Source organism: Pseudophaeobacter sp. A-200-2 (assembly GCF_041008815.1).
GTDB classification, from domain to species: Bacteria; Pseudomonadota; Alphaproteobacteria; order Rhodobacterales; family Rhodobacteraceae; genus Phycobacter; species Phycobacter gallaeciensis_A.
The window spans coordinates 1-56370 of sequence record NZ_JAXGFU010000004.1 but is presented as its reverse complement, the minus strand read 5'-3'; the positions used below and the strand labels follow the sequence as shown (position 1 = coordinate 56370).

Below are 56370 nucleotides of genomic sequence, written 5' to 3'. Positions count from 1 at the left end.
AAAAGTTTCGCCGTGCCTGGGTTGGCCTGCGCATAGGCCAGCGTCAGGCCAACGGGCCAGCTGCGATAGCCGCGTTCGGTTTGCTTTGCCTGATCGGCCGCAAACAGCCAGTGGGTCGGATCCACCGGCATGTTCTGCCGCGTCAGGCGCAGGGATTGAGATTCACCGTGTCTCAGCCGGTTGCGCCATTTCTGATGAAGTGCGGCGCGGCGGGCATCGGGGCAGGGCGCCAGATTCAGCCGGGCGACGCTGGCGGGGCCCATCAGAGGCACCGCGCCGTGGCGGGCCAGTTCGGGTGTGGGGGTTTCCGGTGACAGGATCACCGGCGTGCGGCGCAGGCCTTCTTCTTGCAGCATTTCCAGCAGGCGCAGGGGTTTGTGCACCGTGGCCCGGTTGACCATGGCGACGTCGATGCGGCCCCAGAACCGTTGCCGCAGGACGGTGGTATTGTTCATCCGCTCCAGGACCAACGGATCCTGCCCGGTCGCCCGCAGCGCGCGCAGAAATTCTTCGGATTGGGGCAAGGTGTTGTGCCGTCCGGGCTGGATCGAGGTCTGGGCCGTTTCGGCAGGAATGAAATCAAACATGCCTATATGTTTACCGAGTGGAAACCTAATTCAGGGTTAATGGGGCGCATGAAAAAACAGTCCCAAGTTCTGGGCCTATGCGCCCCCAGCCCCCGGATCACCAAGACCGCAGCCCTTCTTGTGGCGACGGGCCTGTCGGTTCCGGTCTTCATCCTGCTGACGCTGGCGGAGTTTCTGTTCTTCTAGCCCTGCCGCCGGGTGCGGTGTGCTCTGCGCTCAATAACGGGGCACTCCCACTCCCGTGGGAGGAGAAGGGCCGACACGGCAGGCAAAGCAGCGCAGGCAGCAACAAAAAAGAGGCAGGAAGCCCTGCCTCTTTAACGTTCTTCATCACATAGCCAGTGGCGCTTAGTCCGCCAACTGCACCAGCGCGTGGCGTTTCTTGCCCGCGCTCAGCTTGATCGGAGAGGCCAGTGCGCCCGCGTCGATCATCAGGCCTGCATCGCTCAGCGGGGCATCGTCGATGCGCGCGCCATTCTCGGAGATCAGCCGCTTGGCCTCCTTGCCGGATTTCGCCAGGCCCGATTTCACGATCAACTGCACGATCGAAATTCCGTCGCCTAGATCGGCAGGGGTTAGGGTCAGCGTCGGCAGATCGTCCCCGACGCCGCCTTTCTCGAACACCTCGCGTGCGGTGGCCTCGGCAGCGGCGGCCGCGTCGGCGCCGTGCAGCAGGGTGGTCACCTCATTGGCGAGGATCACCTTGGCCTCGTTGATCTCGGACCCGGCCAGCGCGCCCAGACGCTCGCATTCGTCCAGCGGCATCTCGGTATAAAGTTTCAGGAACCGGCCCACGTCGGCGTCCGTGGTGTTGCGCCAGAACTGCCAGAACTCATACGGGGAGAGCATATCCGGGTTCAGCCAGACCGCGCCGTTCTGCGACTTGCCCATCTTCTTGCCGTCCGAGGTGGTCAGCAGCGGCGAGGTCAGACCGTAGATCTCGTGATCCAGCACCCGGCGGGTCAGGTCGATCCCGTTGACGATATTGCCCCACTGGTCCGAGCCGCCCATCTGCAGGATGCAGCCATAGCGGCGGTTCAGCTCCAGGAAGTCATAGGCCTGCAGGATCATGTAGTTGAATTCGAGGAAGCTGAGCGATTGTTCCCGGTCCAGCCGCGATTTCACGCTTTCAAAGGACAGCATCCGGTTGACCGAGAAATGCCGCCCGATGTCGCGCAGGAACTCAAGGTAGTTGAGATCGCTCAGCCATTCGTCGTTGTTGATCATCATGGCGCCATTCGGGCCGTCGCCATAATCGACATAGGCCGAAAACACCTTTTTGATTCCGGCGATATTGTCGTCGATCTGTTCGGGCGTCAGCAACGGGCGTTCATCGGCACGGAACGACGGGTCGCCCACCTTGGTGGTGCCGCCGCCCATCAGGGTGATCGGCTTGTGGCCGGTCTTTTGCAGCCAGCGCAGCATCATGATCTGGATCAGGGATCCCACGTGCAGCGATTTCGCGGTGGCGTCAAAGCCGATATAGCCGGACTGGCCAGGGGTCATCAGCGCCTCGTCCAGACCTTGATAGTCCGTACAGTCGGCGAGAAACCCGCGCTCCATCATCACGGTGATGAAATCCGATTTGGGATGATAGGTCATGGCATGCCTCGGCTTGTCTATTGCGACGTGGTGTATAAAACGCAAAAGGGGCACATGGAACCTGCTTTTGCGCAGAAAATCCATGCGCGTTGGGCAGTCTGCAGGCAGGCGGGCCCGGTTGATCTGGCTGAAGGGCAGGGAAATGACACGAGCGATTGCAAAAACCGGTAGGGTGATCGCGCTTGGCGCCATGAGTGGCACCTCGCTGGATGGCGTTGATGCGGCGCTGGTCGAGACCGACGGAGAGCGGATCTTTGCTTTTGGCGACAGTGGTTACCGCCCCTATAGCGAGGCGGAGCGCGCAGTGCTGCGTGCGGGGCTCGGCCATTGGTCAGGGCCAGAGGTTGAGGCCGCAGGCGTTCTGACCGATCAGGTCCATGCCGAGCTTTTGTCCGGGTTTCCCGCCGCGCAGATCATCGGCTTTCACGGTCAGACCCTGGCCCATGCGCCGCGCAGACAGGGCACGCTGCAGGTGGGCGATGGCGCGGCCCTGGCCGAGGCGTTGGGACGGCCCGTGGTCTGGGATTTCCGTTCTGATGACGTGGCCCTTGGCGGTGAGGGCGCGCCGCTGGCGCCATTCTTCCACTTTGCCTGCGCCAAATACATCGGCGCGACGCGCCCGCTATGCTTTCTGAACCTCGGCGGGGTTGGCAACCTTACCTATGTGGACCCGCGGTTCGAGCGGCCCGAAGATCCCGGCGCGCTCTTGGCCTTTGACACCGGGCCAGCCAATGCACCGCTCAACGATCTGCTGCAGGCGCGGCTGGGGTTGCCGTTTGACAAGGATGGCGCGATTGCCCGCAAGGGGCAGGTCGAAGAGGGTGCGCTGGAGTTGTTCCTGGCTGAGGGGTTCTTTGCAAAGATGCCGCCGAAGTCACTGGATCGGAACGATTTCTCCGAAATGGTAGAGCTGGTCGGGGAGCTGAGCGATGCGGATGCCGCAGCGACGCTGACCGCCATGTGTGCCGCCGCCGTGGCGCAGGGGATGGAGCATTGCCCTGAGCCGCCCGAGATGGTGCTGGTCACTGGTGGCGGGCGGCAGAACCCGGTGCTGATGGAGATGCTGCGGGTCTCGCTCGATTGCCCGGTCAAACCGGTCGAGGACGTTGGCCTTGATGGCGATATGCTGGAGGCCCAGGCCTTTGCCCATCTGGCGGTGCGGGTGGCGCGGGGCATGCCGACCTCCTGTCCCGGCACCACTGGCGTGCGCGCCTGTGTCGGCGGTGGTGTGGTGAGCGTGCCGGGCGAGGGGTAAATGCCTGCCGATTGCAAAGGGGCAGGGACCGTCCGCAGCTCAGCGTGGCGAAGGACTGGCCAGATTGAGATGTCTCGCCCGGACGTGTGCGGCCGGGCAGCGCCCGACCCTCCCCGCGGGAGGGCGCATGCGCTCCCTCCCAGGCTCGGGCGCTGCCCTTGGGTTACTCGCGCGGAATATCAAACTCTGGCGCGGCCAGCTCGAACCCTTCGAACTGGAACCCAGGCGACACGGTGCAGCTGACCAGCGTATAGTCTCCGGTCGTGCGGGCAGCCTGCCAGTGACCTGTGGGCACGATCAGCTGCGGCGCGCCCTTCGTCAGATCCGGGGTCAAAAGGTGATCTGTGGCGGGGCCTTCATCTGTTTCGGACAGCGACAGGACCAGCGGCGCGCCTGCGTGATACAGCCAGATCTCGGCTGCATCGACGCGGTGCCAGTGACTGGCCTCCCCCGCTTTGAGCAGGAAATAGATGCAAGTGCCGGTGGGGCGACCCTCGTTCTCGGCAACCCAGGTCTGCCGGTACCAGCCGCCCTCGGGGTGGGGTTCCAGTTTCAGCTGTTCGATGATCTGATCCGCCGTCATCCGTGCCTCTTTCCTGCTGTCTTATGCCTGTTTGATCTGGCAATCCGTGCCTTGCCGCATATGTTTGGGCCATGACATTGCACATCCCCTTTGACAACACATACGCGCAGCTTGCGCCTCAGTTCTACAGCAAACAGACGCCGGAACCGGTGTCCGCGCCCCGCCTGCTTGCCTTCAACAACGATCTGGCACAGCTCATGGGTATCACCACGGGCGATCTGCCGGAGATGGCCGAGGTGTTCGGCGGCAACCGCATCCCCGAGGGGGCCGATCCGCTGGCGCAGCTTTATGCCGGGCATCAGTTCGGCAATTTCAATCCGCAGCTGGGGGATGGGCGCGCGATCCTTTTGGGCGAAACCATTGGCAGCGACGGCAAGCGCCGGGATATCCAGCTCAAAGGCTCAGGCCGTACCCCCTATTCGCGTCAAGGCGACGGGCGCGCGTGGCTGGGGCCAGTGTTGCGGGAATATGTGGTGTCCGAGGCGATGCATGCGCTTGGCATCCCCACCACCCGGGCGCTGGCTGCTGTGGAAACCGGCGATCCCGTCTGGCGCGAAGGTGCCAAGCCCGGCGCGGTGCTGACACGGGTGGCGGCAAGCCATCTGCGGGTGGGAACCTTCCAGATCTTTGCTGCGCGCGGTGATGTCGCGGCGCTGCAGCGGCTGACGCAATACGCCATCGATCGGCACTACCCGGATGCCCAGGGTCCCATGGGCCTGTTGCGCGCGGTGCGCGATGCGCAGGCGCGGCTGGTGGCGCAATGGATGTCGGTCGGCTTTATCCACGGCGTGATGAATACAGACAATTGCGCCATTTCGGGCGAGACGATCGATTACGGCCCCTGCGCCTTCATGGATACGTACAACCCTTCGCAGGTCTTCAGTTCGATCGACCGGATGGGGCGCTATGCCTACGACAACCAGCCGGGGATCATCGTCTGGAACCTGGCGCAGCTGGCCACGGCGCTGATCCAGCAGCTGGACGATCCGCAGGCGGGTGTGGAGGAAGCCACCGAGATCGTGCATGCCATGCCGGGGGTGATCGAGCGCGAATGGCTCAGTCGCTTTGCCGCCAAGATCGGTATCGCCACGCCGCAAGAGGGCGACATGGCGCTGATCGAGGATCTGCTGGAGCGTATGGCGGCGGGTCAGGCAGATTTCACCAACGCCTTCCGGGCGCTAGCCGGTGAGAATGCCCGTGACCAGTTCCTTGACCCTGCGGTCTTTGACAGCTGGGCGGTGGGCTGGCGGCAGCGGTTGGAGACAGAGGAAAACCCCGAGGCGCTGATGCGGCAGGTCAACCCGGCCTTCATCCCGCGCAACCACCGTATCGAAGAGATGATCGCGGCCGCGGTCGATGGCGACATGGCGCCGTTTGAACGGCTCAATCTGGTGCTGGCGCGCCCCTATGAGGATCAGCCAGAACACGCAGAGCTGCAAAACCCGCCGAGGCCCGAAGAGGTTGTCGCAGCAACTTTCTGCGGCACCTGAGGCAGAGAAGCAGGGGCAGCGCTCCTGCGCGGGCTCGGCCTCCTTGCGGAGGCGCTCTCCCCCTTGGGCCAGGCGCCGTGCTGCGCACGGCGCGCGCGCCATGGCGCGCCAGACCCAACGGGAGCGGATGCATCCGTGATGCACCCGCGACCGGCGGGAGAGCTTGCTTATCCGATTGTGGTGCGTTTGTCAGGGCGGTTGATCAGGAAGACGCCTGCCGCCACCAGGGCCAGCGCCAGCCAGACCTCATAAGATAGTCTCTCGCCAAGGATCAGCCAGCCCATCAGCACGGCAAGCACCGGCGACAGGAAGCTGAAGGAGGCGACCGACCCGGCCTTGTAGATGGTGAACAGCCAGAACCACAGCAGGTATCCGAGGCTGGCAATCGCAATCGCCTGGAACAGGACGCCTGCGATATGGATCGGCTCGGGTGCGCGCAGCAGCGGCCCGAAAAGCGGCGACAGCGCCAGCAACAGCACGGCCGAGACCGCCAGTTGGTAGACCAGCTGCGTCACCGCGGGCACCCGCGACAAGGGCGTTGCCCGCACGCAGAAGGCAAGCCCGGCCCAGCACAGCGTCGAGATCAGCGCCAGCACATCGCCCAGAACCGAGGCGCCGCTGGCATCCCGGTCCAGCACCGCCAGAACCACACCGCCCATCGCCAGCACCAGGCCAACAACGCGCAACCCGCTCAGTCGCTCTCCCGGCAGCCACAGATGCGCGGCCAGCGCCAGCCACACGGGCATCGAGTTGAAAATGATCGTCACCCGCGACACGGATGAGACATCAAGCGCCCAGAACAGGCAGATGAATTCACCAGTGAACAAGAGGCCCACCACGATGCCCCAGCCGTGGACCCCCGCTGGCATGCCGCCTTCGGGGCGCAGCCTGGAGCGGCGCAGCCAGACCCAAATGAGGATCACCGCCAGCGCGATAAGCGAGCGCAGCCCGGCCTGGAACACCGGGCCAAAGCCACCGTTGGCGATCTTGATAACAACCTGATTGAAGCCAAGAAGGGCGGCAAAGCCGGTCAGGGCAAGGGCGCCCGCGGCGTCCATGGATCTTTTTTCTGTCATGGGCGCATCAGCACCGGGAGGTAACGGACTGTCAAGCAAGACGTTTCGCCAAAATCGGCTGCAATCGTGCGCGCTTTGGCGCAGGTAAGGCGATCTTGGCTTGCACCGGCTTTGCGGGCGATGAACACTGGCAGGGAAAGGAGCCCTCATGCCCGTGACCACCTTGCGTCTGGCCAGTTACAACATTCAGAAATGCGTTGGTCTGGACCTGCGCCGCCAGCCACGCCGTATCCTGAACGTGCTGGAGGACATGGGCGCGCGGATCGTGCTGTTGCAGGAGGCGGACAAGCGTCTGCCGCCCCGGCCCGCGGCGCTGCCGCATTTCGTTCTGAACGAGGCGGGTTGGCAGGATGTGGATCTGGGCGGTGCCGGATCGCTGGGCTGGCATGGCAATGCGGTGATCTGGAAGGGCCAGGGCATTTCCCTGTGCGACAAGGGGCATATCGACCTGCCGGGCCTGGAGCCGCGCGGCGCGGTTTGGGCGGCCTTTGAAACACCCATCGGCCCGTTGCGGGTGGTTGGCGCGCACCTGGGGCTCACCGGGCGGGCGCGGCGGGCGCAGGTGCGGCATCTGGCGCAGCACAGCGCGAAATGGACCGATATGCCGACGGTCTGGGGTGGTGACTTCAACGACTGGTCGCGCAGCTCGGTTCTGGACCGGCTGGCGCCGATGATGCGGTTCCTGCCGCCTGCACCTAGCTTTCCGGCGCTGCGACCGCTTGGCGCGCTGGACCGAATTGCCCATAGCACAGGTCTGGAGGTGGTGCGGGCTGGGGTGCATCAGGCGCAGCCAGCGCACATTGCCTCGGACCACCTGCCGGTCTGGGCGGATCTGCGGCGCGCCGGTTAGGCATCCGCCGCACAAAGAAAACCGCCACGCAATGGCGCGGCGGTTTCCGATTCTTCTGATCTGTTAGCAGCTTTGGCTTAGCTGGAGCGACGGCGCTGGCCGCCTTGTCCGTTGCCCTGGCCGCTGCCACCTTGACCGCCGCTTTGACCCTGGCCACCGCGGCCTCCGCCGCCGCCACGACGCCGACGGTTGCCACCGGGGCGTCCGCCGCCGCCGGGTTTGCCGCCGCCACCCGGGCCGCCACGACGTCCCTTGGGCGCTGCCGGATCGGGCAGCACTTCCCACGGGCGGCCCGAGGCCACTGGGATGGTGATCTTCATGGTCTTCTGGATCGCTTTCAGCTCATCCATCTCGTCCGGTGCGCAGAATGCGACGGCCTGACCGTCCTTGCCCGCGCGTGCGGTGCGGCCGATGCGGTGCACATAGGCATCCGGCACATTCGGCAGTTCGTAGTTGTAGACGTATTTCACGTCTGGGATATCCAGACCCCGCGCTGCCACATCGGTGGCCACCAGCACCTTGATCTCACCGGACTTGAAGGCGGCAAGGGCACGTTCGCGCTGGCCCTGGCTTTTGTTGCCGTGGATCGCCGCAGCGGCAAAACCCGCCTTGTCCAGCACCCGCATCAGCTTTTCCATGCCGTGTTTGGTGCGGCCAAAGACCAGCGTGCGCTCGTCCTTGTGCTCGGTCAGCAACTCTTTCAGCAGGCTCAGTTTTTCTGCCTTGGCGATGAAATGCACCGATTGGGTGACCTTGGCCGCCGGTTTGCCCGGAGGGGTCACTTCGATGCGCACCGGGCGCTGCAGGTAGGAATTGGCGATCTCGTTCATCTGTTTCGGCATGGTGGCAGAGAACAGCATGGTCTGGCGCTCTTCCGGCAGAAGGGCCGAGATCTTGCGCAGGGCGTGTATGAAGCCGAGGTCCAGCATCTGGTCGGCCTCGTCCAGCACCAGGAAGTCGCAGGAGCCAAGATCCAGCGCGTTACGGTCCAGAATGTCCAGCAGGCGGCCGGGGGTGGCCACCAGAATGTCGGTGCCGCGGGCAATACGCTGGATCTGCGGGTTGATCGAAACACCGCCGACCACCAGGCCGATCTTCATCGGGGAGCCTTCGGTCAGCCCTTTGAGGGTCGCGGCGATCTGGTTGGCCAGTTCACGGGTCGGCGCCAGAACCAGACCGCGCACGGTCTTGGCCGCTGGTTTGCGGCCGTAGTCCTGCATGCGGGTGATCAGCGGAATGCCAAAGGCGGCGGTCTTGCCGGTACCGGTCTGGGCCAAACCCAGTACGTCCTCGCCGTTCAGGGCATGGGGAATGGCGCGCGCCTGAATCGGGGTCGGATCCTTCATACCCATGTCATCAAGGCGGGCGAGAAGCTGCTGCGGCAGCCCCATAGTCGAAAATTCAGTCACTTGTCGTCCTTTCGCGGCCTTTGCATCATGCAAAAGACCGGTGCCGCAGCTCCGGGACCGCGTCCCGGATTGCGGAGATGGGTGGGGCAGGGACCTCGGGCGGGGGCTGGCCGGATGCCAGGCCGCTGGCCTCTGCAAACGCCCCACGCGTGATTTTGGGAACACGGGCATATCACTAAGACGCCGGGAAATGCCTGCACCTCAGGTGCAACCGGGCCGTCTCTGCTCACGCGGCAGGGATGGATGCCTGACGCCCAGATGGAGGCCCCGGCCCGGAATGTCAATGGGCACGACAAGTGATTTGACGGTTTGCGCCCCGAGCTTGGTTCGTTACACAGGGAGCCCAGAAACGGAGAGGACTGCGATGGCAGAATCGATTATCGCCCGCTGCGAGGCCAAGGGCCTGCGTATGACCGGCCAGCGCCGTGTGATTGCGCGCGCCCTGCAGGACAGCGATGATCATCCGGATGTGGAGGAACTCTACGCCCGGGCCAGCGCGCTGGATGCCGGGATTTCGCTGGCCACGGTGTATCGCACGGTAAAGCTGTTCGAAGAGGCCGGTATTCTGGACCGGCTGGAATTTGGCGACGGCCGCGCCCGTTACGAGGACGCAGACCGTGAGCATCACGACCACCTGATCGACATCAACACTGGCGAAGTAATCGAATTCTGCGACCCCGAGATCGAGGCGCTGCAGGAAAAGATCGCGGCCAAGCTTGGATACCAGCTGAAGGGGCACAAGCTGGAACTCTACGGCGTGCCGACAAAAAAGAGCTGACAAGCTACATTCATCACGATGCGTGATGATTAACATCACAACATGTTGCGTCATCCTGTCGCGAAACCGCTTGCCGGTGGCGGCAATGCTGGGCATGCCCGGATTTGCAGGGCGCCTATCGCGGGGGCCGGGCACAGGAAGGGCGCGCGCATGAACAACATTAACGGTATTCTTCTGGTCATCGGAGCGATGGCAGCCTTCACCCTGGAGGATATGTTCATCAAGACCCTCTCCGAGGGGCTTCCGGTGGGGCAGATCCTGATCCTTCTGGGGCTCGGCAGCGGCAGCGTCTTTGCAGTTCTGGCGAAATTGCAGGGGCACCGGATCTTTGCCCCGCGCGCCTGGCGCCGGATGCCGGTGCTGCGCGCCCTGACCGAGGCGCTGGCTGCGGTCAGCTTTGCCACATCGCTGGCGCTGGTGGATATTTCCGTTGTGGCCGCCGTGTTTCAGGCAACGCCGCTTGTCATCACCATGGGCGCGGCGCTGTTTCTGGGTGAGCAGGTCGGCTGGCGCCGCTGGAGCGCGATTCTGGTCGGGTTCGCCGGGGTGCTGATGATCATCCGGCCGGGGCTCAGCGGATTTGAGCCTGCAGCCCTGCTGGTGCTGGTTTCGGTTGGGGCGGTTGCCGCGCGGGATCTGCTGACCCGGGTGATGGACAGTGCGGTGCCTTCCACCGTGGTCAGCTTTCAGGCCTTTGCAGCCGTCATTCCGGCTGCGGCGCTGCTCTTGGTGCTGACGCCCGGAGAGGCGCGGGCGCTGGAAGGGGGCGAAACGCTGATGTTGCTGGGCGGCGTTCTGTTCGGTGTGTTGGGTTACTACGGTATCGTTTCGGCGATGCGGGTCGGAGATGCCTCGGCTGTGACGCCCTTCCGCTATACGCGGCTTGTCTTTTCGCTGCTGGCGGGCGTCATCATGTTCAACGAACGCCCCGATGCCATGACCCTGGCCGGGGCCGGGCTGATCATCGCCTCTGGCCTTTATACCTTCCTGCGCGAACGTCGACTGGCCCGCGCCGTTCCGGCGGCGGCCTGATCAGGCACATCGCCGCAGCTGCAAAACTGTTGGCGCAAACAGCGAATTGTTAGCCCTAACCGGTGAAATAAAGGCGCGTTAGCGATAACGGAGACGGTTTACAATCTGCCCTCGGCTGCTATGACGCTGGCAACCAATTGCCACAGTCAGGAACCGACCGATGAGCACCATTATCGACATTCACGCCCGCGAAATCCTTGACAGCCGGGGCAACCCGACCGTCGAGGTTGATGTGATCCTCGAAGACGGCACCATGGGCCGCGCCGCTGTCCCCTCGGGCGCGTCGACCGGCGCCCATGAAGCGGTGGAAAAGCGCGACGGCGACAAGAGCCGTTACATGGGCAAGGGCGTTCTGGAGGCCGTGGCCGCCGTCAACGGTGAGATCGCCGAGGAGCTGGTCGGCTTTGACGCGACCGAGCAGGTTGCCATCGACAGCGCGATGATCGAACTGGACGGCACCGCCAACAAGGGCCGTCTGGGCGCCAATGCCATTCTGGGCGTATCGCTGGCCGTGGCCAAGGCGGCAGCCGATTTCACCACCCAGCCGCTGTTCCGCTATGTGGGCGGCACCTCGGCGCGGGTTCTGCCGGTGCCGATGATGAATATCATCAACGGCGGCGAACATGCCGACAACCCGATCGACATTCAGGAATTCATGATCATGCCGGTGGCCGCGGAGAATATCCGTGACGCCGTGCGCATGGGCGCCGAAGTGTTCCACACCCTGAAGAAAGAGCTGACCGCAGCGGGCCTCAGCACGGGGATCGGAGACGAGGGCGGCTTTGCCCCCAATATCGCATCGACTCGTGAAGCGCTGGATTTTGTTCTGAAGTCCATCGAGAAGGCAGGCTACCGCCCGGGTGAGGACATCTATCTGGCGCTCGATTGTGCTGCGACCGAATACTACAAGGATGGCAAATACGTCCTTTCGGGCGAAGGCAAGACCCTGTCGAGCGATGAAAACGTCGCTTACCTGTCGGCGCTGGTGAACGATTACCCGATCATCTCGATCGAAGACGGCATGGGCGAAGATGACTGGGACGGCTGGAAAGCCCTGACCGACGCCATCGGCGACAAGGTTCAGCTGGTGGGTGACGATCTGTTTGTGACCAACCCGGCGCGTCTGGCCGAAGGCATCCAGCGCGGCTCGGCCAACTCGATGCTGGTGAAGGTGAACCAGATCGGCTCGCTCACCGAAACCCTGCGGGCCGTCGACATGGCGCACCGCGCGGGCTTTACCAACGTGATGTCGCACCGTTCGGGCGAGACTGAGGATGCCACCATTGCTGATCTCGCGGTTGCTACCAACTGCGGCCAGATCAAGACCGGCTCGCTGGCGCGTTCCGACCGGCTTGCGAAATACAACCAGCTGATCCGCATCGAAGAAGTGCTGGGCGAAGTGGCCGAATACGCGGGCCGTTCGATCCTGAAGTAAGGATCAGGCGACAGATCTGATGAAAGGCCCCGTCGGTATTGGCGGGGCCTTTTGCGTGTCCTGCGGGCGGTTCACCCGGCGCTGCGTGACAGCGTCAGGAGGCGGATCAGGCGGCTGGCCGGGAAAAAGGCGAGTGGGCCGACGCCCAGCGACAGGACAAAGGCGATGGGCATCGCGATCACGAACCGTCCTAGCCAGAGGCCAACCCATCCGGGCGCAAAGCCTGTGGGAAAGGCGGTGAAGATACCGGTCATCAGAAAGGCCATCATCAGCGCGATGAAGAACTGGGCGAGGATGACTGTCGTTTTGGGGGGAGGCATGAACGCACTCCGTTTTCTATCTGTGTAAACGGGATGCGACGGGTCATTTCACGATATACCGCAGCACCCCGGTGACGGGGACTGCTGCGGGTTCAGGCAGGGATGTCCAGCCTGACTAACTCTTGCAGGCGCCGCTTTAGGGCGGCGTCCCGCAAGGGCCGGGATAACCGGACCGGCCCTGCGTTTTTCAGCGTAAGCCTCGCTAGCACCCGGTCAGGGCACCGGTCAAGGCGCGCGGTGTCAGATTGCGATCAGGGGCAGGGCGCTTCGTAATAGGTGCCGTCGCCGCGGGCATAGGCGCAGGTGTTTGTGGCCTGGTTCTGGGCCACCACGGTGCCAGCTGCCGCACCGGCAAGGGCAGCGATGATGCGCCAGTTCTTGTTGGCATCCAGCGCCTCGGCGGCGATCAGACCGGCAGCGGCGCCGCCGGTGACACCAACGACGGTGCGTTGTTCGGTGGTCAGGTTCTCGCAACCGGCCAGGGCCAGAACTGCAGCTGCGGTGAGTGCGGTGAGCTTTGCTTTCATCGGACATCTCCTGTCAGTGGTCTGAGGGGGAGTATTGCGCCGATTTCAGCGCCCCGATCTGTTCTGGATCAACTTTTGGGAAAAATCCGAAGGACACGCCCAAAGTGGCGAAAACCTGCCTGATGCGCTGTTTAGGGCCTCAGGGGATGAGTCTCTTGCTCATCAGCATCTCGCCTTCGCGCGGCTGAAAACGGGCGCGGGCGTAAAGGCGCTGTGCCTGCTCATTGGCCTGATCTACGGTGAGATGCAGCGCCGTGATCCCGGCTTCGGCCAGGGTCTTGGGCAATTCTGTCAGCACTTCGGTGGCAATGCCGCGGCCGCGTACGGCGGGGCGGATGTAGATCTCATCCACCATGCCGTCCATGCCGCCAAAGGCGACCGACCAACTGAAGGTGACCACGATATAGCCAATGGGCGCACGGGTGGGGCCGATGATATAGACTGCGCCATAAGGCATGCCCTCCAGCAGCGGCGCGATTGCCGCTTCGCGCTGCTCGGCGCTGCTGTCGAGGCCGATCTCCTCGTGGCAGGCCGCAACCAAAGGCAGCAACTTGCCCAGATGCTCGGGCTTGGCGAGATGCAGCGCGGCGCTCATAGCCGGGCCAGACGGTCGGTGATCAGGGCGAAAAAGCCGTCCGCGTCCACATCCCCCATGAACATGGCATTGGGCGCGTGGTCGGTGACGCCCCACCAGTCGGCGACGGTCATGCCAAGGGTCAGCTCCGATCCGGTTTCGACCTGAACGTTCACGTGACGACCTGAAAAGAGATCCGGTTGCAGCAGATGTGCGATGACGCAGGGATCGTGCAGCGGTCCGCCTTCAGAGCCGTATTTGGCCACATCAAACCGTTCAAAGAAATCCAGCATATCGGCGGTGAAATGACCGGCGCGAGTATCCAAAGCGCGGATCGCAGCGACCCGGGGCCGGGTTGCAAGCGCCTTGTGGGTGACATCCAGCGGCATTACAACCAGCGGCACACCGGAGGTAAAGACGGTCTCGGCCGCCTCGGGATCGACGTAGATGTTGAATTCGGCGGCGGGGGTGACATTGCCTACTTCGAAATAGGCGCCGCCCATCAGCACGATTTCCTGCACCCGGTCGATGATGTCGGGTGCCTTTTTGAAGGCCGTGGCGATATTGGTCAGCGGACCCAGCGGGCAGAGGGTGACCGAGCCGGGCGCGTGGCGACGCAGGTTGTGAATGATGAAATCCACTGCGTGGCCGTCGGTCAGCGGCAGTTGGGGCTCCCACAGCTCGGGGCCATCAAGACCGGTCTTGCCGTGCACATGTTCCGCCGTCACCAGCGGCCGGGCCAGCGGCGCATCGCAGCCTGCCAGCACCGGCACATCGCTGCGCCCGGCGACTTCGCAGATCATGCGGGCGTTCTTCTGCGTGAGCGCCAGTGGCACGTTGCCGGCCACACAGGTGATGCCCAGCACCTCCAGCTCGTCCGGGCTGGCCAGCGCCAGCAGCAGGGCAACGGCATCGTCCTGGCCGGGATCCGTGTCGATGATGATCTTGCGTGCGGTCATGAAAGGTCTTTCTGTATCTCTTTTGGTCACGATCAGGTGGCTTTGGCGCGCTGGGCTTCCTTTTCGGCATCCCACAGGGCGTCCATCTCTTCAAGCGTGCTGTCCTCGGGGCGTTTGCCCAGATCGGCCAGACGCGCTTCGACGCCTTCGAACCGGCGGATGAATTTTGCGTTGGCGCGGCGCAGGGCGGCCTCGGGCTCCACCCCCAGATGGCGGCCGAGATTGGCCATCACGAACATCAGATCGCCGAATTCCTCTTCCACCGCGTCCTGTGTCAGCTCGTCCCGCGCCTCCACCAGTTCGGCGGCCTCTTCCTGGATCTTGTCGATCACGTGGCTGGCATCGGGCCAGTCGAAACCCACCCGGGCGGCGCGTTTTTGCAGCTTATGCGCCCGCAGCAGTGCGGGTAGACCGACGGCGACGCCATCCAGCGTGCCCTGTTGTGCCTTGCCCGCGCGTTCTGCGGCCTTGATCGCCTCCCAGTCGCGGGTCTGCTGCTCGGGGGATTTATCACGCGATTCGTCACCAAAGACATGCGGATGGCGGCTGACCATCTTGTTGGACATGGTGGTGACCACGTCCTGAAAGGTGAAATGCCCGGCTTCCTCGGCCATCTGGGCGTGAAAGACCGATTGGAACAGCAGATCGCCCAGCTCTCCCTTCAGCTCATCCCAGGCTTCGCGCTCGATCGCATCGGCGACCTCATAGGCCTCTTCGATGGTATAGGGCGCGATGGTGGCGAAATCCTGCGCCACATCCCAGGGGCAGCCCGTTTTGGGATTCCGCAGGGCGCGCATGATTTCCAAAAGTCGTTCGATTCCGGCGGTTTCGTCGTGGATGAGCTCTGTATCGGCCATTGCAGCTGCCTATTGATCGGTGTCAGATGCATCATCCCGAGTCTGACCAAGGAGTCCACCCCATGCCGGTCGTCAACCGCATCGCCGATTTTGCCACTGATATGACCGCATGGCGGCGCCATCTGCACCAGATCCCGGAGCTGGCGCTGGATCTGCCCAAGACCGCCGCATTCGTGGCCGAGCGCCTGCGGGAATTCGGTGTGGATGAGCTGCACGAGGGCATCGCTCAGACCGGCATGGTGGCGATCATCAACGGTCAGGGGCATGACGCGCCGGATGCGCCGACTATTGGCCTGCGTGCCGATATGGATGCACTGCCCATCCCCGAGGAAACCGGCGTCGAATATGTCTCGGGCCACGCGGGCAACATGCACGCCTGCGGCCATGACGGACACACCACCATGCTGCTGGGCGCAGCGAAATACCTCGCCGAGACGCGTAATTTCAGTGGCCGCGTCGCGCTGATCTTCCAACCCGCCGAAGAGGCCATCGGCGGTGCCCGTATCATGGTAGAAGAAGGCGTGATGGAGCAATTCAACATCGGCGAGGTCTACGCGCTGCACAATCTGCCGGGGCTGGCCGAGGGCAGTTTCCTGACCACGCCGGGGCCGATCATGGCGGCGGTGGATACCTTCCATGTGCGTATTCAGGGGGTTGGCGGGCACGGTGCCATGCCGCACGAGACCCGCGATCCGGTGATGGCGGCCTGCGGCATCGCCCAGGCGATACAGACCATCGTCAGCCGCAACCACTATGCGTTGCAGGATCTTGTTGTTTCGGTCACACAGATCCATACCGGCACCGTCGACAACGTCATTCCCGACACGGCCTATATCAACGGCACCGTCCGTACCTTTGATCCCGAAGTGCAGGACATGGTGATGCGCCGCATGGAGGAGATCGTGGCGGGGCAGGCGGTCTCTTACGGCGTCGAAGCGACGCTGGATTACGAGGTCGGCTACCCCGCGACCATCAACGATGCGGATAAGGCGGATTTTGCTGTCGGCGTCGCGCGCGAAATCGTCGGCGAGGACCGGGTTGTCCCCGATGCCACCCGCGACATGGGGGCCGAGGATTTCTCTTACATGCTGAACGCGCGCCCCGGCGCCTATCTGTATATCGGCCAAGGCGATACCGCCGGGCTGCACCACCCCAAGTATGACTTTAATGATGCCATCGCACCCGTCGGGGCGTCCTTTTTCGTCCGTCTGGTGGAGCGCGCACAACCCGCAGCGTGACTGGCTTGCAAGGGCGGGTATTCATACCACCCTCCGCAGGTGACAACATAGTTTCAGTCGGGTATTCCCGGCTGAAACGGGGTTAACAACTTGTAACGGGGCAGGCCGATGGCATTGGAAGACGCAAAGACCCAGGTGGATCAGGCTTTCACCCGCGAAGACCTGAAGGGGCTCAGCTATGAGAACACCTTTGGTGGGGCTCCGTCCTTTGCGCGCCGCCGCTACACCAAGGATCTAAGCGCCGCGGATATCGCCATCACCGGTGTACCCTTTGATCAGGCGGTGACCAACCGCCCCGGCACCCGGCTGGGCCCGCGCGCGATCCGCGAGGCGAGCCTCTTGCAAAGCCCCGATGCCCCCTATGGCTGGGGCTTTGATCCCCTCAGCGAGCTGGCGATTGCGGATTACGGCGATCTGGCCTTTGACTATGCCAACGTCCCGGCCTTTCCCGGCACCCTGCAGGCCCATATCAAGGGCATTCTCGACAGCGACACCGCTTCGGTCACGCTGGGCGGCGATCACTACATCAGCTTTCCCATCCTGAAAGCCTATGCCGAGAAATACGGTCCGATCTCGCTGTTGCAGTTTGATGCCCATACCGACACCTGGGCCGATGATGATTTCTCGCGCGTGGATCACGGCACCATGTTCTATAAGGCGGTGAAATCGGGGATCGTGGACCCTGCGACCTCGGTTCAGGTGGGCATCCGCACCACCAACGAGGACACGCTGGGCGTCAATATCATCGACGCCCCCACCGTGCATGAGATCGGCCCGGCTGAGACTGCCCGCCGCATCAAGGACATCCTCGGCGACCGGCCCACCTATCTGACCTTTGACATCGACGGGCTGGACCCGGCTTATGCACCCGGTACCGGCACTCCGGTCTGGGGCGGGCTGACCTCGGCGCAGGTGGCGCGGATCCTGCGTGATATCGCCGGGATCAACATCAAAGGCGGCGATGTGGTGGAGGTTTCGCCTCCGTTCGATACTACCGGCGCGACGGCGATTGCGGGGGCTCATGTGGCGATGGAAATCATCTGCCTTCTGGGCTGGAATATGACAAAGAAGAATGGCTGAGCAGAGAATGGCAGAGTTCAATCAACCCATCAGTGGCAACGATCTGGCGCGGTTCTCCGGGCCCAATACCTTTATGCGGCTGCCGCAAGCGACCTCGCTGACCGGGCTGGACGTGGCGGTGCTGGGTATTCCGATGGACATCGGCACCTCCTGGCGCTCGGGCACCCGGTTTGGCCCGAAACAGATCCGCTCCGAAAGCGCGATGCTGCGGCCCTATAACATGGCCACCGGCGCGGCGCCCTTTGACAGCCTGAACATCGCCGATATCGGCGATCTGGCGATCAATACCTTTTCGCTGAAGGATTCGCTGCGCATCATTCAGGACAGCTATGCGGCGATCCTGTCGGGCTCGGCCATTCCGGTGGCCATGGGCGGCGATCATTCGATCACCCTGCCGATCCTGCGCGCCATCGCCGCGAAATATGGCCCCGTGGCGCTTGTTCATGTGGATGCCCACGCCGACGTCAACGACGAGATGTTCGGCGAAAAGGAAACCCATGGCACCGTCTTCCGCCGCGCCTATGAAGAAGGGCTGGTCGTTCCCGACAAGACCTATCAGATCGGCATTCGCGGCACTGGCTATTCGGCACAGGATTTTGCCGAGGCGCAGTCCTGGGGATTCCAGCATTTTCCGGCGCAGGAGCTGTGGGGGCGGCAGCTGCACAACATGGGTGCGGAAATTCGTCGCGATATCGGCAATAGGCCGGTCTACGTGACCTATGATATTGATAGTCTTGATCCGGCCTATGCGCCGGGCACCGGCACGCCTGAAATCGGCGGGCTGACGACACCGCAGGCGCTGGAGCTGATCCGATCCCTGAAGGGGCTCAATATCGTGGGCTGCGATCTGGTCGAGGTGTCGCCGCCCTATGATGCATCGGGCAACACGGCGCTGACGGCGGCGAACCTGCTGTACGAATTGATGTGCGTGCTGCCGGGCGTGAAGACGAAATAGGCAACCTCAGCCGCGGCGCAGGGCACCGCGGTCTGCGGTGACAGCAGACGGGGCGGGGGGAGACCAGATGGGACGTGTTATGCTGCTTGGGTGGATCGTTCTTGCTGCTGTCGTTGTGGTGCTTGGCTTCATCCGGCTGGCGCCCTCTGATCCCCTGGACTGGAACACCCAGCCGGAATTGTCCGAGGACAAGGAATTTCGCGGTGGTATCTTCCGGGTGGTGAACACAGGCCCGGACGGGCTGCGCCGGTTCGACCGTATCGCCGGGCAGGCGCCGCGCACGCAATTGCTCGCTGGCTCGGTCGAGGACCAGATGGTGACCTATGTGACCCGGACCAAGCTGTTCGGATTTCCCGATTACACCACGGCCCGGCAGGATGGGGAGTTGCTGAAGGTCTACGCTCGGCTGCGCTTTGGCCGCTCCGATCTGGGCAGCAACAAGGCCCGGATCGACAACTGGTTGTCGCAGATGGAGATGGCGGGCGACACTGCTGCGGTGGACTAGGAAACCCGCCGCTTTTTCAACCGGCAGCGATGCTCAACAAGGAGGGGGAGGCGCTCCCGCCCGTCGCAGGCGCATTGCGGAATGCGTCGCTCCCGTTGGGCCGGGCGCCGCACCAAGGTGCGGCGTGCGCGCGGTTTGGCTGGTCTTGCGCCTAAAGCCTTGGCAGCGGGTGCGCTGTTTCGGTTTGCGGCAACTGCGCGCCGTTCAGCGCGGCCGAAGGGCAGGCCGACTGGACCTCGCGCCACATGGGTACGTTCAGGGACATCTGGCATTGCGCCATGAAGCTGCGTCCATCGACCGAGAGGCAGCGAAACTCGCCAAGCTCGACTCGGCTGCCGGATTTGTCGGTGCAATAGCAATCGAGCACCTTGCCGCCCGGACCGGTGACATCCGCCTGCAGGGGCAGGGCGGTGCCGATCAGCGCTGTTGCGATAAGGAGACTGGTATAATGCATGCCCCTAGCATATCACAGGGCGCGGCCCGCGCCAAAGCGCCCCGGCGGCCCATGGCCCGTATGACAAGAACAAAATAGGCGTTCCCGATGGTACCCGAAGATCGGCTGGAGCAGATCCTGCAACGGTTTCAATACCTTGAAGCGGCGATGGCAGATGGTGCCAGCGGCGGCGATATTGCGACCCTGGCCAAGGAATATTCCGATCTGAAGCCGGTGGTTGAGCAGGTGCAGGCCTATCGCAAGCTGGTGGCGGATCTGGCCGAGGCCGAAGTCATGCTGGCCGATCCCGATATGAAGGAACTGGCCGAAGAGGAAATCCCGGCGCTGAAGGCGGCGCTGCCCGAAGCGGAACATCAGCTGCAGCTGTCGCTGCTGCCCAAGGACAAGGCTGACGCGCGGCCCGCGATCCTGGAAATCCGCCCCGGCACCGGCGGCGACGAGGCGGCGCTTTTTGCGGGGGATCTGCTCCGCATGTATCAGCGCTATGCCGAGGCGCGCGGCTGGAAGTTCGAGATCCTGGAAGAACAGGCCACCGAACTAGGGGGCATCAAGGAAGTCGTGGCCCATATTAAGGGTGAGAATGTCTTTGCCCGGCTGAAGTATGAATCCGGCGTGCACCGGGTGCAGCGGGTTCCCGTCACCGAATCCGGAGGTCGTATTCACACTTCGGCGGCCACCGTCGCGGTCCTGCCCGAAGCCGAGGACGTCGACATCAAAATTGATGCGAACGATCTGCGTATCGACACCATGCGGTCCTCTGGCGCGGGGGGGCAGCACGTCAACACCACGGATTCTGCGGTGCGGATCACCCACTTGCCGACCGGCACGGTTGTCACCAGCTCGGAAAAATCCCAGCACCGCAACCGCGAGATTGCCATGCAGGTGCTGCGCACGCGGCTTTATGATCTGGAGCGTCAGCGCATCGACAGCGAGCGTTCGGAAAGCCGCGCCAGCCAGGTCGGCTCGGGCGATCGCTCGGAGCGGATCAGGACCTATAATTTCCCGCAGGGGCGGATGTCGGATCACCGGATCAACCTGACGCTCTATAAGCTGGATCAGATCATGCAGGGCGATCTGGATGAGATCATCGACGCGCTGACGGCCGATGATCAGGCGCGTCTTCTGGCCGAACTGGGGCAGTGACGTGACGCATTCGGGAAATACCGCAGCGCAGGCCATGGCTGCCGCAGCATCGCGGCTGCGGGCGGCCGGGGTGCCTGATCCTGCACGCGATGCACGGGTTCTTTTGGCGCATGCCGCGCGAATCGAAGCGAGTCGTGTTACACTGATAGCACCGGAAGAGCTGTCTTCTGAGATCGCCGACCGGTATGAGCAACTTGTGGCCCTGCGCGCCGTGCGCGTTCCTGTGTCGCATCTAATCGGCGAGCGGGAGTTCTACGGTCGCCGTTTCAAGGTCTCGGGCGAGGTTCTGGACCCGCGCCCGGAAACCGAAACCCTGATCGAAGCCGCGCTGTCGCGCCCCTTCAAGCGGGTGCTGGATCTGGGCACCGGGTCGGGCTGCATTCTGGTGACGCTGCTCGCCGAACAGCCGGATGCCTCTGGGCTGGGCGTCGATCTCAGCGAGGCCGCCTGCCTGCAGGCCAGCGCCAACGCGGTGCTGCACCGGGTGGCGGAGCGCGCCGATATCCGCCAGTCGGATTGGTTGCAAAACGTGAGCGGGACATTCGATCTGATCGTTTCCAACCCGCCCTATATCGCCCGGTCTGAAATGGAGGCGTTGGACCCCGAGGTTCTGGACCATGAACCGCAGATGGCCCTGACCGATGGCGGCGATGGTCTGGGCGCCTATCGCAGTATTCTGGCCGGTGTCATGCAGCATCTTGTGCCAGGGGGGCGGCTGCTTGTCGAAATCGGCCCAAGTCAGGGCGCGGATGTCGCGGATCTGTTCCACTCGGCAGGGCTGGAGGCGGTGCAGGTTCTTCCCGATCTTGATGGACGGGACCGGGTTGTTTGCGGGAATGCGCCTGCCTAGGCCGGATCGAATGGGAAAATTCGCACTTTAGAAAGAAAAAAGGTCGAAAAAGAAGCTGTGCCTCTTGTGTGGGGGCGCTTAAAGTGGTTACTCAAACTGTCGCACAAAGGTGAGGGCGTTTTTCCTCCCGGCGACACCAAGCCCAAAAATGTCGATGACCCGGCGCTGAGGCGCGCTCGATTGGGTCTACGACGCTTACAATCAAGGCTGACGTTAGGCATATGAGATCGTCAAAATCACGTTCGCGTTCCAAGTCGAACCGAAATCGCCCTGCAAATGGCGCCAATGTTGTCAATCGTGTCTTTGACAGCTCTGGTCCCGAGGGCAAGGTGCGCGGAACTCCGCAGCAGATCATAGACAAGTACAACCAGCTGGCTCGCGATGCGCAGCTGAGCAATGACCGCGTTGCGGCTGAAAACTTTCAGCAGCATGCCGAGCATTACCTGCGCCTTCTGAACGAAGCGCAGCGGGAAATCGACGCGCGCCGTGAAGAGCAGGAGCGGCAGAACCGCGAACGCCAGGCCGAACGTGATCGCGAACGCGCCGAGCGGATGGAGCGTCAGGAACGCGAAGCGGCTCAGGCCAAACCCGCAGCTGATCCCGCCGATGCGCCGCAGCCCGAAGTGATCGACCCGCGCGAAGCTGGCGGTCAGGATCAGGACAGCGGTCTGGTTGAGACACCGGAAAGCGCGAGTTCCGAGGCTGCGCCGAAGAAATCTGCGCCGCGCAAACCCCGCGCGCCGCGCAAGCCCGCTGCCAAGAAGGCGCCCGAAGGGGCACAAGGCGAGGTCGCAGAACCGGCCGCAGCGGAAGGCAAAGAGGATGAGGCCAAGAAACCGGCCAAGAAGCCCACGCGCAGCCGCTCCAAGCCCAAACCGTCAGAAGACACTCCGGAAGCAGCTGAGTAAGGGCTGCAATGGGATTGGGGCAGATGTGTCCCGTTCCTGCGTCCACCCTGTGGTTCAGGTCTTTTGCGAACGAAATAGAGAACCCCGGTCGCCGATGGCGGGCCGGGGTTTTTCTTTTGCTCTGGGCTACAGGTTTGGAGCACCGTCAAATGAGTGCGTTGCCGCAGGGGCGGCGTCTTACCCGACTGGCTTCAGGCTGCGGGCCAGCGCGCAGAAGGCTTCCAGGCTGACCTGCTCGGCGCGTTCTGTTGGGGGGATGCCTGCTGCCTCCAGGTGCGCTTCGATATCCGGGGACACCCCTTTAAGGCTTGCACGCAGCATTTTTCGGCGCTGGTTGAAGGCCGCAGCCACAACACGCGACAGGGTCGCCGCATCCGCCGGGTAGCGCGGTTCGGGTAGCGCCTCCAGATGTACCACGGCGCTGCTCACCTTCGGCGGCGGGGTAAAGGCGCCTGGCGGCAGCGACAGTACGATCTGCGCCTTGGCACGCCATTGCGCCAGAATGGCGAGCCGCCCATAGGCCTTGGAGCCGGGCTGCGCCACGATGCGTTCGGCCACCTCGCGTTGGAACATCAACGTCAGGCTTTGCCAGAACGGCGGCCAGTCTTTTGGCGTAAGCCAGCGCACCAGCAATTCGGTACCGACGTTGTAGGGCAGGTTGGCTACCACCCGCACCGGCGGTGTCAGGTATTGCAGCGGGTCAATTTCAAGCGCGTCGCCATTGATCACCTGCAAACGGTCCGGATAGGCGTCTGCGATCTCCTCCAGCACCGGCAGGCAGCGGCTGTCCTTTTCCACCGCCAGCACCCGGCGCGCGCCCTCGGCCAGAAGCCCACGGGTCAGGCCACCAGGGCCAGGCCCGATCTCAAGCACATCACAACCAGTAAGGTCGCCGGCCTGGCGGGCGATCTTTGCTGTCAGGTTGAGATCCAGCAGAAAGTTCTGGCCCAGCGATTTGCGGGCGGACAGCTGATGCGTCGCGATGACCTCGCGCAGGGGGGGGAGGGTGTCGATCTGGCTCATCCCCTTCCTATGCGGCGAAATACCGGGTCAAGGCAAGGGGCAGCAGGCGCAAAGGCTGGCGGGAGCAGGCTCAGCCAGAGGTTGCCAAGGCCATGCGCTGCGCCATTTTCAGAGCTTCGATCATGCTCGACGGGTTCGCCCGACCGGTTCCGGCGATGTCAAAAGCGGTGCCATGATCCGGGGAGGTGCGGATGAACGGCAGGCCAAGGGTGACGTTGACGCCCCGGTCGAAATCCAGCGTCTTGATCGGGATCAGCGCCTGATCGTGATACATGCAGACCGCCGCATCATAGCGGGCGCGGGCGGCAGCATGAAACATGGTATCCGCCGGATGCGGCCCAGTCAGGGTCATATCCGGCGATTGCAGCTCGGCGATTAGCGGCGCGATCCACTCCAGCTCCTCGCGGCCCATGGCGCCGCCTTCACCTGCATGCGGGTTGAGCCCGGCAACAGCGATGCGCGGCTTGGAAATGCCGAACTGACGCCGCAGGCCCTCGGCGGTGATGGCGATGGTTTCGCGCAGCAGATCCGGCGTCAGGGCGCGGGGGACCTCAGAGAGGGCAATATGGATGGTTGTCGGCACCACCCTCAGCTGGTCGCTCGCCAGCATCATCACCACCCTGTCGCGCCCTGCCAAATGGGCCAGGAATTCGGTGTGGCCGGGATAGGCAAAGCTCGCGCCGTCGATCAGCGCCTTCTTGTGAATGGGGGCGGTGCAGATGGCCGAGGCCTCGCCTGCACGCACCAGCGATACGGCGGTTTCGATTGCGGCGATCACACCGGATGCATTGCGTGGGTCCGGTGTTCCGGTATTGGCGTCCCCGGCAAAAGGCACCTTCAGCACCGGCAGCGCCTGCGGGCAGATAGCTGCGGCATCCTGCGGCTGCGCAACCTCCTGATAAGGCGTGCCTGCAGGAAGGTGGCGCGGATCACCGAGCCACAGCATGGGGGAGCTGGTCCGCAGCTCAGCCCAGGCCTTTGCTGCGATTTCAGGGCCGATACCGGCCGGTTCGCCGCAGCTGATCGCGACGGGGCGCGTATGGGTCATTTTTCTTTGATCTGGGCGTCGGCGCGCAGCTGTTCCAGATAGCTTTCGGACAGGGAATCAACCCGCTGCGCGGTCAGGGCATTGGCGACGGTTTCGCGGCTTTCACCTTCGCCGAGTTCGGCCGTACGACCACACAGGCGCAGCAGAACCAATGTATTTCCGTTGTTGCGCGTCACTGCGGTCGAGGTTTCGCCGGGATCGAGTTTCGCAAGCTCGATCGCGATGTCGCGGTCAATCTCTGCCGGGGACAGGCTGACACGATCCAGAACCGAAGGATCCTGACCCTTTGCCACCCCATAAAGATCGTCGCAGGTATCTGTCTGGGAGATGATGCTTTGCGCCTTGGCCAATGTCTCGGCACTGCGCCCTCCGGGCAGGTAATAGGCAGCGTAATCGATCGCGGCATAGCGTTGCGCACGTCCTGTGACCTCGCGCAGATCGCGCATCTGGAACAGGGCAACCGCGCCTTGCAGCGGCAGCGGATCGGTCACCTCGCCGGGGCTGAGGGCCAGCACGACCTCTTGCAGCTGAGGCGGCAGTTTGGTGATCGGCATCCAGTTCAGCTGGCCACCACGTTCGCGGCTTTGGGCAGCGGAATACTGGCTGGCGGCGGCGGAAAAGGAATCATAGCTGCGCAATTGCGAGACCTGACGCGCCAGATCCTCGACCTGTGCGGCGTTTTGTTCGTTGATCGGCAGGATCAGCTCGGACAGAAGAACCTGAACGCTGCCGGAGCCAGCCTGACCCATGGCGCGGTCGATCTCTGCCTCGGTCGGGCGGGCGCGTGACAGGAAGCGGGCACCGACCAGATCACGCCAGCCCAGCCCGACGCGGGAGAAATCGCGCACGGTTTCCGGATCGACGCCGCTTTCCTGCAGCGCCGACAGGAATTCGTTCAGCGACAGGTTGGCGCGCCCGGCCAGTTCAGTCATGCCTGCGGTGATCTCTTCTTCGCTGGGCTCAATGCCAGCCTCAGCCATGGCCGCCAGTTTCAGGCGGTCATTGATCAGCTCCTTGCGGGCCGCCTTCATCAGGTCGCCCGGAACCCGCAGCACCCCCATGAAACGGGCGCGCTGTTCGAGTTCGTAATATGTAATGACCGAGTCATCGACCGTGATGGCAGGCGAGAACAACCCCTGCGCGGCGCCAGGCACCGGCGTCAGAAGAACGGCGCAGAGCGTCAGGGCCGTGGCCGACTTGGCCGCAAACCGCAGGCCGCGATGGATCAGGGAGGCCGGAGTCCGGAGGGTCAGGTATTGCTGCATGATCGCCTGTACTTTTTGTTGCCGCTGTTCACGGAGAACCCGTTCAACGCGATGGTAAACCCAAAATCGGTCGAAGGCTCAACACTTGTTGTCGATGTATAACGCCGGTTGAGCGAAACGTCGACGGTAACGCATTCATTGCTGTAGGCAAGGCCGATACCTGCCCGCGTGGCCTGTGCATCAGAGATGTCATAGCGCAGGTTGGCGCTGGCGCGCCAGGCCGGTGAAATCTCGTAGGAGCCATCGAACCACATTTCCGAGGTCTCTTCGCTGCGCCCTTCGGCCGGGTCGGTGCCAAGCCACAGGTAGGTGCCTGACAACGACCCCTTTTCGTGGCGCCAATCGCCGCGGAATTCCGCCTTGGAAAAGTTCAGCGACCCGTTCAGTAGGCCGCGCGTGGTTAGCGACAGATCCTGGCTCAGCTTCAGCTGCCCTGCCATCAGGATATCTGACGTGGTGCCGCCGAGGCCCGAGCTTTTGGTGAAGCGGGGTTCGGCATCCTGCCGGAAGATTTGTCCGACGGTGGCAAAGGCTTGCCATCCATTGACCGCGTAATGCGCCCAGTTGACCCCGTAGACTAGGGTCAGCCCGTCTTCGCGGGCATCGACAGCGGGGAAGCGCGACAGGGCCAGAAGATTACCCTGATCGAATTCGACAAAGCCGCTTTCGTCGCCGGGCACCGCATCGCCGGTGACATCGCTCCAGCCCAGCTGGACGATGGGCTCCAGATAGCTGCGGTTGCCGGTGGCGCTGACCTTGCTCATCGGCAGGCGCAGGGTCAGGGCGCTGCGCGGCGTCAGCCGGGTTGCGGTGTTGTCAAACTTGGCGTCGTTGTAGATCGAAAACGCATCTGTCGCAGCGCCGGCCTGCCACTCGGCCACCAAGCCGCTCGCGAAATGCCATTGACGGCGCCAGTCGATATCGGCGGTCACACGGGCAATGTCCCGGCCCAGCGGCAAGGCGCCGGTACTGGTCTGATCCGACTGTCGACGGTGGCCATGGGCCTCCAGCGTCAGGCGCATTTCGCCACCGATAGTCTGCGGGAAATAGCGGCGCTGGAAGGTGAGATCGGCGACGGCCGAGGGGATGAACTCCTGCTGTTCGCTGTCGCGCAGGGTCTTGTAGTGATAAAGACCGGCCCTGAACATCATGTCGCGTTGCGCCTTGGTCAGCGTCAGATCCGAGCGGAGCCGGTCAAGATCGTCGAGGCCGTAGTCGGCAAGATAGGCGTCGTCCGAGACGGTTTTTACATCGAACCCCAGGCGGACATCATGGGGCAGATCGAAACTGCCGGTCCCGAAGAAATAGCCGCGACTGTCGCCGGGTTGCAGGTCATCGCGGGTATGGGCGCCCTCGAATGTAATCGTGCCGGTACGGAAAGCCTGCCTGTAGCGTGCCTCCAGCGTGCGGGTCTTGCGCGAGACATAGGGCGACAGCGTCAGGTCCCGGTGATCACCAAGCCGGAAGAAATACGGCACTTTGACCCCGGAGCCGAGGTTCGAGGTTGTGCGCAAAGAGGGGATCAGGAAACCGGTGGCTCGCTTCAGCGTCGGATCGGGCAGGCGGATTCCTGGGAAATAGAACACCGGCACATCCAGAACCCGCAGCTGGGCGTTCTCGAAGTAAAGTTGGCGTTCGAGCTGGTCATGGGTCACGCGTTCAGCCCGGATCTGCCAGAGCGGCGGGCTTCCGTCCTCGCAGACGTGACACGAAGTGACGGCGGTCTTGTACAGCTGCGTATAGCGCCCGCTGACTCGCGTCATTTGCAGCGAGGCCAGCTGCAATTGCTGTTGGAACACCATGCGCGCACTGCTCAGAAGACCATTCCGCAGGTCCCGGTCCATTTCGGCGGCATTGGCAAGAATGACGATCTCGCCGCCCTGATCAATCCGGATCGGCCCCTCGATTTCCAGAGTGCCGCTGCTTTGGTCATAGGTGATCTTTTGTGCCTTGAGGCGGACGTCACCCTGAAAGGCCTCGACATGGCCGCTGGCAACCAGCGTCCGGTCCGGGGCGATGAATACCCGGTCTGCAACCAGCATTGCAGGCTGTCGCGGCGCGTCAGCGGCATTGGCGTCCTGCGCTTGCACGGGGACGGTCAGGCCCAGCCACGGCAGCAGCACGGAAAGCAAAAGGGTGCGGCGCATATTAACCGTCCTCGGCATGCAAAAGCAGGCCCATAGTCAGCAGAATCGCGGCGACCGGTGGAGCCCAAGCGGCCAAGGCCACCGGGATCTGGCCGTTCTCGCCAAGAACCTGCGCAAAGTTTCGTATGAAATGAAGGCCAAAGCCCAGCAAGACGGCAGTGAGTACCGCCAGGCCTGTGCCGCCAAAGCGGGCATGGCGCATGGTAAAGGCCGCACCGACCAGCACCATGGCCACCAGGAACAGCGGCCGGGCCAGTTCGGCCTGATACCAAACCTCGTAGCGTTTGGTGGAGAACCCGGCTTCATCCAGATCGCGTATGGTGGCGGGTAGGTCATAAACCGAGATCCCGTCAGCGGTGCCAAGCGTGTCGCGGATCCGGTCGGTGGTCAGGGTGGTCGGCACCAGTAACACTTCGTGCTCAGCCGAGCTGGTTTCGGGGTTCAATCCAGCGGCCAATGGCCAGACCTTGGCCTTGGTCAGCAGCCAGTCGCCGCCCTGCAGCCGGGCGCTTTCGGCGACGATCTGACGGATTGGTGTGCCGCCGGGGGCGTAGTCGAGAATGGTGATGTCGAACAGTTTGATGCTGTCGGCATCGCCGTTTCCCAGGCTGGAGTCTTGCTGCTCGCCCGCGTAGCCCGACGCGTGAATCACCGATTGCCCCTGCGGGCTACCCTGACGTAGCCACAGCCCCTCGCCGGACAGCGACAGCGCCGAGGGGCCGCCGTTGCGATAGGTTTCCGAAAGGGTTTTGAAACGGTTGGTCGTCGCCGCGACGATGGGGTTCAGGGTGCTGAGGGCTAGAATGCCGATCAGCGCGGCTACCAGAACCGGCGCGGCCAGCGCCCGAATGCCAGAGCGACCGATGGCTCTGGTCACCACCAGCTCACTGCTGCGCGCGAGCCCAACGAACAGCACGATGGTGCTGAGGATCATGATAAGCGGCAGGAATTCGTCAAAGGCGGCGGGGGCGTTCAACAGTGTCAGACCGATCAACTTACCGGCGCCGAGGTCGAGGCTGTCAAACCGGCGGATCTGCTCGTTGAGATCGATCAGCACCACCAACGTCATTAGGACGCCAGCGATAACGAGGAACCACTGCGCAAATCTGCGCGCATAATAGAGATCGAGTTTCACGCCAGCTGCTCTCCCGGTTCAGCCCGCCGACGCCTGCGCAGCAGGCTAGGGTGGCTGGCCAGATGCAGAAACAGCAGCGCAATGGCAAGGCCGCTCAGTGCGGGGAGATAAATCAGCGGCCAAAGATCGGGGTTCTTCAGAACGGGTTCCGAGACGATACCGCGCAGGCCCTCGACCCCGATCAGCAGCGCAAAGGCTATCAGCGCCTGCCGCCAGACCCCAAAGCGCGAAAATGTTCCCAACATCAGCGCGGAAAACCCAATCAGGGCGACCGTGACGCAGACCAGCGCCCGGGCAAACCGCAGATGCAGTTCTTCCGTGAGGGCACCCTGCGAAAAGCCTTCGCTGTCGGTGATCGCCTCTTTAGCGGTCATAAGCTCAAGACTGGAAATGGCGCGGATATTGCGGGTCGTTTGACTAATCTTTTGAGTCAGAGAGCTGATATCATAGGAAAAGTCAGAAAAGACGGTGGTCGACATCGTCTGGGTCTTGTGATCCAGCCGCTGCGCCATGCCATCTACCATGATGAGGTGGGCCTTGTCGCCATCGCGCACCAGAAAGGCGCGGGCGCCTGTGTAGGTGACCGATTGCTCCGGATCGCGCCGGTCCGAAAGGAACACGTCGTTGAGAGTGCCGTCAGGGTCGATTTGCCGGATGTAGAAGGTGACCCCCTTGGCTGGGTGCAGGAATTTACCTTCGGTCAGCAGGCGGGCTGTGACATTGCGTGACACCTCCCGTTCGCGCAGCGCAAGCTGGTTGATCGAGGACGGCAACAGGAAATGCGTCAGCACTGACATCATCAGAGCGGTAATGATGCCAAAAGCCAGCGCCGGGCGGGCCATTTGCCAAGGGCTGGTTCCCGTCGCGCGCAGCACGGTCAGCTCGCTTTCATTGTGCAGCCGGTTGGTCACCCAGACCGAGGCGGCAAAAGCGGCGACTGGCAGCACCATGCGGATCAGATTCGGCAGCGTCAGGGCGGTGAATTCCAGGAAGACCAGCGCCGACTGCCCGTCTCCGATCAGCCGGTCGAACAGCACCACGGCCCGGTTCACCCAGAATACAGCTACAAGGATGAGCGCAAAGAAGCCGAAGAACAGCAGGTATTGCGACAGCACATATCTGTCGTAGCGTGACACCTGATCCCCCCAGATCTTGCGGTTGTGATTGCGCCGCAGCTTAAAGGATTTGTCCGGCGGGGAAAACTGCAATCTGCACAGCCGACAGGCAATGATCAAAGCCGGGCGCGGCGTGCATTCCGCAGGGCTGGTCAAGCCGTCAAGCACAGGGTAGCTGTTGCAAAACCATGTAAAAGACCGACAGGAGCCCATGCGATGAGCACTCTGACCCCGATCCGTTTTGATGACTATGATCCCAAGACCCTGGCCGAAATGACTGGCCATGTCGCGGTTCTGGTGACGCCGGAGGGGACAATGGATCAGGCGGCGCGTACCGCCAACCGTCTGGGCAAGGGTGGCATTGCCCGGCTGATCGAATCGGAAGGGTTCAAGAAGGTAAAAACCGGCTCGGTGATCACCATGGCCTGGCCTGCGGGTTTGGCCGCTGAGGCACTGCATGTACTGGTGCTGCCCAAACGCGCCAGCCAGACCGAGGCCCGAAAGGCCGGCGCTGAACTGGCAAAACGCGCAGGCGGCAAGGCGCTTACCGTTATGGCGGGTCCGATGCCTCGGGCGGCAGATCTGGCGCTGGGGCTGGCGCTGCGGGCCTATGGGTTTGATCAGCACAAGACCGCTGCCGATGAGGCACCGAAGGGGGAAGTGGTGATCGCGCATAAATCACCGGAAGAGATGGCGACGGCTTTCGCTCCGCTCCTGGCGGTGGCTGAAGGCGTGCATATGACCCGCGATCTGATCAACGAGCCGGCGAACGTGCTGACCACCACCGAGTTCGCGCGCCGGATCGAAGAGCTTTCCGACATCGGTCTTGAGGTCGAGATCCTCGACGAGGCAGCGCTTGCAGAGCTGGGCATGCATTGCCTTCTGTCGGTGGGGCAGGGATCGGACAGCCCGTCCAAAGTCGCCGTCATGCAATGGAAGGGCGGCCCGAGCGATGCCGCGCCGCTGGCGCTGGTTGGTAAGGGCGTTGTGTTTGACACTGGTGGTATCTCGCTGAAACCGGCTGCAGGCATGGAAGACATGACCATGGATATGGGCGGCGCCGGTGTTGTGACCGGTACCATGAAGGCGCTGGCCCTGCGCAAGGCAAAGGCCAATGTGGTGGGTCTGGTTGGTCTGGTCGAGAATATGCCATCGGGCAACGCCACCCGGCCCGGCGATGTGGTGAAGACGATGAAGGGCGATACGGTTGAGGTCATCAATACCGATGCCGAAGGTCGTCTGGTTCTGTGCGATGTACTCTGGTACGCGCAGGAGCGGTTCAAACCGGCGGGCGTGATCGATCTGGCTACCCTGACGGGTGCGATCATCATCGGTCTTGGCCACGAAAACGCTGGCGTCTTCTCCAATGATGACAGTCTGTGCAATGGTTTCCTGAAATCCGCCGCAGCCGAGGATGAAGGCGCATGGCGTCTGCCTCTGGGGCAAGCCTATGATGATCAGCTGAAATCGCGCATTGCCGATATGAAAAACGTCGGCGGCCGTCCTGCAGGTTCGATCACCGCCGCTCAGTTCCTGCAACGGTTCATTCAGGACGGCATGCCGTGGATCCATCTGGATATCGCGGGCGTCGCCTCGGTTAAGACCGAAACCGCCTATGCACCCAAAGGGGCGACGGGCTGGGGCGTCATGGCGCTGAACCGGCTGGTGCAGGATCGGTTCGAGGCCGAATGACACAGCCATGGGGGCCGCCTATTTCTATCATCTGACGCGCAGGCCACTGCAGGATACGCTGCCGGTGCTGCTGGATAAGGCGCGCGGCGCAGGCTGGCGTATTGCTGTGCGGGGCCAAAGCCCGGATCGCATGGCCTGGCTGGATGAACGCCTGTGGCTGGGGGGCGATGACGCCTTCCTGCCGCACGGGCTGGCGGGCGGTCCGCATGATGCGTTGCAGCCTATCCTGCTGACCACCGAAGCCGAGGCGGCAAACACGCCCAGCTGCGTCATGGCGGTGGATGGGGCAGCGGTTTCACCAGAAGAGGTGCAGGCGCTGGAGCGCGTCTGTATCCTGTTTGATGGTACCGACCCCGAGGCGGTGCAGCATGCCCGCGTGCAGTGGAAAACCCTGACCGATGCAGGCTGTTCGGCGCAATACTGGTCCGAAGAAAGCGGGCGCTGGGAAAAGAAGGCTGAGAAGTGATACTTTCCCGCCGGAGCGCCGGGATCTAGGAAGCGCGGGACTGTTTGTCCTTGGTCCAGAGCAGGAAGTCGGAGTGCACTGTCACTTCGGCAAAATGGGGCTTGGGTTTACCAAAGAGGTAGCCCTGCAGATAGGTGACGCCGATGGCGTGGAGCAGGCGGGCCTGTTCAACGGTTTCTACCCCTTCGGCCACGGTATGCACACCGAACCGTTCAGCAATCATGACGCTGCCTTCGATGATGGCGCAGCGTTGATCGTCGATCTGCTGAACAAAGGATTTGTCGATCTTAAGCGCCGAAATAGGCATTTCGTGCAAGCGTGACAGCGAGGAATAGCCGGTGCCGAAATCGTCGATGTGAACTTCGATGCCCTTGGCGTGCAGTGCATTTAGAACCGCGATGATCTGGTTTTGATTCCGGGCGTCAAAAATCGTTTCTGTCACCTCAAGGATCAGCGATCGGGCGGACAGGCCGTATTTTTCAAGGTAACCCAGAATGAAGTCTGCGAACCCGGGCACAACCAGCTGCCGCAGCGAGATATTGAGCGCCAGTTTCACATGTGAATCGCGTCCAAGTTCTTCGGTGTAGGTCGAGAGTGCCGTATCCAGTACATATTCGCCGATGCGGACGATCTCGCCGATGTCTTCGGCGATGGGAATGAACTCTTCCGGGCTGACACGGCCAAGGATCGGATTGTCCCAGCGCAGCAGAACCTCGTAGGAATGCAACGAGAAATCATCCGCATGCACGAGCGGTTGAAAGGCCAAGTGCATTTCATTGGCAGGCACCGCGTGTTTCAGGCGCTGGGCAATGATCAGGTGGCGCTCTTTTTCTTCAACCAGCTCTTTGGAGAACAGCAGCGTGTTGCCGCGTCCGGTCCGCTTGATCTCTCCGGCGGCCAGATCCGCAGATCTGATCGCCTCGCTGACGGCGACCGGACGGGGGCGCGAGACGGCGAGACCGGCGCTGAACCCCACGGTGACCTCCTGGCTGGAGAAGATGATGGGCTTTTCGATAATGGCGCGCAGTTGTTCGGTGAATTCATAGCCGATGTCGATGCAGCGCTCTTCAGGCACGGCAACCAATCCTACGAATTCGTCTCCGCCCCAACGGCAGAAGGCCGCGTGTTCCGGCGCGGCGTCAGCCAGACGTTCGCCGATTTCTGCAAGGGCGCAGTCCCCGGTGGCATGGCCCATGCCGTCGTTGATCTGCTTGAACCGGTCCAGATCGATGAAGATCACCACAAATGCATATCCGTCAGGAATACTGGGCTGCTGATCCTCCACCCATTGAATGATGCCACGGCGATTATACAGCTGGGTCAAGCTGTCATGTTCCGCCAGCCGTTTCAGGTCTCGGGTGCGTTTCTTGACCCGGTCTTCCAGCGTTGCATTGAGTTCGGTCAGGGCTTCCTGCTGGACGCGCAGGTCCTGCACCAGTTCGTGATTGCGCAGTTGCAGGCGGATCGAATGGCGTAGGATATTGTAGTTGCGTTGGTGGGTGACCAACATGACGGCCATGAAGACGGCAACCAAAGTGGCGAGAGCGAATTCCGGCACAGGCTGCAGGCACAGTTCAGCAATGATCAGCGTCAGCAGGGTGGCGATATAGATACGGCCCGTGTTTGCCATCGGCGCGAGCACCCCGGTCGCCCCGGAGGCCATGGCAGAGACGACGATGACGGTGAAATACTTCAGGTCCTGATTGCCGCTTTGCAGGGCAGCATGCAGTAGGCCTCCCCAGATCAGACTGCCAAGAAATGTGCCGAGGAAATAACGCCGACTGGCACCAACTGCCAGAGATGAGCCAGGATCGGTTTCCTGCGATAGGTGCCTTTCGTCCCGCGCTGCCAGGATCGTCCGGCCAATGGATAGCGTCAGCAGACAGGCGGTCAGAGTATCGACCAAGGTACTGCCTTGCCCCGTGTACTGGAACTGGGCGTAGACGCCGAGGACGCAGGCGACGTTCACGAAGAGATTGGACAGATGGTTGCGATAGGCGTGCTTAAGGAGGCTCAGCCCGATCCGCTGTTCCTGCGCTTGACAGTCCCTTTCGGCTCCGGCGGCTCCACCGTCTCCTTCTGGGCTATGTTGCGGAAACTGTTCCGTCACCTCGTCCAACCTTCGCACTGCGCCTTGGCAGATCCTGCCTTGCGCCGGACAATTCCGGACCTGTTACGTCCTGAACCGCCTCCTGTGACCAGCCCGCGTCAATACTGCTTGGCACGGGCCATACCAATGTCTTGCTAAGTGTCGGGGGTTACTTTTGTGTTTATATTCAGCAATTCATATGCGGGGCAGAGCGCAGGCTCCGCATCTGACGTGACGGCACTGGCGCGCCGCTCACCGGGGGGCGGCGCGCAAGCGCGCTAAATTGGTCGCTATCAGCCGTAGTGGGCGACGGGCGTACCCGCAATTGCCGCCATGTTCAAAAGCCCCCGTGCGGTGATCGACGGGCTGACGATATGGGCGCGGTTGCCCATGCCCATCAGGATGGGGCCGACCTCCAGCCCGTCTGAGCGCATTTTCAGGATGTTGCGCACGCCACTGGCAGCATCCGCATGGGCAAAGACCAGCACATTGGCCGCGCCTTCCAGCCGGGAATTGGGGAAGATCCGCCCGCGCAACTCAGGATCCAGCGCGGTGTCGATGTTCATTTCGCCTTCGTAGATGAAATCGCGTGGCTTATCGTCCAGAATGTCTATGGCGTCGCGCAGCCGGGCACCGGTGTCGCAATCGATATTGCCGAACTGAGATTGCGAGCACAGGGCAATTTTGGGCTCCAGACCAAAGCGGCGCACGTGGCGGGCGGCGCCCATTACGGTCTGGGCGATCTGCTCGGGGGTGGGTTCGATCCGCACCTGGGTGTCGGCGATGAACAGCGGGCCGTCCTCAAGGATCATCATCGACAGCGCGCCATGCGGTGCATAGGTGCCGCCGCCCAGAACCTGGGTCACATAGTTAAGGTGCCAGCGGTATTCGCCAAAGGTGCCGCAGATCAGGCTGTCCGCCTCGCCGCGGTGCACCATGATGGCGCCGATGGCGGTGGTATTTGTGCGCATGATCGCCTTGGCCAGATCCGGGGTCACGCCCTTGCGCTGCATCAGCTTGTGATAGCTGTTCCAGTAATCGTAATAGCGCGGATCGTTCTCCGGGTTGACGATCTGGAAATCGCTGCCGGGTCGGATGCGCAGGCCCATCTTCTCGCAGCGTGCCTCGATCACATCGGGGCGGCCGATCAGGATCGGGGTTTCGGTGGTCTCTTCCAGTACCTCCTGCGCGGCGCGCAGCACCCGTTCATCCTCGCCCTCGGCAAAGACGATGCGGCGGGCGGCAGCGCGGGCGGCTTCGAACACCGGTTTCATCAACAGTGCCGATTTGAACACGGTCTGGTTCAGTTGGGCGCGATAGGCGGTCAGATCCGCGATCGGGCGGGTGGCAACGCCGCTTTTCATGGCGGCGCTGGCCACGGCAGAGGAGACAACCCCCACAAGGCGCGGATCAAAGGGTTTCGGGATCAGATAGTCGGCGCCGAATGTCAGCTGTTCGCCCTGATAGGCCGCTGCCGCCTCGGCCGAGGTGGTCCGGCGCGCCAGTTCCGCGATGCCTTCGACGCAGGCGATCTGCATTTCGTCGTTGATCTCAGTCGCGCCGACGTCCAGCGCGCCGCGGAAGATGAACGGGAAACACAGGACGTTGTTGACCTGATTGGGGAAATCGCTGCGCCCGGTGGCGATGATGGCATCGGGCGCCACCTTGCGGGCCTCATCGGGCATGATTTCCGGCGTCGGGTTGGCAAGGGCAAAGATAATCGATCGCTTGGCCATCTGGGCGACGTGATCCGGTTTCAGAACATTGGGACCGGAGAGGCCGAGGAACAGATCGGCGCCGTCGATCACATCCTCCAGTGTGCGCAGATCGGTTTTCTGGGCAAAGGCGGCTTTCATCGGGTTCATGTCTTCGGTGCGGCCTTCGTAGACCAGACCATGAAGGTCACAGAGCCAGATGTTTTCCCGTTTGACGCCCAGTTTTATCAGCATGTTGAGACAGGCAATGCCCGCTGCGCCGCCGCCAGTCGAGACGACCTTGATGTCCTCGAAGGATTTCTTTGCCACATGCAGCGCGTTGCGGGCGGCGGCCCCCACCACGATTGCGGTGCCGTGCTGGTCGTCGTGGAACACCGGAATGCCCATCCGCTCGCGGCAGATCTTCTCGACGATGAAGCAATCGGGCGCCTTGATGTCTTCCAGGTTGATGGCGCCGAATGTCGGTTCCAGCGCGCAGACCAGATCGGCCAGCTTCTCCGGATTGCTTTCGTTCAGCTCCAGGTCGAAACAGTCGATGCCGGCGAAATTCTTGAACAGGACCGCCTTGCCTTCCATCACCGGTTTCGAGGCGAGCGGGCCGATATTGCCCAGCCCTAGAACCGCGGTGCCGTTGGTAACAACCGCCACCAGGTTGCCGCGCGAGGTATAGCGCGCGGCGGTGCCTGCCTCTGCTTTGATCTCAAGGCAGGCCTCGGCGACGCCGGGGGAGTAGGCCCGCGCCAGATCGCGGCCATTGGCCATCGGTTTGGTCGCACGGATCTCCAGCTTACCGGGGCGGGGGAATTCGTGATAGCGCAGCGCGGCGTCGCGCAGGTTCGGGGTATCGGACATGGGGCCCTCCAAAACTGATAGTTTAGCGTTAAACTATATTGTGCCGGAGGGGAACAGGGTTTTCGGGGGGGGCTCGGCGGCGGGCGGATCCTTGCATATTTTATCCAATCGGATCACTCTGCCGGGCAGAACCGCACCAGACCGTCTGAGGGAGAAGAGAGATGGCCGAGACCATCGCAGAAATGCGCCTGCCCACGCAGGAGCTACGCGACGATATTCCGTTTTATACTAAAACCTTGGGAATGAAGCTGGATATGATCTATCCGGCGGACGATCCGCGCATCGGTGTCTTCTCAGGGCATGGCCTGCGGCTGCGTATCGAACGGGGGGCCCCCGAGAGCCCCGGAACCCTGCGCATTCTGACCGAAGACCCCGAGGGATTCGCGGGCGGGGCGCGTAGTCTGACCGCCCCGAACGGCACCAAAATCGAAATCGAAGAGCGTCATCAACCAATTGTGATGCCGGACACGGTGCATTCCTTCGTGGTGCGTAGGCTGAAGGATCAGGCGCCCTGGATCATCGGGCGCGCGGGCATGCATTACCGTGATCTGGTGCCGGACCGCTTGGGCGGCTCGATCATCGCCAGCCACATCCGCATCCCCGATGGCGGGCCAGTGCCGGATATGGTGCATTTCCACCGGGTCGGCTTTCAGCTGATTTTCTGCATCCACGGCTGGGTCGATGTGGTCTATGAGGATCAGGGCGAGAAGATGCGCCTGACGGCGGGCGATTGTTTTATCCAGCCGCCTGAAATCCGTCACCGCGTGCTGGAGGCAAGCGACAACGTGCAGGTGATCGAGATCGGCGTTCCGGCGGAACATGTGACCGAGATCGACCACCAGATGACCCTGCCGACCCCGCATTACCGCCCTGATCGCGAATGGCAGGGCCAGCGGTTTGTATACAATCAGGCAGCGGGCGCAGACTGGGTTCCTTTCCGTCTGCCGGGTTTTGTCTGCCGCGACACCACCATCAACGACAACACCAAGGGCGTCGCCTCGGTTCAGGTGGTACGCCGCGCCGAGGGTGCAGAGGCGGGCAACAGCCCCTGGGCCAGCCACGACACCGACATCCTCTTTACCTTCGTGATGGAGGGCAGCGTTACCCTGCACGGGGAAGGGCGTGATCCTTATGAGCTGGAAGCAGGCGATGCCTTCGTCATTCCGCCCGGCATGAAAACGCGGCTCAGCGATGGCTCAGCGGATCTGGAATTGCTTGAGGTCAGCCTGCCGGGTACCTTCAACACAAAGCTGGAGGAAGCATGAGTCTGAAGGAAGCAGCCATTGCCGTGCGTGAGAACGCGCACGCGCCCTATTCCAACTTCAAGGTCGGGGCCGCCATTCGCGCGGCCTCGGGCACGGTCTACGTGGGCTGCAACGTAGAGAATGTCGCCTATCCTGAAGGCACCTGCGCCGAGGCCGGGGCGATTGCCGCCATGGTGGCAGCGGGCGAGACGCAGCTGGCAGAGGTCTATGTGATCGCCGACAGTCCCGACCCGGTGCCGCCCTGCGGCGGATGCCGTCAGAAACTGGCTGAATTCGGCGGCGGAGATGTGCCTGTGACCATGGGAACCACCGCAGGCGCCGAGCGGCACGCCACTATTGCCGATCTGTTGCCCGGTGCCTTTGGTGCCAGCCACATGGCCGGGGCCTGACCCCAAATGGATGCCCGTGCGATCAATGCTGCCCTGCGCCGGGGAGAGACCCCGGGTGACGCCGATCTGCGCTGGTTTGCCCAGGGGCTTGCCGATGGTACGGTCAGCGATGCCCAGGCCGGGGCCTTTGCCATGGCGGTCTGTCTGCAGGGGCTGAGTACGGATGGCCGCCGCGCGCTGACGCTTGCCATGCGCGACAGCGGTGATGTGCTGAGCTGGGATCTGGATGGGCCGGTGCTGGACAAGCATTCCACTGGTGGTGTCGGTGACTGTGTATCGCTCTTGCTGGCGCCCGCGCTGGCGGAATGCGGCGCCTATGTGCCGATGATCTCGGGGCGGGGCCTGGGCCATACCGGCGGAACGCTGGACAAGATGGAGGCCATCCCCGGCGTTACCACCTCAGTGTCCGAGGATCGACTGGACGGTCTGATGCGCGATGTCGGCTGTGCCATCGTCGGGGCAACCGCGCAGATCGCCCCCGCAGATAAACGGCTCTATGCGATCCGCGATGTGACGGCCACGGTCGAAAGCCTGGATCTGATCACCGCTTCGATCCTGTCCAAGAAACTGGCCGCCAGCCCCGATGCGCTGGTGCTCGACGTAAAGACAGGCTCGGGCGCCTTCATGAAATCTGACGAGGATGCCCGCGCGCTGGCGCGTTCGCTGGTGGACACCGCCAATGCGGCAGGCTGCCCGACCTCGGCGCTGATCACCGATATGAACCAGCCCTTGGCGCCCGCTCTGGGCAATGCGCTAGAGGTGGCTGAGGTGATGCGCGTGCTGACCGGCGAGACCTCCGGGCCGCTGGCTGAGATCACCATCGCACTTGGGGCGGTGCTGCTCGTGCAGGCGGGGCTGGAAAAAACTCCGGAAGAGGCCGCCGCGCGCCTGTCGGCGGTATTGACCGATGGCCGGGCCGCCGCCCGGTTCGAAGCCATGGTGGCCGCAATGGGCGGGCCGCAGGGCTTTGCCTGCGACTGGCAGAGCGTTTTGCCTGAAGCCAGCGTCATCCGCGAAGTGACCGCGCCGCAGGCCGGCTATATCTCGGCCATCGACGGTGAGGCGCTGGGCCTTTGCGTGGTTGGCCTTGGCGGCGGGCGCATGGTCGAAAGCGATCTTGTCGATCCTGCTGTCGGCCTGTCAGATTTGTTGCCGCTGGGCGCGCGCGTTGCACGCGGAACGCCGCTGGTGCGCATTCATGCCGCCCGGGAAGACGCCGCCGACCGCGCCGCGCAGGAGGTTCTGGCGGCGATCACCATCGCAGACGCGGCGCCGAAGTTGCCGCCGCTCATTCACGAAAGGATCATCTGATGGCGCGCGCCTTTCTGGTGGTGATGGATTCCGTTGGAATCGGCGGTGCGCCGGATGCGGATCGCTTTTACAACGGTGACCTGCCGGACCTGGGTGCCAACACGCTGGCCCATATCGCGCAGGCTTGCACCGAGGGCCGCGCCGAGGACGGGCGCAGTGGCCCGCTGCATCTGCCCAATCTGGACCGGCTGGGACTGGGGGCGGCCATGCGGCTGGCATCTGCTGTGCCGTTTCCGGGGTTGACCGCTGAACCTGAGGGGCTGTGGGGCTGCGCCGCTGAAATCAGCCCAGGCAAGGATACGCCTTCGGGCCATTGGGAGCTGGCAGGCCTTCCGGTGCCATGGAACTGGCATTTCTTTCCAGACGAGACACCTGCCTTTCCGGCAGCTCTCAGCGCCTTTGTCGCAGAGGCTGCGGGGGCGCCGGGGATTTTGGGCGATTGTCACGCCTCGGGCACCGATATCATTGCCCGTCACGGGGCCGAGCATATGAGGACCGGTGCCCCGATCTGCTATACCTCTGCCGACAGCGTCTTTCAGATCGCTGCGCATGAAGAGAGCTTTGGCCTCAATCGTCTTCTGGACCTGTGCCAAGCGGTGGCGCCGCGCCTGCATGCGATGAAGGTGGGCCGGGTGATCGCGCGCCCGTTTGTAGGCGCGCCAGAGAGTGGATTTACTCGCACCTCCAACCGGCGGGATTTTGCGATCACGCCCCCGGCAAAGCTGCTGACCAACTGGGTGCAGGACGCCGGGCAGAAGGTCCACGCCATCGGCAAGATCGGCGATATCTTCACCATGAGCGGCATCGATACCCTGAAGAAAGGCCCCGACGCCGAATTGATGCAGCATCTGGCCGAGGCGGTGGAGACGGCAGAGGAAGGCAGTCTGACCTTTGCCAACTTTGTGGAGTTCGACAGTCTTTACGGTCACCGGCGCGATATTTCGGGCTATGCCCGGGCACTGGAATGGTTCGACCATGAAATCGGAAAGATCCTGCCACGGTTGCGGGTCGGGGATATTCTGGTGCTGACCGCAGATCATGGCAATGATCCCAGCTGGCCGGGGACCGACCACACCCGTGAACAAGTGCCGGTTCTGGTGGCCGCGCCGGGCCAGACACTAGGTCAGGCACCGGGCGCCGGATCGCTGGGCGCGCTGGCCTTTGCCGATGTCGGTGTCTCGGTTGCGCGGCATCTGGGCGTGGCCAGCAGCGGCCCGGGGCGCAGCTTTCTGTAGCGGAATGGGCAATCCGGCTTGCCTGCACCGGGCAAGGGCGCATAAGAGAGACCAAATTTATTCGCAGGAGAGTGCCGATATGTCCGAACATCTGACCGTTGTTGATCATCCGCTGGTCCAGCACAAACTGACCCTGATGCGGGACAAGGGCACATCGACTGCCGGGTTCCGGCGTCTGCTGCGCGAGATCACCCAGCTTCTGGCCTATGAGATCACTCGCGAAATGCCGCTGACCACCACCACCATCGACACCCCGATGGAGGAAATGGAAGCGCCGATCTTGGCGGGCAAGAAATTGGCGCTGGTGTCGATCCTGCGGGCGGGCAACGGCATGCTGGATGGCGTACTGGAACTGATCCCTTCGGCCCGGGTTGGATTCGTGGGGCTCTACCGCGACGAGGAAACCCTGCAGCCGGTGCAATATTACTTCAAGGCGCCCGAAGGTCTTAAGGACCGTCTGGTGATCGCCGTCGATCCGATGCTGGCGACCGGCAACTCCTCGGCAGCGGCCATCGACCTCTTGAAAGAGGCCGGTGCCAACAACATCCGTTTCCTTTGCCTCCTGGCCGCGCCGGAAGGCGTTGCGCGCATGAAAGAGGCGCATCCGGATGTGCCGATCGTCACTGCCTCGCTGGATCGCGAGCTGAACGAAAAAGGCTATATCATGCCCGGTCTTGGCGATGCCGGCGACCGCATGTTCGGCACCAAGTAATCCGCATTTGGTGGCTCTGGTCCCGCTGCCGGTTGTGGCAGCGGAGCCGGGGCAACAAATTGCCCGAACGCCGCCAGATTGTGCCCGGCGCCGGGTTTACTAAGATTTGGTTATCAGGCATCGTATGCCCATATGTTGTGGGGCTCTGGTATGAAGATAACAAGAATTGTCGCGCTCGCCATCATTGCAGGCACGCTGAGCGTTCAAGGCGTGGGTCAGGCCGTGGAGGCGCAGACGCTGCGGGCCTCCGGTCCCCCAGCAGAGGTGCCCCCGGCCTCTTATAAGGGTAAGCAATATGTCGACAGCCGCGGTTGTATCTATATCCGCGCCGGGATCGACGGCAATGTGAACTGGGTGCCCCGCGTAACCCGCAGCCGCAAGCAACTGTGCGGCTATAAGCCTACTACCATCGCAGGGGCTGCTAAACGCCAGCCGCAGGCGAACGCGGGGCCTGAAATCATCACCCTGCCACAGGAACAGCAACCCGCCGCGACCGCGGTTGCAACGGCTCCCGCCAAAAAGGCGACGCCCACGTCTCGGACGACGGCTCCTGCAAGCGCCCCTGCAGTCGCCGCAACCACCAAACCGCGCCGCACTGCGCAAAGCACCAGTGCCCGCCCCACGCGGGTCACCACCGCCGCGCCCCGGCGTGTCGTGAAACCGGCTCCGGTTGTTCCGGCGCCGCAGCCTGCACCGCAGCAAGTGCGCACGGCGCCGACGTCTGGCGGCTGCCCTGGGGCTTCGGCGATCAGCCAGCAGTACATCAACAAATCCGCAGGCGTCCGCTGTGGCCCGCAGGCCGAAGCGCCGGTGACTTATGGCCGGGACAGGGCGGGCGATCAGAACTCGTCGCTTCAACTGGCGCCCAACACCCGTATCCTGCCGGCACATGTCTATCAGCAGCGCCGACTGAGCACGGGGCTGACGGTGCCGGAAGGCTACCGCCCAGTCTGGGAGGATGATCGTCTGAACCCCCGGCGCGCCGAGCGTACGCTGACAGCGGCCACGCCGAATGGACAGACTGCGGTGCCGCCGGGTTACGTCCGGGTGGAACGGGATGACGACCGCATGAATACAATGCGCGGCGTGCGCAGCGCTGCAGGAGATGCGCAGATGGCCGAGGTTTGGACCGATGGCCTGCCGCGTAAACTGGTGCGCAAACCGCTGGACCGGCAGACGGTCACATTGTCGGGGCGTCAGGCCCGCAGCGCCGCCGAGGCGCGCGAGCCGCTGGCATTGCGTCTGTCGACCAGGTCGGAACCCGAGGCGGGAGCGGCTGCATCTGAAGCCACACCGCGTCGCTACGTCCGTGCAGCGACCTTTGGCGATCCGGCGGCGGCGCGCGCTGCTGCGCGGGATCTGGCCCGCAGCACTGGCTTGCCGGTCCGTCTGGGCACGCTCACCCGCAAGGGCAAGACCTACAAAGTTGTTTTGGCAGGGCCTTTCACGGCCACTGGGGCAGGTGATGAAGCCCTGAACGCCGTGCGCGGCGCGGGGTATCCCAAGGCGCGGCTCAGCAAGTAAGCTCAGCAAGAAAGATGGGCGTTCAGGCTATGGGGCAGGGCGCATCTCTGCCCCGTTTTGTGTTGCTCCGTAACTTAACGGGTCAGCACAAGGGCGCGGTTCTGGATCTCGATCCGTGACCAGCGTTGCAGATAGCCCATGCCAAGCAGGGATTTATCCATCTCACCGGCGTTGACCCAAACCCGCACATCGCTGTCGGTGATCCCGCCAAGCGACATCTCATCCACCCAGAAAGAAGCGGTGCGCACTTCGCCATTGGCAGTCTGCGCGCGGCCCAGATAGGCCAGTTTGTCGGTGTCGATCCCAGCGCGCTCAGCGTCCGCGTGGCTCAGCACCACCTGACTGGCGCCGGTATCCACCAGGAAATTGACCGGCGTGCCGTTGATCGAGAGGGTTAGGTAGTAATGGCCATCAGGCGCCATTGGCACCTCCACCCGGCCTTGTTCGGTGATCACGCTTTGCTGTGGCATTACCGTGCTGCGGATATCGCCCCACAGACCATAGGCAGCGATCACCCCAAGGAAGATAAACGCCCAAACGGCGAGCATCTGCACCGTCTTGCCCAGCGACTGCCGGTTCTGCACGAAGACCCAGGATCCTACCGCCACCAGCAGCAGGACAAGATAAATCACCCGGGCATAGTCCATATCAGTCATCAGCGCGCCTCCTGCTTTCTGATGTAGGAAGTTCGCGCCGCGATACTAGCCTGCGGCAAAGCCAAAGGCGCGCAGACCGTCCAGAATGAACTGCACCGAAAGCGCCGCCAAAAGCATGCCCAGAAGCCGGGTCACCACGTTGATCCCGGTCTTGCCCAGAAGCCGCTCCAGCACGCCGGAGACAAGGAACATCACCAGCATAAGCGACAACACCGCCAGAACGATGCTCATCACCAGGGCAAAGCCTTCGATGCCCGGTTTCTGACCGGCGAGCAGGATCACGGTTGCAATCGAGCCAGGGCCTGCGATCAGCGGGATGGAGATGGGGAAGACGGACGGGTCTTCGACCTCGGTGGCTTCCTCGCCCTGATGTTCGCGGCGTTTGGTGCGCCGTTCAAACAGCATGTCGAGCGCGGTGAGAAACAGCAGCGCGCCACCTGCGACGCGGAAGGCGGGCATTGAGATGCCGACAAAGGCCAGAACCGCCTCTCCGAACAGGGTAAATAGCGCGAGGATGAAGGTCGCGGTCAGCGAAGCGCGAATGGCCACGCCACGCCGCTCGGACGCGGTCATGCCTTGTGTCAGCGCCAGAAAGATCGGGGTCAGGCCAATAGGATCAATAATCACGAAAAGCGTGACAAAAGAGGTGATCATAAAGGCCGTGTCGATCATAGGGATTCGGCTTTTTCCAGTTTCTCCAGCGCCCGCATCCACAGCAGTTCGGCGCGGTCCAGCGCCTCGATGACTTCGGCGTGCTTGCCTTGCCAGACGCGGGCTTCGTCCTTCTTCTCTGCCTCGTAGAGTTCCGGGTCCGCCAGCTTGATGTCAAGCTTGTCCTTCATTGCGGTCAGTTTGCTGACGCGTTCCTCGGCTTTACGGGCCTCCGCGCGCAGCGCCAGCATGGCATCGCGCGTGGGGCGTTTCGGCTTTGGCTTGGCAGCGGCCGGTTTCGACGCAGGTTTGTCCTTTTCCAGCAGCAGCGACCGGTAAGAGGTCAGATCACCCTCATAGGGTTTCACCGTACCTTGCGACACCAGCCACAGCCGGTCGGCCACAAGGCTCAGAAGGTGCATGTCGTGGCTGACAAGGATCACCGCCCCGGTATAGGCGGTCAGCGCTTCCACCAGCGCTTCGCGGCTTTCGATATCAAGGTGGTTGGTCGGCTCGTCGAGGATCAGAAGATGCGGCGCATCCAGTGTTGCCAGAAGCAGTGACAGGCGCGCCTTTTGCCCGCCCGACAGGCGTCCGACCTCGGTATCCGCCTGCGCGGCGCCAAGGCCAAAGCCCGCAAGGCGTGCCCGCAGTTTCGCCTGACCTTCTTCGGGGCGCTCGCGCTGCAGGTGCTGCAGCGGGGTTTCGTCGATATAAAGCTCGTCGACCTGATGCTGGGCAAAGAAACCGATGCGCAGCTTGCTCGATTGCGTCATCTTGCCGGACATCGGTGCAAGACGGCCCGAGAGCATTTTCGACAGGGTGGATTTGCCTTCGCCGTTCTTGCCCAACAGCGCAATCCGGTCGTCCTGATCGATGCGCAGGTCCAGTTTGCTGAGGATTACCGTGTCGCCATAGCCGACCGAAACGCCCTCGGTGGCGATGATCGGCGGCGACAGTTCTTCGGGCTCCGGGAAGGTGAAGACTGTGCGTGCTGCGTCTTCGGGCGCGCGAATGGTTTCCATCTTTTCCAGCATCTTCACGCGGCTTTGCGCCTGCTTGGCCTTGCTGGCCTTGGCCTTGAACCGGTCCACGAATGCCTGCAGGTGGGCGCGCTGCGCCTCTTGTTTCTTGGCGGCTGCGGCCTGATTGGCGCGGTTGGCGGCGCGCTGGCGGGCGAACTGGTCATAGTTGCCGCCGTAGTAGATGAGGCCGCGATCCTCCAGATGCAGGATCCCCCCGACCGAGCGGTTCAGAAGTTCGCGGTCGTGGCTGATGATGATGACCGTATGAGGGTATTTCACCAGATAGGCCTCAAGCCAGAGCGCGCCTTCGAGGTCGAGATAGTTGGTCGGCTCGTCGAGCAGCAGCAGATCGGGTTCGGAGAACAACACAGCGGCAAGCGCCACCCGCATCCGCCAGCCACCCGAGAAATCGGCGCAGGGGCGCTGTTGCGCCTCTTCGTCAAAGCCAAGCCCCTTGAGGATGGAGGCCGCGCGGGCCTCGGCGGACCAGGCGTCGATATCGGCAAGCCGGGTCTGCACCTCGGCGATGCGCCCGGGATCCGTCGCGGTCTCGGCTTCGGCCATCAGCTCGGCCCGTTCGATGTCTGCGGCCAGCACCGTGTTGATCAGCGACACGTCCGAGGCGGGTGCCTCTTGCGCTATACCGCCGATCCGCGCCCGGGACGGCAACGAAATACTGCCGCCTTCCAGCGCCAGTTCGCCCTTGATCAGGCGGAAGAGGGTGGTCTTCCCGGTGCCGTTGCGCCCCACAAGGCCAACCTTGTGGCCGGTGGGAATGGTGGCGCTGGCCCCGTCGAACAGGGGGCGGCCTTCGACCGAATAGGTGATGTCCGAAATACGTAGCATGGCCGCGCTCATAGCAGAGGGTATCGCGCCCGACCAGCGCCTTTGCACGCTGCGTCTCAGCTGGGTATCAACTGGCCCATCTCCGGAGCACGTGATAGCCAAGGCGGGAATTCGTCTTTCTCCCGTTCTACGTCCGGTGACTGCCATGCGAGCTGCGCAAACGGCCCCTCATATTGCCACGCTGATCTTCGGCACCGCCCTTTCGGTGCTGTCGCTCAACATGTTCCTGCCGTCGCTGGCACGGATCGGAGAGGATTTTCAGGCCGACTATGGTCTGGTGAACTTGTCCATCGCCGGTTACCTGGCGATTTCTGCGGTATTGCAGCTGGTTATGGGGCCTTTGTCGGACCGCTTCGGACGCCGTCCGGTGGTGCTGGTGTCGCTGCTGGTCTTTGCCCTTGCCTCAATCGGCTGCGCGCTGGCGCAATCGATCTGGGTGTTCCTTGGCTTTCGCCTGCTGCAAGGGGCCGTGGTGGCGGGGCAGGTGGTCTCCCGCGCTGCGATCCGAGACATGCACAGCGCCGAAGAGGCCGCCAGCAAGATGGGCTATGTCTCCATGGCGATGGCACTGGCGCCGATGCTGGGGCCGATGCTGGGCGGTTTTCTCGAAATGGCCTTTGGCTGGCGGGCGGGATTCATCCTTTATACCGTGATGGGCCTTGCCATACTGGCGCTGGCCTGGGGCGACTGGGGCGAGACGAACGACAACCGCTCGGCCACCTTTGGCGCCCAGATGCGCACCTATCCTGAGCTATTGGCCTCGCGCCGGTTCTGGGGGTACAGCCTTTGTGTGGCCTTTTCGGTCGGCGGGTTCTTCTCTTTCATCACCGGGGCGCCGCTGGTGGCAGCGGCCTGGTTCGACCTCAGCCCTGCCATGGTGGGGCTGGGCATCGGCATCATCACCAGCGGTTTCATGGTGGGCAATTTCATCACCGGACGGGTGGCGGGGCGGGTGTCGCTGCTGACGCTGATCCTGATTGGCCGTATCAGCGCGACGCTCGGCCCGCTTGGCGGATTGTTCCTGTTCGCGATCGGGCAGGGTTCGGTTCCGGTGTTTTTCGGCGCCGCGATCTTTGTCGGATTTGGCAACGGTCTGACCATCGCCAATGCCAGCGCCGGGCTGATGTCGGTGCGCCCGCATCTGGCGGGCAGCGCTTCGGGGTTGTCGGGGGCCTTGTCGGTGGCGCTGGGGGCGGTTCTGACCTCGCTGACCGGTGCTTTGGTGGCGCCTGAAAACGCGCCCTTCATGGTGCTGGGGATCATCCTGTGCGCCAGTATCCTGGCGCTGGCCTCGGCGCTGTATGTGCGCTGGGTCGATATACGCGAACCTTTGCCCGAAGCGGGCTGATCGCAGGCCGTGTTGACAGCGTGGATTTGAGCGCCTGGGAGCAACTCAGCCCTTCCCAAGCGAGCGCAGGCATGTTACCCGGCGCGCGATATATCCGGCGCGGGGATTTGCCCCAGCCGAACACTAATGGAGAACGCCCGATGGCACTGGAACGCACCTTTTCGATCATCAAGCCCGATGCAACCCGCCGTAACCTGACCGGCGCAATCAACGCCAAATTTGAAGAAGCAGGTCTGCGCATCGTCGCGCAGAAGCGCATCCACCTGACCAAGGAACAGGCCGGCAAGTTCTACGAAGTGCACGCCGAGCGTCCCTTCTATGACGAACTGTGCGAATTCATGTCCTCCGAGCCGATCGTGTGTCAGGTTCTTGAAGGTGAAAACGCCATCGCGAAAAACCGCGAAATCATGGGCGCCACCAACCCGGCAGACGCCGCTCCCGGCACCATCCGCGCCGAGTTCGCGGAATCGGTTGGCGAAAACTCGGTTCACGGCTCCGACGCGCCGGAAACCGCAGCGGTTGAAATCGCATACTTCTTCTCCGGTCTGGAACTGGTCGGCTAAGCCTGACTTTCCGTGACCCGGATTTCAGGGCCGCCTCGGGACACCGGGGCGGCCTTTTTCGTTCGTTCGTTTCCTTTGGAAAGGGGGAGGAGCGCTTATCCCCGGCGGGGAATGACGCCGATGGCATCGAGCTCGCGTTCTAGCCGGGACAGACCGGCGGCCTCGCTCTTGGCCGTGGTGTTTTCCGCCTTGATCTGGTCGAACCGTTTGCGCAAGGTTTTTTTCTCTTCGCCCTTGCAATCGTTCCACGGGCGCCCCTGAAGCCCCATCACCAGCACATAGTACCCGATGAAATGAGGGCGACTGCCCGCCTGCAGCAGCCGCGCATAGGCCGCATCCGCGCCAAGCTCGCGCAGCTCCTCGGCGGAGTGGATGCCTGCACGGGCAAAGGACTCTTCCGAGGCCGGGCCAAGGTTGCGGATGGATGAGATAGGCGTGGACATAGGGCGAACATATCCGGGGCGTCCGGGGCTGTCACGCTGATTTCGTAGCGGAATTTTGCGCCGCAGAGATTGACAGTCTCAAAACGACAGCGGACGTTACGGCACGTTCTGGGAGGAGACGACGTGACACAACCGCAAACCGCACCCGACATTCTGAATTTTGATCTGGCAAACCCACCCGAGGGCTTTGTGGAGGATCCGTTTCCCTTCTACGATGCCCTGCTGGCTGAGGCGCCCATTCTGCAGCAGCCCGATGGCTCGGTGCTGATCTGCCGCCATGCGGATCTGGACCGGATCTATCGGGACACCACGTCTTTCTCCTCGGATAAGAAGGCCGCCTTTGCTCCCAAGTTCGGCGAAGGTTCACCGCTCTTTGAACATCACACCACATCGCTGGTGTTTTCCGACCCGCCGCTGCACACACGCGTGCGCAAGATCATGACCTCGGCCCTGACGCCGCGTGCCATAGGGCGGATGGAGGCGGGGCTGGTTGAAACCGTCGATCATCTGCTGGATGCCATGGAAGGGCGCGAGGAGGTCGATCTTATCGAGGATTTCGCCTCGACTATTCCGATCCAGATCATCGGCAACCTGCTGGACGTCCCGATGGAGGAACGCGGGCCGCTGCGCGATTGGTCGCTGGCGATCCTCGGGGCGCTGGAACCTGCGCTCAGCGATGAGGAGCTGGAGCGCGGGCATAAGGCGGTGGAAGAGTTCAAGGACTACCTGACCGACCTTATTGCCCGGCGCCGGGCCACGCCGGGCGATCCGGAAACCGACGTGCTGACGCGACTGATCCGGGGCGAAGGCGCGGATGAGCAGCTGAGCGAGATCGAGCTGATCCAGAACTGTATTTTCATCCTCAACGCAGGGCATGAGACCACCACCAACCTGATCGGCAATGGTCTGGCGCTGCTGAATGATCACCCGGACCAGCGCGCGCGGTTGCAGGCGGAGCCGGAACTGATCAAAACGGCGGTGGAGGAGATGTTGCGGATGCGGTCCCCGAACCAGCTGGGCAACCGGGAAACCACGCGGAGGGTGGAAATCGGCGGACTTGAGATCCCGCGGGGCACCAACCTGCATCTGGTGATCGGCGCCGCCAACCGTGATCCAGAGGTGTTCGACCATCCTGAACGCTTCGACATCTCGCGCAAGCCGAACCGGCATCTGGCATTCGCCGGGGGACCCCATGTCTGCGTCGGGCTGACCCTGGCACGGCTGGAAGGAAAGATCGCCATCGAGCGGTTCCTGAGCCGCTTTCCAGATTATCATCTGCTGCCGGGACGGGTCTCTGGCGGTCGGATGCGGTTCCGGGGTTATGCCCATCTGCCTGCCTCTCTCGGCTGACCGCTGCCCGGCAGCGACTTTCCCGCATTGGGTGCGCCTTTGCGCGCGACCTATCCTTTTGGGCGCGCTGTTCAGCCCCATGGATAGGCGCTTTTTGTGTGAAGTTTCTGTAAGCCTGTCGGCATCAGTTTACTCCGGCGAGGGTTGTTATGATTTATCCAGTGGTGATGGCAGGGCAGGCTAATTCTGTGGTTCCGGCAGGGGAAGAGCGCGTTCCGGCGCATTTCTTCGCGGAAGCGATGATCGAAAGCCGGTTCCAATCGGTTATCCGCTGTCTGGATCATCCGATGTTTGCCGCTCCGACGGTGGTCACCTGCGAAGCCAATCAAGGTCTGGCAGTGCAGCAGATGTGCGCGGTGGGCGTAAAGGGCTCCCTGCTGGTCGAGCCGGGGCTGTCGAAATCCGCTGCGGCTCTGGCAGCCGTTGCGCTGCGGTTCCGCGATGCGCCGGATGCGCTGTTGCTGATCATGCCTGCCAGCCATTCCTGCGCCTCCGAAGGCCGTTTGCTTCAGACGCTGGAGGCGGCACTGCCTGCGGCCAAACAGGGCGGTATCGTGGCGGTGGCAACCCGTGATCACGGGTCTTATGGTCGTCTCAGAACCTTGTCGCGGCGCCGGGGACAGGAGCCGATGCAGGCGCTGTACAGCGCTGGAGTGGGGGGTGATGAGGCCGATCCTGATGTCCTGTGGAATTCCGGCATCTATCTGGTGCGGGCGGGCAGTCTCCTTGCAGCATTCAAACGCCATGCGCCGCGTATCCTTCATGCCACCAAGGCCGCCGTTGCCGGTATCGCGCAGACCGAGATCGTTCGTCGGCTTGTGCCCGATGCCTATGGCAAGGTGAAACAGGAAAGCTTTGAGGCTGCGATTCTGGGACGGGTGGAGATTGTCGACAGCGTCCAACTGGACCACAACCGGTCGATCTGGGAGGACTGGATCCAGGACATGGCGAATGAAAAGGCCGAAGCCGGTGCGGCCCGCCGACGTGCGAAACGGCAGAGGGCGGCCTGATCAAGAGGCCGCACGGCCGGATAGGAAGAATGCCGCCTCTTGCCAAAGAACACCTGAATGCGACCGGTGCGGCGCAGTCTGCGGGCGGGGTTCAGAAAAGACCGGCTTCCTTGGCGGTCAGGGCAGCTTGGGTGCGGTTCTTGGCGTCCAGCTTGCGGCAGAGGGTGCGCACATGCAGTTTAATGGTGACCTCTTGCAAGTCCAACTCGCGGGCGATTTCCTTGTTCGACAGGCCGCGGCAAAGGCCGTTCAGGACTTCCAGCTCCCGCGGGCTCAGCCGTTCGGCCAGGGGGTGCGTATTTGCGCTCTCTTCCGCGCGCATCAATTCGACCGGAGCATAGATTTCCCCCGCGCTCATGAAGCGGACCGCGTTCAAAAGCGACTGCGCGCCCATGGTCTTCGGAATGAACCCGATGGCCCCGGCATCGAGCGCCGCCCGGGCAGTATTGGCCGGAGCGCTGCCAGAGAGGATCGCAACGCCCTTGCCGCCATTGGCCGCAAGCGCCTCAGCCAGACCATCCAGTCCCGTCATTCCGGGCATCTGGTAGTCCAGCAACACCAGGTCAAACGGGCCTTCCGCGGAGATCAGCTCCATCGCGCCCGGCAGATCGGTGGCAAGCAACACCTCTGCGCCCCCCTCGGATTTGAGGTAGGCGGAAATGGTCTCGCGAACCATGTCATGATCATCTGCCAAAAGAATACGCATAGAATTCCTAGAGTCTGTTAGCGACAGCGAAGGTCAATCAAAGTCGACACCTACACGACAAGGGTTTCATAAGTATCAATCCCCGGCTGGACGTGTCTTCCCTCTTGCAGACAATAGTGCCCCGGGCCGGTTTTCAATAAAACATTTAGAAAGATAACTGAATTAAGCTGGAGAAGGACAGCTGAAAAGGTTGGGTTTTAATAACCCATCCGGCAGGCGTCCTATCCTTTGGGATAGGCGCATATCCCGAGGCGTTGGTGCCAGAGGGGGCACAATCTGTCAGTGTCCGACGCGGTGAAATTGGGTATTTTCAAAAAGGAGTGTTGTGATGATCCGCTGGATGAATGTTTTGGGCGCGCTGGTTCTGGCGCTGGGGGTGGGCCTGATGCTCGGGCTTGGGGCGTCGGCGCAGGCCGCCAGCGACGACACCGTGCTGCTGACGGTTCAGATCGAAGGGGATGATGCTTCGACGACGACCTTCACCCGCGATCAGCTAATGTCGCTGGGCCAGACCTCCTTTGAAACGGAAACCATCTGGACCTCTGGCACGCAGGCCTTCACCGGCGTATCGCTGAAGGATCTCATGGCCCATCTTGGGGTGACCTCTGGTGTCCTGCAAGCGCGGGCGATCAACGATTACATGGTCGAGGTGCCTCTGTCCGATGCGATCGAAGGGGGGCCGATCATCGCCTATGAACGCAACGGCAAGACCATGTCGGTCCGCTCCAAGGGGCCTTTGTGGATCGTTTACCCTTACGATAGCAATCCCTCGTATAAAACCGAAGCGATCTACTCCAGAAGCATCTGGCAGCTGGAGGGGATCAACGTCCAGCGGTAAAGGTGTGGCCCGGTGACCAAAGAAACGGACTGGCGATTTCCACTAGCGTCGCGCTGGGTTCTGGTCGCGGCCCTGATCGTTCTGCCTTTGCTGGTGGTACAGTCCGTGCGCCTGGGTCAACAGGTTCTCCTCAGGCTCGAGGGCCTATCGACGGCCGCGACGGACAACATGCAATGGGTCATGTCGCAGGCCGAGGTCGAGCATCTGAAACTGGATGCAGCAGCCGGTGCAGCGCGGCAGGCAAAGGACCTGCCCCTGCTGCGCCGCCGCTTTGACATTTATTACAGCCGCATTGCGACCTTTCAGGAAAGCCCGCTGTTTCAGGAGCTGCGCGACAACGAGGCGGGCAGCAAGTTACTGTCCGATCTCAGTGCGCGGCTGGGCCGTTTGGCTGATCTGATCGATGTCAGCGACGAGCAGTTGATTGAAAATATCTCTCAGGTCCGTTCGGAACTGAATCAGAACGGCGACAAGGTGCGTGAACTTGCCCTGTTCGGGGTGGTGATGCAGGTCGAGGGAACCGAGGCCAAGCGCCTACAGCTGTTCGATATCCTCTACCAGTTGGGTTGGGTCATTCTGGCGTTATTCGCGGCCATTGCGATCACCGCGCTAATGCTGGCGCAGATGTATCGGCGCGGGCGCCAGCTGGCCGAAGAGCGCAGCCGCGCCGCTGCGCAGATGGAGGCGATGATTTCCTCCTCTCTCGACGCCATTCTGGTGGTCGACACCGAAGGCCGTATTCAGGCGTTCAACGGCGCGGCTGAAACGATTTTTGGCTACAACAGCGCCGAAGTCATCGGGCAGAAGATGCAGGAGCTGATCATTCCGATGCACCTGCGCGAAGCGCATGCCCGGGGCATGGCGCGTTTCCTCAATACCGGCCAGACCAAAGTGATCGGCGCCGGCCGGGTCCAGCTCGAAGGGGTGCGCAAGTCCGGTGAAATTTTTCCGGTCGAACTCTCGGTCTCGCTCAGCCAGTCGGGGCAGGATATGGTCTTTGTCAGCTTCATGCGTGACATTTCGGACCGGATGCAGGCCGAAGAAGAGTTGCGCACCGCCCGCGATGATGCCCTTGCAGGTGAACGTGCCAAGGCCAATCTGCTCACCGTCATGAGCCACGAAATGCGCACCCCTCTGACCGGGGTGCTGGGGGCGATCGACCTTCTGGAAGACACCGATCCCTCGGGCGAACAGATGCGCTATCTCCAGGCAATGCGAGTGTCGGGGGAGCTTCTGCTGCATCATGTGAACGACGTGTTGCAGCTGTCCCGGCTTGAAGCAGGGGTGGACCCGGAAAAGATTCGTGTCTTCGACCTCAAGGAGCTGGCCGAAGGTCTGATTGAAAGCCAGCAGGCCACCGCAAAGAGCCGGGGAATCGATCTGTCGCTGCATTGCAGCCTTGGCCCGTCCTCGGTGGTGGCAGGGCGACCCCGCGCCATTCAGCAAGCGCTTCTCAACCTGATCGCAAATGCCGTGAAATTCACCAATGAAGGCGCCGTTTCTGTCGATATCCAGCGCCTGCCGGAGACGGATGTGGTGGACTTCCATGTCGCCGATACCGGCCCCGGTATCCCGCAGGAGGATCTGCAGCGCATCTTTGAAGAGTTCACCATGCTCGATTCCAGCTATCGGCGCGGCAATGAGGGCACCGGGCTTGGCCTGGCGATCACCCGCCGTATCGTGCAGGCGATGGATGGTGAAATCACCTGCGAAAGCGAACTTGGCGAAGGCAGCCTGTTCTCGATGTCGCTGCCGCTGCCGGTGGCCAGCGCGCCCATGGTCAAGGCCGAGGCGCAATCGGATCAGGAACAGGAGACCAGTGCCGTCCTGATCGTCGAAGACAATGACATCAATCGCCTGCTCTTGGAGAAGATGCTGATCCAGCAGGGGCAGCGGGTGACCACGGCAGCAGGCGGGCTGGAGGCGATCAACTGCGCCGAAGCGGGCAGTTTCGATCTGATCCTGATGGATATCAGCATGCCAGAGGTGGACGGGATCGAGGCAATTCGCCGGATCCGCGCGCGGAAACTGGCGGAAGGTACCGACATCGTAGCCCTTACAGCGCATGCCGCCGCCGAAGATCACGCCCGCATTCTGGACGCGGGATTCGCCGAGGTCATCACCAAGCCGATCAGCAAACAGGAACTTGCCGATGTGATCGCTCGCCGGGCAGGGCGAACCCCGGTGCTGCCGGAGGTTAATCAGGACGAAAACATCGTGCAGTTCTTCGATGCGCTTGGCCCGGAACGCGCTCGCGGCTTCCTCGCGACATATTGCGAGGACGTGGAGCGGCTGAAGGCAGCTTTGGCCGAGGCCGAGGAGCTGACGACAGAGCTGCGCCAGGAGGCACACCGCCTGGCGGGATCGGCAGCGGTCCTGGGCCTGACCCGGTTCCGCGAGCTGATGCTGGAGATCGAACACGCAGAAGGCTGCGACATCACCCAGATCGAACTGCTCGATGAGATCTGGTGCGAGGCCGAGAGCTTTTTGTCCGTCCATATGTGCGCCTGAAGTCGGCGCACCGCGGCACAGGCTCTCCGCGCTGTTGACCATCAACAGGGGAAGGGGGGCTTCGGCGCCGAGCCGGACAACGTGGCAATCCGGTCGGGCTTTTGGATCCCCTTGTTGCCGAAGACGCGTGGACAGAGGTCGGTTCCACAGTGGGCCTATTAAGGTGACAGGGGGTGTCGGCGCGGAGACGAAAGAGGGCTTAAGACCAATATGTTAGGCAGAAAGCGCGCTCTGACTTTAGGGGCTGAAAAAAACTGCAGCTTGGAGAGAATTTTCTCTGGACGCGGCAGAGCGGAGATTCTATACCACGCCTCACATTCCGGCGTAGCTCAGCGGTAGAGCAGTTGACTGTTAATCAATTGGTCGTAGGTTCGATCCCTACCGCCGGAGCCATAAAAAGCCCTCAGGTCGCGCAGACCTGAGGGCTTTTTTGGTGTCGGAGAGTTTGACGCCATAGCTCCATCCTTTTGATGAAAGCCTGCGCTTAGGGGAGAGGCACTGCACCTTCCTTAAGGGTGGCCAAGCAACCTGAGTTACCAACTGATTACCTCTGGCGTCTGGACTTCCAAACGCATAGATAATTTTTCCTCTTTGTTGGAAATCAAAACGTCTGTCTTTGGGTTTGAGCTCAAAAAGCATGGCGCAAGGGCAGTGCCCCAACTGCACTCTCTTTCACATCTCGGAGGACGGCAAGGAACAAAAAAAGCTGTCGTATTAAGTGGACTAATTGATGGCCTCAAAGGCCACATCCACGGACACAGGGTTCGGACCGCAGAACGCGGACGTGGCGCTTCGCCATTCTGACCTCTAGCGCTCAACTGGAGACCAGAATGTAACTTAGAAGGCCAGCAGGTGACCTGCCCCCCGAAATCTCCCGCACTTTAATGTAGAGTTTGCTCAACCTCTTGATGGAGCAAACAGATGCGAAAGAGCCGTTTTACAGAAGCACAGATCATCGGAATGATCAAAGAAC

General features: G+C 62.5%; 52 protein-coding genes and 1 tRNA gene (1 of these 53 only partly in view). 29 read left to right on the top strand and 24 right to left on the bottom strand.

Annotated features, from left to right (window positions below):
- Window positions 1-587, bottom strand: partial view of a GNAT family N-acetyltransferase gene (locus SM766_RS07510; protein WP_368947395.1) — the 5' portion only. Its footprint begins 355 nt before the window's first position; 587 of the gene's 942 nt are visible here — the first part of the coding sequence; the start codon lies at window positions 585-587; its stop codon lies beyond the left edge, outside the window.
- Window positions 588-635: 48 nt separating this feature from the next.
- Here SM766_RS07510 and SM766_RS07505 point away from each other — a divergent pair, with 48 nt between their 5' ends.
- Entirely contained in the window at window positions 636-773 is a 138-nt protein-coding gene (locus tag SM766_RS07505; RefSeq protein ID WP_368947394.1) for a hypothetical protein, read from the top strand.
- A 162-nt stretch (window positions 774-935) separates the two neighbouring features.
- On the opposite strand, the gene tyrS is transcribed toward SM766_RS07505, so the two are convergent.
- Window positions 936-2189 carry a tyrosine--tRNA ligase gene (gene tyrS, locus SM766_RS07500; RefSeq protein WP_274868799.1) on the bottom strand — a complete coding sequence of 418 codons (1254 nt, stop codon included), beginning with the start codon at window positions 2187-2189 and terminating at the stop codon, window positions 936-938.
- A 142-nt stretch (window positions 2190-2331) separates the two neighbouring features.
- Between tyrS and SM766_RS07495 the strand changes: the two genes are divergently transcribed.
- Complete coding sequence (locus tag SM766_RS07495) at window positions 2332-3444, top strand: anhydro-N-acetylmuramic acid kinase (RefSeq protein WP_368947393.1); 1113 nt, start codon at window positions 2332-2334, stop codon at window positions 3442-3444.
- Between the two features lie 163 nt (window positions 3445-3607).
- On the opposite strand, the gene SM766_RS07490 is transcribed toward SM766_RS07495, so the two are convergent.
- The gene (locus SM766_RS07490; RefSeq protein WP_368947392.1) at window positions 3608-4027 is read right to left on the bottom strand and encodes a cupin domain-containing protein; all 420 of its coding nucleotides are present in this window, start codon (window positions 4025-4027) and stop codon (window positions 3608-3610) included.
- A gap of 71 nt (window positions 4028-4098) precedes the next feature.
- Between SM766_RS07490 and SM766_RS07485 the strand changes: the two genes are divergently transcribed.
- Window positions 4099-5517, top strand: coding sequence for a protein adenylyltransferase SelO (locus tag SM766_RS07485; RefSeq protein ID WP_368947391.1), 1419 nt, complete (start codon window positions 4099-4101; stop codon window positions 5515-5517).
- A 167-nt stretch (window positions 5518-5684) separates the two neighbouring features.
- On the opposite strand, the gene SM766_RS07480 is transcribed toward SM766_RS07485, so the two are convergent.
- Window positions 5685-6593, bottom strand: a complete 909-nt coding sequence (locus SM766_RS07480; protein WP_368947390.1) for a DMT family transporter — start codon at window positions 6591-6593, stop codon at window positions 5685-5687.
- Between the two features lie 148 nt (window positions 6594-6741).
- Here SM766_RS07480 and SM766_RS07475 point away from each other — a divergent pair, with 148 nt between their 5' ends.
- Complete coding sequence (locus SM766_RS07475) at window positions 6742-7443, top strand: endonuclease/exonuclease/phosphatase family protein (protein ID WP_368947389.1); 702 nt, start codon at window positions 6742-6744, stop codon at window positions 7441-7443.
- Between the two features lie 77 nt (window positions 7444-7520).
- Here SM766_RS07475 and SM766_RS07470 read toward each other — a convergent pair whose 3' ends face one another.
- A complete protein-coding gene (locus SM766_RS07470; RefSeq protein ID WP_368947388.1) occupies window positions 7521-8852 on the bottom strand; it encodes a DEAD/DEAH box helicase in 1332 nt (443 codons plus the stop codon).
- A gap of 364 nt (window positions 8853-9216) precedes the next feature.
- Here SM766_RS07470 and SM766_RS07465 point away from each other — a divergent pair, with 364 nt between their 5' ends.
- The 3 genes from SM766_RS07465 (at window position 9217) to eno (ending at window position 12097) form a co-directional block, all read left to right on the top strand.
- Window positions 9217-9630: a Fur family transcriptional regulator gene (locus SM766_RS07465; RefSeq protein WP_065273259.1), complete on the top strand. Its 414-nt coding sequence runs from the start codon at window positions 9217-9219 to the stop codon at window positions 9628-9630.
- A 150-nt stretch (window positions 9631-9780) separates the two neighbouring features.
- Window positions 9781-10662, top strand: a complete 882-nt coding sequence (locus SM766_RS07460; protein WP_368947387.1) for a DMT family transporter — start codon at window positions 9781-9783, stop codon at window positions 10660-10662.
- Window positions 10663-10822: 160 nt separating this feature from the next.
- Window positions 10823-12097 carry a phosphopyruvate hydratase gene (gene eno, locus SM766_RS07455; protein WP_065273261.1) on the top strand — a complete coding sequence of 425 codons (1275 nt, stop codon included), beginning with the start codon at window positions 10823-10825 and terminating at the stop codon, window positions 12095-12097.
- A 71-nt stretch (window positions 12098-12168) separates the two neighbouring features.
- On the opposite strand, the gene SM766_RS07450 is transcribed toward eno, so the two are convergent.
- The 5 genes from SM766_RS07450 to mazG form a co-directional block, all read right to left on the bottom strand.
- The gene (locus SM766_RS07450; RefSeq protein WP_368947386.1) at window positions 12169-12417 is read right to left on the bottom strand and encodes a DUF2798 domain-containing protein; all 249 of its coding nucleotides are present in this window, start codon (window positions 12415-12417) and stop codon (window positions 12169-12171) included.
- Between the two features lie 251 nt (window positions 12418-12668).
- Entirely contained in the window at window positions 12669-12944 is a 276-nt protein-coding gene (locus SM766_RS07445; RefSeq protein WP_368947385.1) for a YMGG-like glycine zipper-containing protein, read from the bottom strand.
- A gap of 139 nt (window positions 12945-13083) precedes the next feature.
- Window positions 13084-13539 carry a GNAT family N-acetyltransferase gene (locus tag SM766_RS07440; protein ID WP_368947384.1) on the bottom strand — a complete coding sequence of 152 codons (456 nt, stop codon included), beginning with the start codon at window positions 13537-13539 and terminating at the stop codon, window positions 13084-13086.
- Complete coding sequence (locus tag SM766_RS07435) at window positions 13536-14477, bottom strand: nucleoside hydrolase (RefSeq protein WP_368947383.1); 942 nt, start codon at window positions 14475-14477, stop codon at window positions 13536-13538. The genes SM766_RS07440 and SM766_RS07435 overlap by 4 nt, the downstream gene beginning before the upstream one ends.
- A 32-nt stretch (window positions 14478-14509) precedes the next feature.
- Window positions 14510-15334, bottom strand: a complete 825-nt coding sequence (mazG, locus tag SM766_RS07430; protein ID WP_065273266.1) for a nucleoside triphosphate pyrophosphohydrolase — start codon at window positions 15332-15334, stop codon at window positions 14510-14512.
- A 62-nt stretch (window positions 15335-15396) separates the two neighbouring features.
- On the opposite strand from mazG, the gene SM766_RS07425 reads away from it, so the two are divergent.
- From SM766_RS07425 to SM766_RS07410, 4 genes are all read left to right on the top strand, one after another.
- Entirely contained in the window at window positions 15397-16572 is a 1176-nt protein-coding gene (locus tag SM766_RS07425; protein WP_368947382.1) for a M20 aminoacylase family protein, read from the top strand.
- Window positions 16573-16680: 108 nt separating this feature from the next.
- Window positions 16681-17652, top strand: a complete 972-nt coding sequence (gene speB, locus SM766_RS07420) for an agmatinase (protein WP_368947381.1) — start codon at window positions 16681-16683, stop codon at window positions 17650-17652.
- A 7-nt stretch (window positions 17653-17659) separates the two neighbouring features.
- Window positions 17660-18607 carry an agmatinase gene (gene speB / locus SM766_RS07415; protein ID WP_274828932.1) on the top strand — a complete coding sequence of 316 codons (948 nt, stop codon included), beginning with the start codon at window positions 17660-17662 and terminating at the stop codon, window positions 18605-18607.
- 67 nt (window positions 18608-18674) lie between these two features.
- The gene (locus SM766_RS07410) at window positions 18675-19112 is read left to right on the top strand and encodes a DUF1499 domain-containing protein (RefSeq protein WP_065273270.1); all 438 of its coding nucleotides are present in this window, start codon (window positions 18675-18677) and stop codon (window positions 19110-19112) included.
- Between the two features lie 151 nt (window positions 19113-19263).
- Here the strand turns inward: SM766_RS07410 and SM766_RS07405 are convergent, their stop codons facing one another.
- Window positions 19264-19566 carry a hypothetical protein gene (locus tag SM766_RS07405; RefSeq protein ID WP_274836817.1) on the bottom strand — a complete coding sequence of 101 codons (303 nt, stop codon included), beginning with the start codon at window positions 19564-19566 and terminating at the stop codon, window positions 19264-19266.
- An 87-nt stretch (window positions 19567-19653) separates the two neighbouring features.
- Between SM766_RS07405 and prfA the strand changes: the two genes are divergently transcribed.
- The 3 genes from prfA (at window position 19654) to SM766_RS07390 (ending at window position 22467) form a co-directional block, all read left to right on the top strand.
- Window positions 19654-20709 (top strand): peptide chain release factor 1, encoded by a 1056-nt coding sequence (gene prfA, locus SM766_RS07400; protein ID WP_368947380.1) that lies wholly within the window; start codon window positions 19654-19656, stop codon window positions 20707-20709.
- Window positions 20672-21559: a peptide chain release factor N(5)-glutamine methyltransferase gene (gene prmC, locus SM766_RS07395; RefSeq protein WP_368947379.1), complete on the top strand. Its 888-nt coding sequence runs from the start codon at window positions 20672-20674 to the stop codon at window positions 21557-21559. The genes prfA and prmC overlap by 38 nt, the downstream gene beginning before the upstream one ends.
- A 221-nt stretch (window positions 21560-21780) precedes the next feature.
- On the top strand, window positions 21781-22467 hold the full coding sequence (locus SM766_RS07390; protein ID WP_274828494.1) for a DUF4167 domain-containing protein: 687 nt from the start codon (window positions 21781-21783) through the stop codon (window positions 22465-22467).
- A 177-nt stretch (window positions 22468-22644) separates the two neighbouring features.
- Here SM766_RS07390 and rsmA read toward each other — a convergent pair whose 3' ends face one another.
- From rsmA to lptF, 6 genes are all read right to left on the bottom strand, one after another.
- Window positions 22645-23490 carry a 16S rRNA (adenine(1518)-N(6)/adenine(1519)-N(6))-dimethyltransferase RsmA gene (rsmA, locus tag SM766_RS07385; protein WP_274828493.1) on the bottom strand — a complete coding sequence of 282 codons (846 nt, stop codon included), beginning with the start codon at window positions 23488-23490 and terminating at the stop codon, window positions 22645-22647.
- Between the two features lie 70 nt (window positions 23491-23560).
- Complete coding sequence (gene pdxA / locus SM766_RS07380; protein ID WP_368947378.1) at window positions 23561-24538, bottom strand: 4-hydroxythreonine-4-phosphate dehydrogenase PdxA; 978 nt, start codon at window positions 24536-24538, stop codon at window positions 23561-23563.
- Window positions 24535-25803, bottom strand: a complete 1269-nt coding sequence (locus tag SM766_RS07375) for a peptidylprolyl isomerase (protein ID WP_368947377.1) — start codon at window positions 25801-25803, stop codon at window positions 24535-24537. The genes pdxA and SM766_RS07375 overlap by 4 nt, the downstream gene beginning before the upstream one ends.
- Window positions 25788-27950 (bottom strand): LPS-assembly protein LptD, encoded by a 2163-nt coding sequence (locus SM766_RS07370; protein ID WP_368947376.1) that lies wholly within the window; start codon window positions 27948-27950, stop codon window positions 25788-25790. Before SM766_RS07370 ends, SM766_RS07375 begins: the two co-directional genes overlap by 16 nt.
- Window position 27951: 1 nt before the next feature.
- Window positions 27952-29085, bottom strand: coding sequence for an LPS export ABC transporter permease LptG (gene lptG, locus SM766_RS07365; protein WP_065273279.1), 1134 nt, complete (start codon window positions 29083-29085; stop codon window positions 27952-27954).
- Complete coding sequence (lptF, locus tag SM766_RS07360; RefSeq protein ID WP_274868834.1) at window positions 29082-30221, bottom strand: LPS export ABC transporter permease LptF; 1140 nt, start codon at window positions 30219-30221, stop codon at window positions 29082-29084. Before lptF ends, lptG begins: the two co-directional genes overlap by 4 nt.
- 195 nt (window positions 30222-30416) lie before the next feature.
- On the opposite strand from lptF, the gene SM766_RS07355 reads away from it, so the two are divergent.
- Together SM766_RS07355 and SM766_RS07350 are read left to right on the top strand one after the other, a co-directional pair.
- Window positions 30417-31892, top strand: coding sequence for a leucyl aminopeptidase (locus tag SM766_RS07355; RefSeq protein WP_368947375.1), 1476 nt, complete (start codon window positions 30417-30419; stop codon window positions 31890-31892).
- A 7-nt stretch (window positions 31893-31899) separates the two neighbouring features.
- Entirely contained in the window at window positions 31900-32358 is a 459-nt protein-coding gene (locus tag SM766_RS07350; RefSeq protein ID WP_065273281.1) for a DNA polymerase III subunit chi, read from the top strand.
- Window positions 32359-32383: 25 nt separating this feature from the next.
- Here the strand turns inward: SM766_RS07350 and SM766_RS07345 are convergent, their stop codons facing one another.
- Together SM766_RS07345 and SM766_RS07340 are read right to left on the bottom strand one after the other, a co-directional pair.
- Entirely contained in the window at window positions 32384-34468 is a 2085-nt protein-coding gene (locus tag SM766_RS07345) for a putative bifunctional diguanylate cyclase/phosphodiesterase (protein WP_368947374.1), read from the bottom strand.
- A 272-nt stretch (window positions 34469-34740) separates the two neighbouring features.
- The gene (locus SM766_RS07340) at window positions 34741-37014 is read right to left on the bottom strand and encodes an NADP-dependent malic enzyme (protein WP_368947373.1); all 2274 of its coding nucleotides are present in this window, start codon (window positions 37012-37014) and stop codon (window positions 34741-34743) included.
- Between the two features lie 161 nt (window positions 37015-37175).
- On the opposite strand from SM766_RS07340, the gene SM766_RS07335 reads away from it, so the two are divergent.
- From SM766_RS07335 to SM766_RS07310, 6 genes are all read left to right on the top strand, one after another.
- Entirely contained in the window at window positions 37176-38279 is a 1104-nt protein-coding gene (locus tag SM766_RS07335; protein WP_368947372.1) for a cupin domain-containing protein, read from the top strand.
- Window positions 38276-38668 carry a cytidine deaminase gene (locus SM766_RS07330; RefSeq protein ID WP_368947371.1) on the top strand — a complete coding sequence of 131 codons (393 nt, stop codon included), beginning with the start codon at window positions 38276-38278 and terminating at the stop codon, window positions 38666-38668. The genes SM766_RS07335 and SM766_RS07330 overlap by 4 nt, the downstream gene beginning before the upstream one ends.
- Window positions 38669-38674: 6 nt before the next feature.
- Window positions 38675-39979, top strand: coding sequence for a thymidine phosphorylase (locus SM766_RS07325; RefSeq protein WP_368947370.1), 1305 nt, complete (start codon window positions 38675-38677; stop codon window positions 39977-39979).
- Entirely contained in the window at window positions 39979-41214 is a 1236-nt protein-coding gene (locus SM766_RS07320; protein WP_368947369.1) for a phosphopentomutase, read from the top strand. Before SM766_RS07325 ends, SM766_RS07320 begins: the two co-directional genes overlap by 1 nt.
- A gap of 79 nt (window positions 41215-41293) precedes the next feature.
- Complete coding sequence (upp, locus tag SM766_RS07315) at window positions 41294-41926, top strand: uracil phosphoribosyltransferase (protein WP_065273288.1); 633 nt, start codon at window positions 41294-41296, stop codon at window positions 41924-41926.
- Between the two features lie 150 nt (window positions 41927-42076).
- Window positions 42077-43450: an SPOR domain-containing protein gene (locus tag SM766_RS07310; protein ID WP_368947368.1), complete on the top strand. Its 1374-nt coding sequence runs from the start codon at window positions 42077-42079 to the stop codon at window positions 43448-43450.
- Between the two features lie 74 nt (window positions 43451-43524).
- On the opposite strand, the gene SM766_RS07305 is transcribed toward SM766_RS07310, so the two are convergent.
- From SM766_RS07305 to SM766_RS07295, 3 genes are read right to left on the bottom strand one after another with little or no spacing between them, the layout of a single operon-like run.
- On the bottom strand, window positions 43525-44106 hold the full coding sequence (locus SM766_RS07305; protein ID WP_368947367.1) for a retropepsin-like aspartic protease family protein: 582 nt from the start codon (window positions 44104-44106) through the stop codon (window positions 43525-43527).
- A gap of 45 nt (window positions 44107-44151) precedes the next feature.
- Complete coding sequence (locus tag SM766_RS07300) at window positions 44152-44778, bottom strand: MarC family protein (protein WP_065273291.1); 627 nt, start codon at window positions 44776-44778, stop codon at window positions 44152-44154.
- Window positions 44775-46628, bottom strand: coding sequence for an ABC-F family ATP-binding cassette domain-containing protein (locus tag SM766_RS07295; protein ID WP_368947366.1), 1854 nt, complete (start codon window positions 46626-46628; stop codon window positions 44775-44777). The genes SM766_RS07300 and SM766_RS07295 overlap by 4 nt, the downstream gene beginning before the upstream one ends.
- A 145-nt stretch (window positions 46629-46773) precedes the next feature.
- Here SM766_RS07295 and SM766_RS07290 point away from each other — a divergent pair, with 145 nt between their 5' ends.
- Together SM766_RS07290 and ndk are read left to right on the top strand one after the other, a co-directional pair.
- Window positions 46774-47976: a multidrug effflux MFS transporter gene (locus tag SM766_RS07290; protein ID WP_368947365.1), complete on the top strand. Its 1203-nt coding sequence runs from the start codon at window positions 46774-46776 to the stop codon at window positions 47974-47976.
- Between the two features lie 140 nt (window positions 47977-48116).
- Window positions 48117-48539, top strand: a complete 423-nt coding sequence (ndk, locus tag SM766_RS07285; protein ID WP_065273293.1) for a nucleoside-diphosphate kinase — start codon at window positions 48117-48119, stop codon at window positions 48537-48539.
- A gap of 95 nt (window positions 48540-48634) precedes the next feature.
- Here the strand turns inward: ndk and SM766_RS07280 are convergent, their stop codons facing one another.
- Window positions 48635-48982 (bottom strand): TfoX/Sxy family protein, encoded by a 348-nt coding sequence (locus SM766_RS07280; protein WP_368947364.1) that lies wholly within the window; start codon window positions 48980-48982, stop codon window positions 48635-48637.
- A 123-nt stretch (window positions 48983-49105) separates the two neighbouring features.
- Here SM766_RS07280 and SM766_RS07275 point away from each other — a divergent pair, with 123 nt between their 5' ends.
- Both SM766_RS07275 and SM766_RS07270 read left to right on the top strand, forming a co-directional pair.
- A complete protein-coding gene (locus tag SM766_RS07275) occupies window positions 49106-50332 on the top strand; it encodes a cytochrome P450 (protein ID WP_368947363.1) in 1227 nt (408 codons plus the stop codon).
- A gap of 149 nt (window positions 50333-50481) precedes the next feature.
- The gene (locus SM766_RS07270) at window positions 50482-51342 is read left to right on the top strand and encodes a hypothetical protein (protein ID WP_368947362.1); all 861 of its coding nucleotides are present in this window, start codon (window positions 50482-50484) and stop codon (window positions 51340-51342) included.
- Between the two features lie 91 nt (window positions 51343-51433).
- Here the strand turns inward: SM766_RS07270 and SM766_RS07265 are convergent, their stop codons facing one another.
- The gene (locus tag SM766_RS07265) at window positions 51434-52048 is read right to left on the bottom strand and encodes a response regulator transcription factor (protein ID WP_274828475.1); all 615 of its coding nucleotides are present in this window, start codon (window positions 52046-52048) and stop codon (window positions 51434-51436) included.
- A gap of 328 nt (window positions 52049-52376) precedes the next feature.
- Between SM766_RS07265 and SM766_RS07260 the strand changes: the two genes are divergently transcribed.
- From SM766_RS07260 to SM766_RS07250, 3 genes are all read left to right on the top strand, one after another.
- On the top strand, window positions 52377-52886 hold the full coding sequence (locus SM766_RS07260; protein ID WP_274836832.1) for a putative pterin-binding protein: 510 nt from the start codon (window positions 52377-52379) through the stop codon (window positions 52884-52886).
- A gap of 12 nt (window positions 52887-52898) precedes the next feature.
- Window positions 52899-55397, top strand: a complete 2499-nt coding sequence (locus tag SM766_RS07255) for a hybrid sensor histidine kinase/response regulator (protein WP_368947361.1) — start codon at window positions 52899-52901, stop codon at window positions 55395-55397.
- A gap of 318 nt (window positions 55398-55715) precedes the next feature.
- Window positions 55716-55790, top strand: a tRNA-Asn gene (locus tag SM766_RS07250).
- Window positions 55791-56370: the final 580 nt, after the last annotated feature.

What these genes read in the sequence shown, in the direction of transcription:
- SM766_RS07450 (WP_368947386.1), bottom strand. Translation starts at nt 12,417, where the DNA reads ATGCCTCCCCCCAAAACGACAGTCATCCTCGCCCAGTTCTTCATCGCG.
- SM766_RS07435 (WP_368947383.1), bottom strand. Translation starts at nt 14,477, where the DNA reads ATGACCGCACGCAAGATCATCATCGACACGGATCCCGGCCAGGACGAT.
- prfA (WP_368947380.1), top strand. Translation starts at nt 19,654, where the DNA reads ATGGTACCCGAAGATCGGCTGGAGCAGATCCTGCAACGGTTTCAATAC.
- SM766_RS07340 (WP_368947373.1), bottom strand. Translation starts at nt 37,014, where the DNA reads ATGTCCGATACCCCGAACCTGCGCGACGCCGCGCTGCGCTATCACGAA.
- SM766_RS07480 (WP_368947390.1), bottom strand. Translation starts at nt 6,593, where the DNA reads ATGACAGAAAAAAGATCCATGGACGCCGCGGGCGCCCTTGCCCTGACC.
- SM766_RS07300 (WP_065273291.1), bottom strand. Translation starts at nt 44,778, where the DNA reads ATGATCGACACGGCCTTTATGATCACCTCTTTTGTCACGCTTTTCGTG.
- SM766_RS07290 (WP_368947365.1), top strand. Translation starts at nt 46,774, where the DNA reads ATGCGAGCTGCGCAAACGGCCCCTCATATTGCCACGCTGATCTTCGGC.
- SM766_RS07440 (WP_368947384.1), bottom strand. Translation starts at nt 13,539, where the DNA reads ATGAGCGCCGCGCTGCATCTCGCCAAGCCCGAGCATCTGGGCAAGTTG.
- SM766_RS07330 (WP_368947371.1), top strand. Translation starts at nt 38,276, where the DNA reads ATGAGTCTGAAGGAAGCAGCCATTGCCGTGCGTGAGAACGCGCACGCG.
- tyrS (WP_274868799.1), bottom strand. Translation starts at nt 2,189, where the DNA reads ATGACCTATCATCCCAAATCGGATTTCATCACCGTGATGATGGAGCGC.
- SM766_RS07495 (WP_368947393.1), top strand. Translation starts at nt 2,332, where the DNA reads ATGACACGAGCGATTGCAAAAACCGGTAGGGTGATCGCGCTTGGCGCC.
- SM766_RS07295 (WP_368947366.1), bottom strand. Translation starts at nt 46,628, where the DNA reads ATGCTACGTATTTCGGACATCACCTATTCGGTCGAAGGCCGCCCCCTG.
- SM766_RS07335 (WP_368947372.1), top strand. Translation starts at nt 37,176, where the DNA reads ATGGCCGAGACCATCGCAGAAATGCGCCTGCCCACGCAGGAGCTACGC.
- mazG (WP_065273266.1), bottom strand. Translation starts at nt 15,334, where the DNA reads ATGGCCGATACAGAGCTCATCCACGACGAAACCGCCGGAATCGAACGA.
- SM766_RS07265 (WP_274828475.1), bottom strand. Translation starts at nt 52,048, where the DNA reads ATGCGTATTCTTTTGGCAGATGATCATGACATGGTTCGCGAGACCATT.
- SM766_RS07320 (WP_368947369.1), top strand. Translation starts at nt 39,979, where the DNA reads ATGGCGCGCGCCTTTCTGGTGGTGATGGATTCCGTTGGAATCGGCGGT.
- speB (WP_368947381.1), top strand. Translation starts at nt 16,681, where the DNA reads ATGGCATTGGAAGACGCAAAGACCCAGGTGGATCAGGCTTTCACCCGC.
- speB (WP_274828932.1), top strand. Translation starts at nt 17,660, where the DNA reads ATGGCAGAGTTCAATCAACCCATCAGTGGCAACGATCTGGCGCGGTTC.
- SM766_RS07375 (WP_368947377.1), bottom strand. Translation starts at nt 25,803, where the DNA reads ATGCAGCAATACCTGACCCTCCGGACTCCGGCCTCCCTGATCCATCGC.
- upp (WP_065273288.1), top strand. Translation starts at nt 41,294, where the DNA reads ATGTCCGAACATCTGACCGTTGTTGATCATCCGCTGGTCCAGCACAAA.
- SM766_RS07350 (WP_065273281.1), top strand. Translation starts at nt 31,900, where the DNA reads ATGGGGGCCGCCTATTTCTATCATCTGACGCGCAGGCCACTGCAGGAT.
- rsmA (WP_274828493.1), bottom strand. Translation starts at nt 23,490, where the DNA reads ATGAGCCAGATCGACACCCTCCCCCCCCTGCGCGAGGTCATCGCGACG.
- SM766_RS07485 (WP_368947391.1), top strand. Translation starts at nt 4,099, where the DNA reads ATGACATTGCACATCCCCTTTGACAACACATACGCGCAGCTTGCGCCT.
- SM766_RS07260 (WP_274836832.1), top strand. Translation starts at nt 52,377, where the DNA reads ATGATCCGCTGGATGAATGTTTTGGGCGCGCTGGTTCTGGCGCTGGGG.
- SM766_RS07460 (WP_368947387.1), top strand. Translation starts at nt 9,781, where the DNA reads ATGAACAACATTAACGGTATTCTTCTGGTCATCGGAGCGATGGCAGCC.
- SM766_RS07425 (WP_368947382.1), top strand. Translation starts at nt 15,397, where the DNA reads ATGCCGGTCGTCAACCGCATCGCCGATTTTGCCACTGATATGACCGCA.
- SM766_RS07490 (WP_368947392.1), bottom strand. Translation starts at nt 4,027, where the DNA reads ATGACGGCGGATCAGATCATCGAACAGCTGAAACTGGAACCCCACCCC.
- SM766_RS07445 (WP_368947385.1), bottom strand. Translation starts at nt 12,944, where the DNA reads ATGAAAGCAAAGCTCACCGCACTCACCGCAGCTGCAGTTCTGGCCCTG.
- ndk (WP_065273293.1), top strand. Translation starts at nt 48,117, where the DNA reads ATGGCACTGGAACGCACCTTTTCGATCATCAAGCCCGATGCAACCCGC.
- prmC (WP_368947379.1), top strand. Translation starts at nt 20,672, where the DNA reads ATGATCAGGCGCGTCTTCTGGCCGAACTGGGGCAGTGACGTGACGCAT.
- SM766_RS07355 (WP_368947375.1), top strand. Translation starts at nt 30,417, where the DNA reads ATGAGCACTCTGACCCCGATCCGTTTTGATGACTATGATCCCAAGACC.
- eno (WP_065273261.1), top strand. Translation starts at nt 10,823, where the DNA reads ATGAGCACCATTATCGACATTCACGCCCGCGAAATCCTTGACAGCCGG.
- pdxA (WP_368947378.1), bottom strand. Translation starts at nt 24,538, where the DNA reads ATGACCCATACGCGCCCCGTCGCGATCAGCTGCGGCGAACCGGCCGGT.
- SM766_RS07280 (WP_368947364.1), bottom strand. Translation starts at nt 48,982, where the DNA reads ATGTCCACGCCTATCTCATCCATCCGCAACCTTGGCCCGGCCTCGGAA.
- SM766_RS07465 (WP_065273259.1), top strand. Translation starts at nt 9,217, where the DNA reads ATGGCAGAATCGATTATCGCCCGCTGCGAGGCCAAGGGCCTGCGTATG.
- SM766_RS07270 (WP_368947362.1), top strand. Translation starts at nt 50,482, where the DNA reads ATGATTTATCCAGTGGTGATGGCAGGGCAGGCTAATTCTGTGGTTCCG.
- SM766_RS07305 (WP_368947367.1), bottom strand. Translation starts at nt 44,106, where the DNA reads ATGACTGATATGGACTATGCCCGGGTGATTTATCTTGTCCTGCTGCTG.
- SM766_RS07405 (WP_274836817.1), bottom strand. Translation starts at nt 19,566, where the DNA reads ATGCATTATACCAGTCTCCTTATCGCAACAGCGCTGATCGGCACCGCC.
- SM766_RS07325 (WP_368947370.1), top strand. Translation starts at nt 38,675, where the DNA reads ATGGATGCCCGTGCGATCAATGCTGCCCTGCGCCGGGGAGAGACCCCG.
- SM766_RS07390 (WP_274828494.1), top strand. Translation starts at nt 21,781, where the DNA reads ATGAGATCGTCAAAATCACGTTCGCGTTCCAAGTCGAACCGAAATCGC.
- SM766_RS07475 (WP_368947389.1), top strand. Translation starts at nt 6,742, where the DNA reads ATGCCCGTGACCACCTTGCGTCTGGCCAGTTACAACATTCAGAAATGC.
- SM766_RS07310 (WP_368947368.1), top strand. Translation starts at nt 42,077, where the DNA reads ATGAAGATAACAAGAATTGTCGCGCTCGCCATCATTGCAGGCACGCTG.
- SM766_RS07505 (WP_368947394.1), top strand. Translation starts at nt 636, where the DNA reads ATGAAAAAACAGTCCCAAGTTCTGGGCCTATGCGCCCCCAGCCCCCGG.
- SM766_RS07410 (WP_065273270.1), top strand. Translation starts at nt 18,675, where the DNA reads ATGGGACGTGTTATGCTGCTTGGGTGGATCGTTCTTGCTGCTGTCGTT.
- SM766_RS07370 (WP_368947376.1), bottom strand. Translation starts at nt 27,950, where the DNA reads ATGCGCCGCACCCTTTTGCTTTCCGTGCTGCTGCCGTGGCTGGGCCTG.